This is a genomic window from Hominimerdicola aceti, assembly GCF_025567495.1.
Lineage (GTDB): Bacteria > Bacillota > Clostridia > Oscillospirales > Ruminococcaceae > Hominimerdicola > Hominimerdicola aceti.
On record NZ_JAOQJZ010000003.1, the window covers coordinates 1 to 57671 of the forward strand.

50 protein-coding genes, 2 tRNA genes and 2 pseudogenes (1 of these 54 running past the window's edge) are annotated in these 57671 nt (G+C 43.3%); 33 read left to right on the forward strand and 21 right to left on the reverse strand.

All coding sequences use genetic code 11. The features are described from left to right. Positions 1-141 precede the first annotated feature (141 nt). Positions 142-2640, reverse strand: a pseudogene (locus tag OCV57_RS03635) (type I restriction-modification system subunit M). A 117-nt stretch (positions 2641-2757) separates the two neighbouring features. Between OCV57_RS03635 and OCV57_RS03640 the strand changes: the two are divergent. Continuing rightward, positions 2758-3306: pseudogene (locus OCV57_RS03640) on the forward strand (restriction endonuclease subunit S); the annotation flags it as partial. A gap of 802 nt (positions 3307-4108) precedes the next feature. Here the strand turns inward: OCV57_RS03640 and OCV57_RS03645 are convergent. Further along, entirely contained in the window at positions 4109-4846 is a 738-nt protein-coding gene (locus OCV57_RS03645) for a sigma-70 family RNA polymerase sigma factor (RefSeq protein WP_022286572.1), read from the reverse strand. Beyond that, positions 4843-5994: a DUF6076 domain-containing protein gene (locus OCV57_RS03650; protein ID WP_022286571.1), complete on the reverse strand. Its 1152-nt coding sequence runs from the start codon at positions 5992-5994 to the stop codon at positions 4843-4845. The genes OCV57_RS03645 and OCV57_RS03650 overlap by 4 nt, the downstream gene beginning before the upstream one ends. Before the next feature lie 590 nt (positions 5995-6584). Here OCV57_RS03650 and OCV57_RS03655 point away from each other — a divergent pair. The 5 genes from OCV57_RS03655 to OCV57_RS03675 all read left to right on the forward strand — a co-directional run bounded on the left by OCV57_RS03655 (position 6585) and on the right by OCV57_RS03675 (position 11457). Continuing rightward, positions 6585-8402, forward strand: coding sequence for a DUF927 domain-containing protein (locus OCV57_RS03655; RefSeq protein WP_022286570.1), 1818 nt, complete (start codon positions 6585-6587; stop codon positions 8400-8402). 375 nt (positions 8403-8777) lie between these two features. Further along, positions 8778-9185, forward strand: a complete 408-nt coding sequence (locus OCV57_RS03660; protein ID WP_022286569.1) for a hypothetical protein — start codon at positions 8778-8780, stop codon at positions 9183-9185. 2 nt (positions 9186-9187) lie between these two features. Next, a complete protein-coding gene (locus tag OCV57_RS03665) occupies positions 9188-9601 on the forward strand; it encodes a hypothetical protein (protein WP_117924401.1) in 414 nt (137 codons plus the stop codon). A gap of 261 nt (positions 9602-9862) precedes the next feature. Then, positions 9863-10057 carry a helix-turn-helix domain-containing protein gene (locus tag OCV57_RS03670; protein ID WP_022286567.1) on the forward strand — a complete coding sequence of 65 codons (195 nt, stop codon included), beginning with the start codon at positions 9863-9865 and terminating at the stop codon, positions 10055-10057. Positions 10058-10182: 125 nt separating this feature from the next. Then, positions 10183-11457: a site-specific integrase gene (locus OCV57_RS03675; RefSeq protein WP_022286566.1), complete on the forward strand. Its 1275-nt coding sequence runs from the start codon at positions 10183-10185 to the stop codon at positions 11455-11457. A 164-nt stretch (positions 11458-11621) separates the two neighbouring features. Here the strand turns inward: OCV57_RS03675 and OCV57_RS03680 are convergent. Both OCV57_RS03680 and OCV57_RS03685 read right to left on the reverse strand, forming a co-directional pair. Further along, positions 11622-11696, reverse strand: a tRNA-Glu gene (locus OCV57_RS03680). 21 nt (positions 11697-11717) lie between these two features. Continuing rightward, positions 11718-11794, reverse strand: a tRNA-Met gene (locus tag OCV57_RS03685). 301 nt (positions 11795-12095) lie between these two features. Between OCV57_RS03685 and ppk1 the strand changes: the two genes are divergently transcribed. The 4 genes from ppk1 (at position 12096) to proS (ending at position 17023) form a co-directional block, all read left to right on the forward strand. Continuing rightward, entirely contained in the window at positions 12096-14156 is a 2061-nt protein-coding gene (gene ppk1 / locus OCV57_RS03690; protein WP_267300463.1) for a polyphosphate kinase 1, read from the forward strand. Continuing rightward, complete coding sequence (locus OCV57_RS03695; protein ID WP_267300464.1) at positions 14153-15067, forward strand: magnesium transporter CorA family protein; 915 nt, start codon at positions 14153-14155, stop codon at positions 15065-15067. The genes ppk1 and OCV57_RS03695 overlap by 4 nt, the downstream gene beginning before the upstream one ends. 149 nt (positions 15068-15216) lie before the next feature. After that, positions 15217-15555: a hypothetical protein gene (locus OCV57_RS03700; protein WP_267300466.1), complete on the forward strand. Its 339-nt coding sequence runs from the start codon at positions 15217-15219 to the stop codon at positions 15553-15555. Between the two features lie 25 nt (positions 15556-15580). Next, entirely contained in the window at positions 15581-17023 is a 1443-nt protein-coding gene (proS, locus tag OCV57_RS03705) for a proline--tRNA ligase (protein ID WP_267300467.1), read from the forward strand. A gap of 76 nt (positions 17024-17099) precedes the next feature. On the opposite strand, the gene OCV57_RS03710 is transcribed toward proS, so the two are convergent. Then, positions 17100-18125 (reverse strand): CPBP family intramembrane glutamic endopeptidase, encoded by a 1026-nt coding sequence (locus OCV57_RS03710; RefSeq protein ID WP_051706290.1) that lies wholly within the window; start codon positions 18123-18125, stop codon positions 17100-17102. Between the two features lie 252 nt (positions 18126-18377). Between OCV57_RS03710 and htpG the strand changes: the two genes are divergently transcribed. From htpG to OCV57_RS03760, 10 genes are all read left to right on the forward strand, one after another. Then, positions 18378-20267 carry a molecular chaperone HtpG gene (gene htpG, locus OCV57_RS03715; RefSeq protein WP_118160568.1) on the forward strand — a complete coding sequence of 630 codons (1890 nt, stop codon included), beginning with the start codon at positions 18378-18380 and terminating at the stop codon, positions 20265-20267. Positions 20268-20601: 334 nt separating this feature from the next. Further along, the gene (locus OCV57_RS03720; RefSeq protein WP_267300470.1) at positions 20602-21438 is read left to right on the forward strand and encodes a PRD domain-containing protein; all 837 of its coding nucleotides are present in this window, start codon (positions 20602-20604) and stop codon (positions 21436-21438) included. Between the two features lie 108 nt (positions 21439-21546). After that, positions 21547-23700, forward strand: coding sequence for a PTS sugar transporter subunit IIABC (locus OCV57_RS03725; protein ID WP_267300471.1), 2154 nt, complete (start codon positions 21547-21549; stop codon positions 23698-23700). A gap of 19 nt (positions 23701-23719) precedes the next feature. Further along, the gene (locus tag OCV57_RS03730) at positions 23720-23968 is read left to right on the forward strand and encodes an HPr family phosphocarrier protein (protein WP_267300472.1); all 249 of its coding nucleotides are present in this window, start codon (positions 23720-23722) and stop codon (positions 23966-23968) included. A 133-nt stretch (positions 23969-24101) separates the two neighbouring features. After that, a complete protein-coding gene (gene ptsP / locus OCV57_RS03735) occupies positions 24102-25736 on the forward strand; it encodes a phosphoenolpyruvate--protein phosphotransferase (protein ID WP_267300473.1) in 1635 nt (544 codons plus the stop codon). Positions 25737-25956: 220 nt separating this feature from the next. Further along, positions 25957-26517 (forward strand): RNA polymerase sigma factor, encoded by a 561-nt coding sequence (locus OCV57_RS03740; RefSeq protein ID WP_267300475.1) that lies wholly within the window; start codon positions 25957-25959, stop codon positions 26515-26517. Further along, positions 26510-27313: a hypothetical protein gene (locus OCV57_RS03745; protein ID WP_267300476.1), complete on the forward strand. Its 804-nt coding sequence runs from the start codon at positions 26510-26512 to the stop codon at positions 27311-27313. Before OCV57_RS03740 ends, OCV57_RS03745 begins: the two co-directional genes overlap by 8 nt. A gap of 51 nt (positions 27314-27364) precedes the next feature. After that, positions 27365-28987, forward strand: a complete 1623-nt coding sequence (locus OCV57_RS03750; RefSeq protein ID WP_267300477.1) for a vWA domain-containing protein — start codon at positions 27365-27367, stop codon at positions 28985-28987. 153 nt (positions 28988-29140) lie between these two features. After that, positions 29141-29596, forward strand: a complete 456-nt coding sequence (locus OCV57_RS03755) for a LytTR family DNA-binding domain-containing protein (RefSeq protein ID WP_267300478.1) — start codon at positions 29141-29143, stop codon at positions 29594-29596. Beyond that, positions 29593-30297 carry a LiaF transmembrane domain-containing protein gene (locus tag OCV57_RS03760; protein ID WP_022286551.1) on the forward strand — a complete coding sequence of 235 codons (705 nt, stop codon included), beginning with the start codon at positions 29593-29595 and terminating at the stop codon, positions 30295-30297. The genes OCV57_RS03755 and OCV57_RS03760 overlap by 4 nt, the downstream gene beginning before the upstream one ends. A 65-nt stretch (positions 30298-30362) precedes the next feature. On the opposite strand, the gene OCV57_RS03765 is transcribed toward OCV57_RS03760, so the two are convergent. From OCV57_RS03765 to OCV57_RS03775, 3 genes are all read right to left on the reverse strand, one after another. Further along, positions 30363-31157 carry an ABC transporter ATP-binding protein gene (locus OCV57_RS03765; RefSeq protein WP_022286550.1) on the reverse strand — a complete coding sequence of 265 codons (795 nt, stop codon included), beginning with the start codon at positions 31155-31157 and terminating at the stop codon, positions 30363-30365. Positions 31158-31167: 10 nt separating this feature from the next. Further along, positions 31168-32139 carry an ABC transporter permease gene (locus OCV57_RS03770; RefSeq protein ID WP_022286549.1) on the reverse strand — a complete coding sequence of 324 codons (972 nt, stop codon included), beginning with the start codon at positions 32137-32139 and terminating at the stop codon, positions 31168-31170. A gap of 86 nt (positions 32140-32225) precedes the next feature. Then, complete coding sequence (locus OCV57_RS03775) at positions 32226-33248, reverse strand: ABC transporter substrate-binding protein (protein WP_117863143.1); 1023 nt, start codon at positions 33246-33248, stop codon at positions 32226-32228. A gap of 218 nt (positions 33249-33466) precedes the next feature. Here OCV57_RS03775 and OCV57_RS03780 point away from each other — a divergent pair, with 218 nt between their 5' ends. Next, entirely contained in the window at positions 33467-35857 is a 2391-nt protein-coding gene (locus OCV57_RS03780) for a CotH kinase family protein (RefSeq protein WP_267300484.1), read from the forward strand. A 52-nt stretch (positions 35858-35909) separates the two neighbouring features. Here the strand turns inward: OCV57_RS03780 and OCV57_RS03785 are convergent, their stop codons facing one another. The 3 genes from OCV57_RS03785 to OCV57_RS03795 form a co-directional block, all read right to left on the reverse strand. Beyond that, complete coding sequence (locus OCV57_RS03785) at positions 35910-37100, reverse strand: metallophosphoesterase (RefSeq protein WP_117924380.1); 1191 nt, start codon at positions 37098-37100, stop codon at positions 35910-35912. Positions 37101-37166: 66 nt separating this feature from the next. After that, positions 37167-38273 carry a PP-loop family protein gene (locus OCV57_RS03790; protein ID WP_267300485.1) on the reverse strand — a complete coding sequence of 369 codons (1107 nt, stop codon included), beginning with the start codon at positions 38271-38273 and terminating at the stop codon, positions 37167-37169. Between the two features lie 115 nt (positions 38274-38388). Continuing rightward, complete coding sequence (locus OCV57_RS03795; protein ID WP_267300486.1) at positions 38389-39699, reverse strand: MATE family efflux transporter; 1311 nt, start codon at positions 39697-39699, stop codon at positions 38389-38391. Between the two features lie 440 nt (positions 39700-40139). Here OCV57_RS03795 and OCV57_RS03800 point away from each other — a divergent pair, with 440 nt between their 5' ends. Next, positions 40140-41066 (forward strand): LysR family transcriptional regulator, encoded by a 927-nt coding sequence (locus tag OCV57_RS03800; protein ID WP_022286543.1) that lies wholly within the window; start codon positions 40140-40142, stop codon positions 41064-41066. 78 nt (positions 41067-41144) lie between these two features. Here the strand turns inward: OCV57_RS03800 and OCV57_RS03805 are convergent, their stop codons facing one another. After that, positions 41145-41627 carry a metallophosphoesterase family protein gene (locus OCV57_RS03805; RefSeq protein WP_022286542.1) on the reverse strand — a complete coding sequence of 161 codons (483 nt, stop codon included), beginning with the start codon at positions 41625-41627 and terminating at the stop codon, positions 41145-41147. 82 nt (positions 41628-41709) lie between these two features. Here OCV57_RS03805 and OCV57_RS03810 point away from each other — a divergent pair, with 82 nt between their 5' ends. Genes OCV57_RS03810 through OCV57_RS03820 form a run of 3 tightly spaced genes read left to right on the forward strand, consistent with a single transcriptional unit; the run spans position 41710 to position 42784 of the window. Next, complete coding sequence (locus tag OCV57_RS03810; protein ID WP_022286541.1) at positions 41710-41970, forward strand: hypothetical protein; 261 nt, start codon at positions 41710-41712, stop codon at positions 41968-41970. Between the two features lie 39 nt (positions 41971-42009). After that, entirely contained in the window at positions 42010-42462 is a 453-nt protein-coding gene (locus OCV57_RS03815) for a hypothetical protein (protein ID WP_243241328.1), read from the forward strand. Beyond that, positions 42440-42784, forward strand: a complete 345-nt coding sequence (locus OCV57_RS03820; protein ID WP_267300487.1) for a hypothetical protein — start codon at positions 42440-42442, stop codon at positions 42782-42784. Before OCV57_RS03815 ends, OCV57_RS03820 begins: the two co-directional genes overlap by 23 nt. Here the strand turns inward: OCV57_RS03820 and fliB are convergent. After that, complete coding sequence (gene fliB / locus OCV57_RS03825; RefSeq protein WP_267300489.1) at positions 42781-43884, reverse strand: flagellin lysine-N-methylase; 1104 nt, start codon at positions 43882-43884, stop codon at positions 42781-42783. The genes OCV57_RS03820 and fliB overlap by 4 nt on opposite strands. 100 nt (positions 43885-43984) lie before the next feature. Next, on the reverse strand, positions 43985-44917 hold the full coding sequence (locus OCV57_RS03830) for a hypothetical protein (protein ID WP_117857510.1): 933 nt from the start codon (positions 44915-44917) through the stop codon (positions 43985-43987). Between the two features lie 339 nt (positions 44918-45256). On the opposite strand from OCV57_RS03830, the gene OCV57_RS03835 reads away from it, so the two are divergent. The 3 genes from OCV57_RS03835 (at position 45257) to nrdD (ending at position 46950) form a co-directional block, all read left to right on the forward strand. Continuing rightward, positions 45257-45784 (forward strand): SH3 domain-containing protein, encoded by a 528-nt coding sequence (locus tag OCV57_RS03835; protein ID WP_267300490.1) that lies wholly within the window; start codon positions 45257-45259, stop codon positions 45782-45784. 56 nt (positions 45785-45840) lie between these two features. Beyond that, the gene (locus tag OCV57_RS03840; protein WP_267300491.1) at positions 45841-46527 is read left to right on the forward strand and encodes a M48 family metallopeptidase; all 687 of its coding nucleotides are present in this window, start codon (positions 45841-45843) and stop codon (positions 46525-46527) included. A gap of 132 nt (positions 46528-46659) precedes the next feature. Next, positions 46660-46950 (forward strand): anaerobic ribonucleoside-triphosphate reductase, encoded by a 291-nt coding sequence (nrdD, locus tag OCV57_RS03845; protein WP_117857504.1) that lies wholly within the window; start codon positions 46660-46662, stop codon positions 46948-46950. 75 nt (positions 46951-47025) lie between these two features. On the opposite strand, the gene OCV57_RS03850 is transcribed toward nrdD, so the two are convergent. From OCV57_RS03850 to OCV57_RS03870, 5 genes are all read right to left on the reverse strand, one after another. Next, a complete protein-coding gene (locus tag OCV57_RS03850) occupies positions 47026-47847 on the reverse strand; it encodes a zinc ribbon domain-containing protein (protein WP_267300493.1) in 822 nt (273 codons plus the stop codon). A 136-nt stretch (positions 47848-47983) separates the two neighbouring features. Beyond that, positions 47984-50929: a YfhO family protein gene (locus OCV57_RS03855; protein ID WP_267300494.1), complete on the reverse strand. Its 2946-nt coding sequence runs from the start codon at positions 50927-50929 to the stop codon at positions 47984-47986. Beyond that, the gene (locus OCV57_RS03860) at positions 50916-51863 is read right to left on the reverse strand and encodes a glycosyltransferase family 2 protein (RefSeq protein ID WP_022286531.1); all 948 of its coding nucleotides are present in this window, start codon (positions 51861-51863) and stop codon (positions 50916-50918) included. Before OCV57_RS03860 ends, OCV57_RS03855 begins: the two co-directional genes overlap by 14 nt. 78 nt (positions 51864-51941) lie before the next feature. Next, the gene (locus tag OCV57_RS03865; protein ID WP_267300497.1) at positions 51942-52526 is read right to left on the reverse strand and encodes a hypothetical protein; all 585 of its coding nucleotides are present in this window, start codon (positions 52524-52526) and stop codon (positions 51942-51944) included. A 48-nt stretch (positions 52527-52574) separates the two neighbouring features. Beyond that, a complete protein-coding gene (locus tag OCV57_RS03870) occupies positions 52575-53444 on the reverse strand; it encodes an AraC family transcriptional regulator (RefSeq protein WP_195249534.1) in 870 nt (289 codons plus the stop codon). 170 nt (positions 53445-53614) lie between these two features. Here OCV57_RS03870 and galE point away from each other — a divergent pair, with 170 nt between their 5' ends. The 5 genes from galE to OCV57_RS03895 all read left to right on the forward strand — a co-directional run bounded on the left by galE (position 53615) and on the right by OCV57_RS03895 (position 56837). After that, complete coding sequence (gene galE / locus OCV57_RS03875; RefSeq protein ID WP_022286528.1) at positions 53615-54625, forward strand: UDP-glucose 4-epimerase GalE; 1011 nt, start codon at positions 53615-53617, stop codon at positions 54623-54625. Between the two features lie 52 nt (positions 54626-54677). Then, a complete protein-coding gene (locus OCV57_RS03880; protein ID WP_038670644.1) occupies positions 54678-55166 on the forward strand; it encodes a GIY-YIG nuclease family protein in 489 nt (162 codons plus the stop codon). 166 nt (positions 55167-55332) lie between these two features. After that, positions 55333-55749 (forward strand): STAS domain-containing protein, encoded by a 417-nt coding sequence (locus tag OCV57_RS03885; RefSeq protein WP_022286527.1) that lies wholly within the window; start codon positions 55333-55335, stop codon positions 55747-55749. A gap of 4 nt (positions 55750-55753) precedes the next feature. Continuing rightward, complete coding sequence (spoIIAB, locus tag OCV57_RS03890) at positions 55754-56170, forward strand: anti-sigma F factor (protein WP_117863155.1); 417 nt, start codon at positions 55754-55756, stop codon at positions 56168-56170. A gap of 1 nt (position 56171) precedes the next feature. Continuing rightward, positions 56172-56837, forward strand: coding sequence for a sigma-70 family RNA polymerase sigma factor (locus OCV57_RS03895; protein WP_022286525.1), 666 nt, complete (start codon positions 56172-56174; stop codon positions 56835-56837). A gap of 36 nt (positions 56838-56873) precedes the next feature. Here the strand turns inward: OCV57_RS03895 and OCV57_RS03900 are convergent, their stop codons facing one another. Next, positions 56874-57671 carry the 3' portion of a helix-turn-helix domain-containing protein gene (locus tag OCV57_RS03900; protein WP_267300499.1) on the reverse strand. Its footprint extends 612 nt past the window's final position, so 798 of the gene's 1410 nt are visible here — the last part of the coding sequence; its start codon lies beyond the right edge, outside the window — the gene reads right to left on this strand; its stop codon occupies positions 56874-56876.

Below are 57671 nucleotides of genomic sequence, written 5' to 3' on the forward strand. Positions count from 1 at the left end.
GGTACTCCGCTTGACTGCCATTCTTCTTTATGAACTCTTGAAGCAGACCTAATTTCAGTCAATTCCGAGAACTTACGCTGTTCCCAAGTATCAGTGAAATCCTTGAATCTTATTGCTGGAACGTTCGATTTTTTCGTCATTTTACACACCTCCCAGCAGTTTTTTCAGTTCTGCCAGACCTTGCATATCAAAATCGTTGCCGACTAAATCGTCAATCATTGTACAAAGTGATTTTTCGGTCTCTTTGATTTCTTCGTCAACCTCTTCAAAAGTGGTTTCATATTTCTTGGAAAGCACCTCAAGCTTTGAAATCAACTCGTTTACAATATTAACGGGTAGCTTAAAAAGCTCGGTCACAACAGGGGTGATCCATTTTGCTTTCAGGAATTCTCTGATCTGCTCGTCGGTCAGCTGTTCGATCGCCGCCTTTGTTTTTATAATCAAAGCCGCATTGTCTTCCTTGATTTGCTTTTTCAAAGTCTTTTCCTCTTTGGCAAGATCGGTATATTTCTTGAGTACAGCAATGATCTCGTCTTCAACATCTCTCACCTTTATTGACTTTTTAACCTCCGCCGCAACAAAAGCAGTTTTGTCATCATTTACGAAAGCCCTTGACTTGTCCTCTTCGCTAAGTCCGTCAAGCAGTTTCTCATATTCGGATGCAATTTTGGAGAGCCTTGTTTCATATTCATTCAGCTTTGAAAGTTCATCGAAAAAATACGCAGACTGAACAAGACCGAACGGAATAACGTGTCCTATCCAGCCTTCCTGAACTTCGATTTCTTTATTGTCTTTCCTCTTGATAACCATATTGGGATCGACCTGTCTTGCAGCACCAAATCCCTCTGTCTGAATGATTTCAAGGTCAATTGCGATTCTGCTCCACTCGTTATCAAGTATCTGGTAAGCCTCATAAACGTCCACTAGAGGAATGTCAGCAAGTCTTGCAAAAATATTGTCAGAAAGAGTGCTTTCTTCCTTAGATGTGTTAATTGCGGTCTGGTCACAGCCGATCAGTTCATCATAAAGATAAGTATCAAGATCTGCAAAAGCTGTTTCAAACAAGCTTGCAAAGCCGGTTACATCGGAATGTTCGTGTACAGCCTTTTTTATGTCCTCTACAGAAAAGTGGACATACTCCGCACCGTTATCACCAAACAGCGCACTTCTCAGGTTCGGAAAAGCATTCCAATAAGTCGAAAGTCCATCAAGCTCTTTGGCAGGAATTCCACCGAACATAGACGCATAAATATCCCAGCTTTCAGCATTCTCGGAAGAATCCACATAACGTGGGATGTTCAGGTTATAATCATTTTTTCTGATTTCTTCACGGCTGACAGTCCTTGAAAACTTGTCCACATTCTTGCGTGCACTTACGGTATCAACAATACGCTTAATATCAGATGAACGCAGTTTGTTGTTCTTTCCAATCTTTTCAAAGCCTTTTGATGCGTCAATAATCAGAACGTCGTTGCAGTCGCCACGCTGTTGCTTCAGAACCATAATGATTGTCGGTATACCCGTTCCAAAGAATATATTTGCAGGGAGTCCGATAATTGTGTCGATCTGGTTCTTCTCGATAAGGTTCTTACGGATTTCACCTTACTCACCGCCACGGAACAGAACGCCATGTGGCAGAACAATTGTCATAATTCCATCGGGTTTGATATGATACAAATCATGCAGTAAAAACGCATAGTCCGCCTTGCTCTTTGGTGCAAGACCGTATTCACTATATCTAGGATCGGAGTCCTTTCCTTCGGGATTCCACGGCTGAGAGTATGGCGGATTTGAAACAACGGCGTCAACACGCAGTACAGGCGGATAGCTGTCCAAATCAATCGGCCAGTCATCTTCAAGGGTGTCCGCATTTCTTGTAAAGATGTTTGCCGGTGTAATTCCGCGCATTACGAGATTCATTCTTGTCAAGTTGTATGTATTCTCTTTCAACTCCTGCGCATAATACTGAACCTGCTCGCTATCCATATATTTTGCGGCACTGCGTCCAATATTTATAAGGAGTGAGCCTGAACCGGAGGTTGGGTCATATATAGCAATATTTTCCTTGCTTTTAAGGTGATTTGCAACGATTTCGGACATAAGCAGCGACACCTCGTGCGGAGTATAGAATTCGCCTGCCTTTTTTCCTGCGTTCGCTGCAAAATTGGAAATCAGATACTCATAGATGAAACCAAGCACGTCATATCCCTGTCTTTCATCCATCGGGATATCCTTTATCAGTCCAAGCAAGTCACTGATTGCCTTTGTTCTTGCACCGCTTGTCTCACCTAGTTTAGAAAGTCCGGTCTGCAAAGTATCAAAAATCTTGTCAAAAACTTTTCTGTGAGTGCTGTCAATCAGACGGTCAAACGCCGATAATGCATCTGTAATGTTGGAAACATCGAAATCTTTGCCTTTTTTCAGCCAAGTTGAAAAAAGATTTTCATATGAAATAAAATAGCCTATATTCTTCTTGCACTGTTCGACAATGTCGGTATCTTCCTCAACGAGTTCGGACAGATCTGCATCTTCCCAGTCATTCTTTTTCAGATACTCAACTTCCTTATCGGAAAGAAATTTATAAAAAATAAAGCCAAGAATATAGTCCTTGTACTCATTCGCCTCAATTTTGGAGCGCATTTTATTTGCTTACTCCCATATTTTGTTTGCAAGTTGCTGTTTATTCATAGTTTCCTCCTAAATATATATTTTTAAGTGTTTTTATAGCCGTGCTTATTAGCTGACGCTTGGGAACAGCGTAAGTTCTCGGAATTGACTGAAATTAGGTCTGCTTCAAGAGTTCATAAAGAAGAATGGCAGTCAAGCGGAGTACCATTTTATAGGTCAAGTGATGTTATGGCTGCATTAAATGGAACAGAAAATGAAAAGGCATTTATCTCAGAAGAACTATATGAAAAACTGTCAGCCGTATCCGGTAAATTAGAAAAGGGAGATATACTTGTAACTGGCGGTGGTTCTGTTGGAAAGCCTTATATAGTGCCAAATAACGAGCCTTTATATACAAAAGATGCTGACTTATTATGGGTAAAAAACAATGAGAAATTAGTTCCGTATTTTATTTATACGTTCTTCTTTTCACCTGCTTTTTCAGATTATCTTAATAGTGTCTCTCATGTTGGAACAATCGCACATTATACAATTACTCAACTTGAAGAAACTCCGATAACGCTCCCTTGTGTATCAGAGCAACAGAAAATCGGAGACTATTTCCGCAACATCGACTCCCTTATCACCCTTCATCAGCGTAAGCTTGAAAAAGTCATTTTTGCATTCATTTCATTGTAGCATACTTTTCATATTTTTTCAATATATGTTTACATTTTTTAACGTAAATGTAACACACACCTGCCTTTAACAGTGGCTAAAACGCCAGTTGAACAGTAAAATGATTCTAATTTATCACTTCTCCCCAAATCCACCACTCAATTTTCATCACATCTGCCACTACCATTCCACGAATAATTGTGATATACCGTACTTCCAAACCAATCACGGAGGTATCAAAAATGAACTATATAAAAGACCTTTACTACGGCAATTTAGGCTTTTCGACGCAAAAATTCGGGACAATTCGCAGTATGCCAAGCTGATGAAAACCGAGGCTGATCTGTATGACCAGATAATCAAAATTCTCGGAGATGAAAACGGTGAACTGCTCAAAAAGATATGTGACACCCAGTTTTAGCTTAACGATGTAATGTCCGTGGATAACTACTCAGCCGGATTCCGTGACGGCGAAAAGCTGATGATTGACGTGCTCCTCGGCAAGAATGAAAATCTGAGTAAGGTGTAGCTCTCCGTCAAAATCTGCCGTACAAAGCTTACATTCTCGCAAGTGCCGTAAAACCCGCACTTTATGAGTAATACCACGCCTCAAAAAAAGCATACAATAGCGTACAAGCGTACTACAGCCACTCCGTTGTAATATGCTTGTTTGTTTTGTGTTATGCAAATGTAATGCGAGCCGAAACCTCGCAAAACGCTGAGAATACTGGGCAAATAGCTCTTTGTAATGCGGTAATACGGAGCAAAAATGGAGTACGCATACTACCTGAATTCCCATTCTGGAAACTCGATAGAACATAGGTCAGTCAATATACTCTTTCAACTTTTTCAGAGCCGACTTAACGCCCTTTTCCACCGTGCCGGCGTTAACGCAGAACTCCTCCCCAATTTGTTCAAAGGTCTGCGGAGCGCACCCGATGCCAAAATACATTCGGATATATTCCGCTTGCCGATGACTTAGAATGTCGTCCAGACTGTCCGCCAACAGCATGGCAAAAGCCTGATTTTCCTGCTCCAGCATTAGATCTTCGGGATTCAGACAATCGGACCTAAGCTTATCTTCAAGCTTGTCATCCTGCATACCCTCACCACTTTCAAGCATTGATTGGTACTCATCAATGCTTGTTTTCTCTTTTGTGCTTAAAATCAGCAACTCCTCGGATTTGTCCGCTGATATTTTGAGTATTTGACTTACGATTTCAATAAGTTCGGATGTGTTGCTTTCGGCATTGGCTGAAACGATTTTCCTCACCTTTCCTATCTGCTTGTTCAAATAAGGCGAAATACTCACCGTATCGAGAATAAAGCGGAGTTCTTCGAGCATTTTCAACTTAACACCCTTACAGGCATATGTCCAAAAAGGCACACCGCTGTTCTCGTCAAAGGTCTTCGACTGCTCAATCAGTGAAATGTAGCCGACCTTCTGCAAGTCCTCAAAAGCCTCAAATGCAAGATTGTATGATTTTGCAAGAGAATGTGCAAGTGCGTATACGTTGCGGTAATTATCCTGAATCAGCTGTTCATTTGTGTTCTTGGTCATTGTTCTTCCCCGATATTTAATGTCTTGTAAAGCGTGTGCTTTTCAAAAAGCTCTTCGAGCGTTTTGTACGTTATCAGATTTCCATTCTCGTCACTTTTGCCCCGAATTGCCTTGTCACGCATGGTTTCAAGGTAGTGCAGAATTTTGTCGTAATCCGCATCCGAAATACTTCCTCGGAATTTCTGCTGATAATATTTGTTCCTCGCCTTGTGGTAGGTCTGGATAATCGGATTGTTCTCAGCCTTTTCCTTGTGCTTGTTTTTCGCGCCAGTCTGACGGCAGGTTCTGTTGGGATTTTCGGGAGACTTTTCATTGCAGTAAAACGTCTTGTAGCTGTCAGTCGCAAGGAAAAAACGTCCGCAGTGGTGACAGCGAAAAGGCGCTCTGCCGTGCTGCATTCCTCTGAAAAAATCGTATTGAATAACGCTTTGCGCATTATGAAATTCGCAGGTATCAACCACCCATGTCTTGTCTTTATCATCGGGATCAATCATTCCCGAAACGCCGATATTTACGTCCATGGTTTCACGAACTCTTGCCTTTTCATAGTACGGCACGCTCGCCATCAGCTCACTCGAAAGTGTGGAATATTCGTTAAACGCACCCCACGCAATCGCATAGTTGCTTTCGTCACGTTTCTTAAGCCGTGTAAAATATTCATCTGACATTTCGGCTATGCAGCAGGCGATTATGTAAAGCCCAATCCCGTACCCCGAAAACAACTTTTTGTACCTCTCATACTCCGCAAACTCCTCCGACGTCATATCATACAGCCTGCCGTAGAAAGCCTTGCTCTTCATTATTTCGGCACGCTGTTTTTCTTTTTTCAGGTCAATATTCACATAGCAGTACGGTGGTAAAGTCACCGCAATTTGTTCGATTTCGATTATGCGGTCAACAAATTCCGTCATAGTCTGCTCGTTTTTCATCGCCATATTATTATCTGCAAACCCCGCAAAAGAGACGGTTAAGTCATAAATCTTTTTCATATCCTCAGCTTTCATATTCAGCAGAGCCGTTGTGATTTCGCCAACCTTCAAAGCTATTTTTGTTGTGAAAATTCTATTCTTGTGAATAAGAAAATAGAAATTAAAAAAGCTGTCGTCGGGCATATCGTAATTCGGATTGTTTGAAATTGCATTGTTCATGTCAAGTACCCCTCAAAAGTGTATCTATAGGTCAGCTCTAAAATCCTATGCCGCAGATGTGCGGTGGAGGTTTTTAGCGGTGACCTGTATTTATTATATCACACTTTTTCAGATTTGTGGTAACTTTTATTGTACAATTGATATAAGCATTTGAAACCATGTAGTGAATGGATTTTTTGCCTGTAATGCGATTTGATAAATTAGAAAAAATTCGCCTAATTAATATACAGAGCGAATGATTGACGGAATCTTGAAAATTGAATAATCGGTAACCGAATACGTTATTTCTGACGGAGGGGTGATGAACTGTTCCAGCTGCTGAAGATGTACGCCATGACTTTTGTATTTCAAAACGAGCGACAAATACAATCTTCAACCTGCATCTAGCAACTGCAGTTGGCGATGAAAATCAGAAACGGATACTTACGTTTCAGCTTGCTGACATTGCACGTTCTCGAGCGTGATACCAACCGTCGCAAGCAATAGGAACGCTGCTCTATGAGCCTGATAAGCTGTCGGGCGTTCGGCTAATGTTTGAAAGCGCAGGACACACCACAACAACTACATAAATTAAAAAAGGAGTGATGCCAATGTCAGAAATCATGACAGAAGGAAAAAAAGCAAAACTGATTGATGAAACAGTCTACAATTATCCCTACGTTGTTAAAAGCAATTGCCTTTATGAAATGGTTCAGGTGAAAGATCAGGTCGTTCCAATGAAACTTGCAGACTTTGTTCCCACACTTATTTCGGAAATCACCAGAGATGACGGCACAGAGCAAAAGAAAATGTTCAAGGTCGGTGCGGTTCACAAGTCGGGAATTAAACTGTCGGAGCAGATTGTTTCCGCAGACGAAATGCAAAACATGAAATGGCTCTTAAACCGCTGGGGTGCATTGGGTGCTGCACAGCCTAAGCAAAACGTGCTAAGTAAAATCTGCCACGCAATTATGTTAACGAAAGGTGAGGTGAAATTTGAAACTATGTATCTCCAAACTGGTTGGAAGAAGATAAACGGTGAGTATGTGTTCCTGATGCCGACGCAGAACAGTCCGTTTACCGTTGAACTGCAGGGCAAGCTGAAAAACTATTCTTTCACTGAAAAGGGTTCGCAGGAGGACTTGATTTACTTGTCTGCAATGCTTGAAAACAGTTTTGCACCGCAGTGTGTTATGCTACCGCTGCTGGCGGTAACGTTTCTGTGTCCGCTCAATCACTTTCTGAAAAGTGCAGGCTGTGAGCCAAAGTTTGTGACTGCGCTGATTGGTAAGACGGGTAGTCGTAAATCCACACTTGCAGCGCTGTTCCTTTCGTTCTTCGGAAAGTTTTCAGCAAGCGACCTACCGATGTCATTCCACGACACAGCGAATAGCATTTTGAGCAACATATACTATTTAAAAGACGTGTTGACTTGCATTGACGATTTTCATCCGAGCGGAATGTTTCACGAACAGGAGATGAAAAGCATTGCGCAGAATATTTCGCGATACTACGGTGATAGAATTGGTCGTGCGCGACTAAATTCAAAAGCGGAGTTACAATCTTCAAAACCGCCTACAGGCAATGCAATTATCACAGCGGAGTACACTCCTGAAATTTCCGTGTCGGGTTCGGCGAGATACTTCAATATTGAACTTAATGAAAACGATGTTCAGCTTGATGACCTGTCAGAATATCAGCAGTTAGCAAATGACGGAGTGCTGTGTGGGATTATGCAAAGCTACATTGAGTGGATTAAAAATGTGTATCTTGATGATGAAAGTGCTTTTGTAAAAACACTCGAAGATGTGTTTTTGAAATACCGCAAGTTTTATCTGGACAGGCTGTGTGCAAACAGAATTAAGTTTCACAACCGCACACCCGACATGCTTGCACACTTGAAAATCGGGTTTGCATTTCTGCTTGTGTTTCTTAAATCGAAAAATCAAATCAACAAGTCGGAGCTTGATAAATTTGAAAAGGTGTTCGACGAGATCGTTTTGAAAGCTGTGTCTGCAAACGCAGAAATCATCGAGCTTGAAAATCCGACCACTCGCTTCTGTGAGAAGCTGAAAAGTCTGCTGGACAGCGGCAGGTGCTATGTAGAAACAAAAGGGCTTGACTCCACGCCCCGTCAGAGAAACTGCATCGGCTTGCAGGACGATGAGCACTACTACCTGTTCGCAGACACAACACACTCCGAGGTGCGAAAGCTGTGCGCCGAGCAGGGCGAGCATTTTTCTATTAGCAAAAATGAGCTACTCCGTCAGCTTCGTAAAGAGGGCTTGCTGCTGTCAAGGACAAGCCGCAACACGGTCTCGGTCAGGGATAACTCCAACACAGTAGTGAATGTGGCGATGCTGAATAAGCTAAAGATGGAAGAACGGCTATCGGGCGATTTGTACCGCCCCACAGCCGAGGTCGGATAGTTTAACCAACGAGCCAACAAAACGCCGCTGTGAGCGATTTGTCGGCGTTTGTGAGCGAGGTACAGCAAGATATTTTTTGCAGAAGGAAGATGAGAAAAATGGAGTAAAATCGGCTGTCGGCATATTGCACGGGCCGGGTAAATTCCAAGCGGTTATGACGTAGAGGAATAAGATTGCAGGTTAAAGCGGCGGGGTCGCCGCATTCACAGCGGACGGCAAAGCCGACCGCAATTGCGAGCTTTTGGGCAAGGTCTTGTGCAGTATTTTAGGGGGTTGTGGTTTTGGGGTGTGTTACCATAAGAGGGCAACGCTGCGAAATCACGACCGAAATATCAGCGAAAGAACAAAGTCGAACAGTATTAAGGAGGCGTTTCCATGGCGAACAAAGAAAAACAAGCGGTGTGGCTCTACCCGGAAGTAAAAGAACTGCTGACCACTCATATGGCGGCAGCAAATGCAAAGTCGCAGAGCGATTTTATTGAAAAAGCGATAAGGTTTTATGCAGGATATCTTGATTGTAATTCGGAGAATATGACAGAGTATCTCGGTGAAACGGTATCAGCTGTCATTGACGGGATCGTAAAAGGCAGTGAGCAGCGTATCAGCAGAGCATTGTTCAAGCTGGCGGTGCAGTCTGCAATACAGTCGCACATACTTGCGGCGGTGACAGATGTCGATGAAACCGATGTCGGTAAGCTGTACGGAATGTGTACTGAAGATGTGCGCAGGACAAACGGCATTATTGATTTCAGAAATGCCTACAAATATCAGAAGGAGGATTGACCTTGGATAAAATCAGAACAGGGATTTATGTGTCCGGTGATGTGCTTGCAGAGTGTGATGATTATTGTACAAAGCAGGACATCAGCCGCTCGGAACTGATAGAGCAGGCACTGAAATTGTTTCTTGCGACAAGAACTATCTATACCAAGAGTAATGTTCTTGTGCCGGAGCTTGCGGAGTGCATTGCTCAGGCAAGCGATGAAGGCATAACAAAAATATCAAAAGGCTTGTTCAGATATGCAGTCGAGGTTGAAATGCTGATAGCTATTCTCGCAGGCGTCTTTGAGGTTAGCAAGAACGAGTTGAAGGACATCAGGCGCGAGGCGGTCAACAATGTCAGACGCACAAGAGGGAAAATCAATCTTGATGATCTGATAACAAGAAACTTTGATGAGGGTATAGCCGATGATGAATAATCTGAACAAGCATCGATAGAGTAACGGAACGTGACGAGGTCTCCGATGAGTGGACGAATCCTTACCTCATATTAAGTTGTGTAACAAAACGTTGCTGTATGTCAGCTTTACTGACATGAGAACACGTAATATATTTCCGACATACCAAGGGTACAACATTTCACTGTACCCTTGAAAACACTATGAAAGGACAGCTGTAAAAATGAACATCACACATACCATAAGCAGAATTACCAAAACAACAAGGAGAGCGATAATACAATGGCAGAAAACAAAAACGAAACAAAGATCACCATGCTTACGATCAAGGAGGCGGCTGCTCTTGTAAACGGCATGACCGAGTACAGAGTACGTCAGATGTGCATCAACGATCAAATTCCGCACATAATGGCCGGCAGAAAGTATCTCATTAACAAAGATATTTTTCTGAACTATCTCCGTGGAAAAACATCGTAAGAAATTAGCTCATAGGAAAGATACAAGTATACGGCGGCGCATTTCTCTGGACTTTTCCACCGAGATGTGGTAAAATGTTGTCGGTAGAAATGCGCCATGGTTTTGAAACGGAGGTTTTAATATATATGGCGACTATTAGAAAGCGTCCCAATGGGACTTACGAAATAAAGGTATCATGCGGCTACGGCGTAGACGGTAAGCAGCGCAACCAGTACAAGAGCTACAAACCTGAGCCTGGTATGACACCTCGGCAGATCGAAAAGGAGGTGCAGCGTCAAGCAATACTTTTCGAGGAGGACTGCAAGCGAGGACAGATAACTGCGGCAGTCAAGTTTGAGACATTTGCCGAACAGTGGTTTGAAGAATATGCAAAGGTCAATCTGCGTTCCACATCATATTCGAGAATGAAACAACTCACCAAACGCATATACCCAGCACTTGGTCATAAAAGACTTGACAAAATAACGAGTCGAGATATTCAGAAATTTGTGACTGACTTGCTTATCAACGGCAAGAACATGAACAACGGAAAGCCGCTGTCACGCAAAACAGCGGTGCATCATCTCAGCCTTATCAGCGATGTGTTCAGCTACGCTATCCGTATGGGAATGCTGACTGACAACCCTTGCAGACGGGTGGTTGTTCCAAAATCCGAGCAAGAGGAAAAGCAGATATATACGCTGGACGAGGTAAAAACACTCTACGAACATTTAAGGGACGAGCCTATGAAATACCAGGTGTACCTTCTGCTTTCGATATACAGCGGCTTCAGGCGCAGCGAAATGCTGGGATTGGAATGGAAAGATATCGACTTTGAGAACAGCCTGATCCATGTCCGCAGAACATCTCAGTATACAAAGGAAAAGGGCATATACACCGACACCACCAAGACGCGAAAGTCCAAGCGTGTGTCAAAGTTTCCACCGTCTATAATGAATCTGCTAAAGCAGTTCAAGACAGAGCAGGACAAGGAAGCGAAACAGCTCGGTACAAAATGGGAGGACCACGACAGGCTGTTCACCAAATGGAACGGCGCACCTATGAATCCGCAGACTCCCTTTGAGTGGCTTCAGGGCTACTGCGAGCGCATCGGAATACCGTTTCGAAATATTCACTCTCTACGTCACCTCCATGCCTCGCTATTGATTTTTGAGGGTGTGGACGTTGTAGCGGTGTCCGCAGATATGGGACATAGCGTTGTTGGAACGACCTTAAATTTATATTCCCATATGTTCCAAGAGGCGAGAGCACGCAACTGCGATGCGATAAGCAACGCTCTAAGCTTCACGAACGAGGTTAAAGCGAAAGAAGAAAAGCACTCCGAGGACAGCACAGAGGGCACCTACGAAGATGAGGACGAGCAGGAAGAAGAACAGTTCGGACAAGTTTTCGGGGCATAAAAATAACCGCAGGGCGCAAGCCTTGCGGGGTACATAGAACACAGCCAAGAGGTAGTCGAAAGCGGTTATTTTCAAAATAAGTGGCAGATAAGTGGTTGAGTGGATTTTAGGGAAAAATAAAAACTCAGAAACAACGCATTTACGCTGTTTCCGAGCATATGATTTGGTGACCCGTACGGGAATTGAACCCATGATTCCGCCGTGAAAGGGCGGCGTCTTAACCTCTTGACCAACGGGCCGATTTTTCGCTATGAGAAATGTGGTAGCGGTAACTGGATTTGAACCGGTGACACCCTGGGTATGAACCAAGTGCTCTAGCCAACTGAGCTATACCGCCATATGCGTTTCTCATAGCGACTTGATTATTATACACTATTTATGCCCCGTTGTCAACCTTTTTTGCGCAAAAAGTTTGGACTTTTTTGATTTTTGCCTTTTTGCACAGTATTATGCTTTTGCTAAAAAAGCAAATGCGTCATTTTGCATAATTTTTGTGTGCAGATACAATATAGAAAGTGTAAAATAAGAATATTTTACATGAATTTTGCTTAAAACTCTTTAACAGTTTGCTGTTTTGTGATATAATATATTAAATAAGTATAGGTGTTTTGATATCATAATAAAAGGAGTATGGCACAATGAAAAATGTGTTTATGAATAGAGAGCTGTCATGGCTGAAATTTAATGAAAGAGTCCTTGAGGAGGCTGAGCGTGAGTGCGTGCCACTCTGTGAAAGACTTTCTTTTGCTTCTATCTATCAGAGCAATCTGGACGAGTTCTTTATGGTTCGTGTAGGCTCGCTTACTGACCAGATGGAGGTCGATCCAGACAGTAGGGAAAATAAAACAAATATGACCGCTAAGGAACAGCTCAAAGCCGTTATCGCTAGAGTGGGTGAGCTTAACGAGCGTAAAAATAAGATTTACGCTGACCTTATGAAGAAAATAGCCGAGCAGGGCGTTGCTCTTGTTGATTTTTCCAAGCTTACAGCGGAGGAAAATTCTCAGTTGGAACAGTATTTTCTCAATCAGATAGCTCCGCTCCTGTCGCCTATGGTGGTGGGCAAAAGACAGCCTTTCCCTTTCCTTAAAAATAAGGATATCTATGCCGCAGTTGTCCTTGAAAGCAAAAATTCCAAGGAGAAGCTGGGCGTTATCTCCTGCGGAAGCGAGGTCTTCCCACGCCTTATAAAGGTCGGTTCAACAGGCAAGTATATGCTCTCTGAAGAGCTTATCCTCCACTATGTGCCTAAAATTTTCAAGGGATATACTGTCAAGTCAAAGTCACTTATAAGAGTTACAAGGAATGCTGATATCGACGCTGACGCACTTTACGACGAAGATCTTGATTACCGTGAGTTCATGGCTGACCTTATAAAGAAAAGAAAGCGTCTTGCACCTGTCAGACTGGAGCTTTCAAGGCAGCTTGATAACAATATCGTTGACCTGCTCTGCAAACAGCTTGAAGTGAATAAAAAATCTGTTTTCAGAAACAGCACTCCTCTTGATCTGTCATTCCTGTTCCAGATACAGGATATACTCAGACAGAAAACCGAGCTTTTCTATAAAAAGAGAGTTCCGCAGAGGTTTACTGCCTTTGACGATAACAAGCCGATCCTGCCGCAGATAAAAAAGAAAGACAGACTGCTTTCTTATCCTTTTGATAGCATAAAGCCTTTTATCAATATGCTCCGTGAGGCGGCTGACGATAAAAATGTTGTGTCTATAAAAATGACATTGTATCGTGTGGCAAAGCATAGTGAGGTGGTCGAAGCCCTTTGTGAAGCCGCAGAGAATGGCAAGGACGTTCTTGTATTGGTGGAGCTTAAGGCGAGATTTGATGAGGAAAATAATATCGAGTGGTCACGCCGACTTGAAAAGGCTGGCTGTACTGTTATCTATGGTCTGGAGGGCTATAAGGTACATTCAAAGCTTTGCCTTATCACAAAGCGTTCAGGCACAAAGACCGAGTATTATACTCAGATAGGCACTGGAAACTACAACGAGAAAACTTCAAGACTTTATACCGACCTGTCTGTTATGACCTGCAATAAGGACATCGCAAAGGACGCTATAGACGTGTTCAATGCTCTTGCTTCTGACGATACTGTAAAGAGCGTTGACAAGCTTCTTGTTGCACCGAATTGTCTGCAAAACAAGGTGCTTGATATGATAGACGAGCAGATAGCCATAGCACAATCAGGGGGAGAGGGCTATATAGGCGTGAAGATAAATTCTCTCACTGATAAGAAGATAATCGACAGATTTATTGAAGCTTCAAGAGCAGGTGTTAAGATAGACCTTGTGGTAAGAGGCATATGCTGTCTTATCCCAGGCGTTGAGGGCGAAACCGACAACATCAGGATAATAAGCATTGTAGGACGTTTTCTTGAACATTCCCGTATCTATATGTTTGGCAAGGGCGAGGAAAGAAAGATATATATTGCTTCTGCAGACTTTATGACAAGAAATACCCTCAGACGTGTTGAGGTCGCTACACCTATTCTTGACGAGGATATCAAGGCTCAGATAAGCATGATGTTCGACAAAATGCTTGCAGATAATTGTCAGGCAAGAGAGCTTGACTCTGACGGGGAATATACCCTTGTTTCAGACGGAAAAGAGCCGCTCAATTCTCAGGAATTTTTCTATGACCTTGCCTATGAAAGAGCTTCAAAGGCGGAGGTCGAGGATAAATGACAATATTTGCCCTGAAGGGTTCACTTGAAGAAATAACACCGGCACAGCTAAGCGAACAAACTTGCTCGGCTGTGTTTATTACCGACTCTGCTCACGCAGAGGAAACCCTCAGAACGGCGAACATAACCTACGAGGGCGTGATATCTCTGCGTGACGTTGTGTTCTGTAAGATAGAATCACAGCCGTTCTGTCTGGCAGGCACGCTTTCTATCCCCAAGCTTCTTGACATAAAGGGAAGCCGCCACAGGATACAGTTTTTTATCGACAACAAAAACATGGTGATAATAGACGATGAGGAGTTCTCGCTCAGGTTAGTCCAACGCATACAGAGAAGCAGGCATAATCAGGGAGAGAGCAGGGAGCATTTTATCTACAATTTTTTCAGCGAATTTATGCTCAGTGACACCGAGCTTCTTGCGGAACATGAGCAAAAGCTTATGGAGCTTGAGGAAAACGTAAACGATGGCAAGACGGACGATTTTCTTGAAACCATAACGCCTATCAGAAAAGAGCTTCTTATTTTGAGAAGCTACTATGATGAAATAATGGATCTGGGCAGAGAGCTTGAAGAGGACGAGAACGGCTTCTTTGAGAAAAAGCAGAAAAAATATTTCGGCACTATCTCAGACCGTGCCGACAGGCTCATGGGCAGAACTGTACATCTTCTTGAATATGCAACGCAGGTGCGAGACGCTTATCAGTCCCATGTCAATGCTCAGCAGAACAAGAATATGGAGTTTCTTACGGTCATATCCACTATATTTTTCCCTCTGACCCTTATCACAGGCTGGTATGGCATGAACTTTCAGAATATGCCCGAACTTAAAGAGGGGTATCCGGGTGTTATAGCCCTTAGTGTAATAGTAGTGATAGTGTGTATAATCTTTTTCAAACGAAAGAAAATGCTTTAAGGCGGACTTTGTTCCGCCTTTTTTTCGTGCTAAAGGTCAGAAATGGCGGTAAATTCATATTTCACCTCTTGAATTTGGATAATAATTGTGCTATAATAACTTTATATTTGCGAAAAGAGGTGACTTGTCTGAATAAAGAATTACTGCTATTGCTGTTGAAGCTGGCAGCAGGCTGTGTCGTAATAATGACCTTTATCGTCATTGCCTGCCTTATCACTCCAAAAATAGCACGATTTATTGAAAAACGTCACCCTGAGCTTGCCGAAAAGGACGATCCCGAAAGGGTGGACGGTGAGAATACAGGGAATGATCCTGAGAACTATAATGTACAGGGCATATTTGATAAGTCCCATATTGACGGCTGGGATCCTAACTATAAGATATATAACGAGGATATCTATGCTCTTAATTTTAAAAAGAAAAAGAAGAATGTCAGCAGTGAAGCTGTTAAAAAAGACGACGGCAACAAGAATAATGACAATGCCTGAATGATATAAGAAAGAGGTTTTATAAATGGCTAAGGATAAGAAAATGGTTGATGCGATAACCTCCATGGACGAGGATTTCGCAAAGTGGTATACTGATATATGTATGAAGGCTGAGCTTGTTTCATACACAAGCGTAAAGGGCTGTATGGTAATAAGACCTTACGGCTACGCAATATGGGAGAATATCCAACATATACTTGACACAAAGTTCAAGGAGCTTGGTCATGAAAATGTTTGTATGCCTATGTTTATCCCTGAGAGCCTGCTTCAGAAGGAGAAAGACCACGTTGAGGGCTTTGCACCTGAGGTAGCTTGGGTAACATACGGCGGAAGTGAAAAGCTTGAAGACAGACTTTGCGTAAGACCAACGTCTGAAACGCTTTTCTGCGAGCATTATGCTAATATAGTTCATTCCTACAGAGATCTTCCTAAGCTTTACAATCAGTGGGTATCTGTTGTACGTTGGGAAAAAACAACAAGACCATTTCTTCGTTCAAGAGAGTTCCTGTGGCAGGAGGGTCATACTATCCACGAGACACCTGAGGAGGCTATCGAGGAGACAGAGAGAATGCTCAACGTATACGCTGATTTTTGTGAGCAGCAGCTTGCTGTGCCGGTCGTAAAGGGCAGAAAGACAGAGAGCGACAAGTTCGCAGGTGCAGAAGCAACATATGCTATCGAGGCTCTTATGCACGACGGCAAGGCTTTGCAGGCAGGCACTTCGCATTACTTTGGCGATGGCTTTGCAAAGGCTTTCGATATCACTTATACTGGAAGAGATAATAAGCTTGCACACCCATTCCAGACATCATGGGGCGTTACGACAAGGCTTATCGGTGCAGTTATAATGACACACGGCGACGATAACGGACTTGTTCTGCCACCTGCTGTTGCACCTGTTCAGGTAGTTATCGTACCTATAGCACAGCACAAAGAGGGCGTTCTTGACAAGGCTAACGAGCTTTACAACACACTTAAAAATGCAGGCATAAGAGTTAAGCTCGACGATTCAGAGCAGTCACCTGGCTGGAAGTTTGCACAGTATGAGATGAAGGGCGTTCCTGTAAGACTTGAAATTGGTCCAAAGGATATTGAGAACGATCAGTGTGTGCTTGTTACAAGACACAACAGAGAAAAGGTATTCTGCAAGCTTGGTGAGCTTGTTGAAACAGTAAATGAAAGACTTCAGGCTGTTCATGATGGTCTTTATGCGAAGGCACTTGAAAACAGAGAAAGACGTACCTATGTTTGCAAGACACTTGACGAGATAACAAAGGCTCTTGAGGAAAAGGGCGACGGCTTTGTTAAGGCAATGTGGTGCGGCGACGAAGCTTGCGAGGATAAGGTAAAGGAACTCACAGGAGTAGGTTCAAGATGTATCCCGTTCGAGCAGGAAGAGATAGCAGATACCTGCGTATGCTGTGGAAAACCTGCGAAGCATATGGTGCTTTGGGGCAAGGCTTATTAATAGGCTTTTTGGATAAAAAATATCGGGTGGCTGTCAATTTGTTATTGGCAGTCACCCGTTTTTTTGTTTGTGATTTTTAGCTGTTTGCTTGGACAAGACTCTTTATTATCGGTATGATAAGGCAGAGCATATATACTATAGTGGCAGGGTTTGTAAAGACGTATCTGCGACATTCTTTCGGTGTAAGCACGTTTTCGCTGTCATCAATGATAAGCTTTTTAAGGCTTGTGAAAAGAACCATAAAGCCCACCAGACCTATGACTATCTCAGCAACGCTCATGAAGGTTTCATAGTGTTCAAGTCCTATCGCATCAGATATGGACGAGAAGTTTGCAAGCAGATTGTTTAGACAGTGTATTATAACTGTTGGCAGTATCGAGCCGCACTTTGCGGCGATAATAGCGTAAACAAGTCCCGTGCCGAATGCCGAAGCCGCCTGAGGGATATTTCCGTGCATAAGTCCGAATGCAAGTGCCGAGAAAAGCACCGCCGCACCCCTTCCGTATGGGCTTAGAGCCGTGAGGATCGCTCCACGGTAGATAAATTCCTCCACGATAGGGGCTATTATCACAACGTATGAGAACTGCACTATTACTGCAATGGCAGAGGGCTGATGAATGGAAAAATCGCTTGTGGGAACTGTCACTCCGTTTTGACCAAGTATACCCGTGAGGATAGATATGAGCTGTGACAGCAGAATGTTTATCACAAAGCAGGCTGAAAACCATTTTAACCCTTTTACTGCCGTGCCTTTTTTCGGCTTTATGAAGCTTGATTCTCGTTTTCGGAAAAGTATAGCAAAAACTATCCCAAAAACAAGCACGCTCATAAGAGTAATAAACAAATTTGCCGTCATGGAAAAAGTAGTTGAGCTTATAAAAGCGGTCTGCTTTTTCAGATAGCTGAGAACTGCCGAGTAGCTAAGAGTGATTTTTCCTGAGTGGTAAGTGTATGCAACGTAAAAGAATAACACTGCGAATATCCTATTTAGCAGGTTGTATAAAATGAGCAGAAGTGAAATTTTCACGCAATCTATAGTAAGAAGTTTCTTTTCCTGCTGTTTTTCAGGGGTCAGCAGAGAAACAGACTTTTTGGTAGTCAAATATTATTCCTCCCTTGTTCGGTCTTATCTATATATTATAACACACAACATGGTGCTTTTGCAAATGGTATTTTGTCAGGTATGTGATGAAATGTTATGGATTTGTAAATAAATAAGAGAAATTTTGTGATAACTATTGCATTTTATCAACCTTGTTGTATAATATAATTAGCACTCAGATAGATAGAGTGCTAATTATATGGAACAGTATTCAAAGAAAGTAAAATATTATTAAGGAAAGGTCGAGATTTTATGCAGACAAAAGAATTTAAGGCAGAATCCAAAAGACTGCTTGATATGATGATCAATTCGATCTACACTCATAAGGAGATTTTTCTCAGAGAGATAATCTCAAATGCAAGCGACGCTATTGATAAGCTGTATTTCAAGTCCCTGACAGACACTTCTGTGGGAATGAAAAAGAGCGACTTCGCTATCAATATCGCTATCGACAAGGAAAACAGAACGCTTACAGTTTCTGATAACGGCATCGGTATGACAGAGGAGGATCTTGAAAACAACCTTGGTACTATCGCAAACTCAGGCTCGTTCGCTTTCAAGAAAGACAATGACCTTGGGGACGATGTTGATATCATCGGTCAGTTCGGTGTAGGCTTCTATTCTACTTTTATGGTAGCAAAGGAAGTTACCGTTGTAACAAAGGCTTTCGGCAACGATCAGGCTTATAAGTGGACATCTGACGGTGTTGAGGGCTACACAATAGAAGAGTGTGACAAGCCTGACGGCGCCGGCACAACTATCACACTTAAACTCAAGGACGATACTGATGACGAGAAGTATTCAACATATCTTGATCAGTATCAGATACAGTCACTTGTAAAGAAATATTCTGACTACATCAGATTCCCTATCAGAATGGAAGTCGAGCATACTCATTATAATGAGGAGGGTAAAGAGCCTGAGGTACACAAGGCTATCGAAACTCTTAACAGCATGACCCCTATCTGGAAGAAGAACAAGAGCGAGCTAAAGGACGAGGATTACAACAACTTCTATATGGAGAAGTTCGGTGACTATGAGCCACCTGTTGCACATATCCATTCAAAGAACGAGGGCGTTGCAACATATGACGCACTGCTTTATATACCTGCCCGTGCGCCTTTTGACTATTACTCAAAGGACTATGAAAAGGGACTCCAGCTTTATTCAAGCGGTGTAATGATAATGGAAAAATGTGCAGACCTGCTTCCTGACTGGTTCAGCTTTGTAAAGGGCGTTGTTGACTCTGAGGATCTCTCACTGAACATCTCCCGTGAGCTTTTACAGCAGGACAGACAGCTCAAGATAATCGCAAAGAACCTTGAAAAGTCCATAAAGAACGAGCTTGCAAAGCTTCTGAAAAACGACCGTGAGAAGTATGAGAAGTTCTACAGCGTATTCGGGCTTCAGTTCAAGTTTGGCATTTATCAGTCATACGGCGCTGCAAACGAAACTCTGAAAGATCTCCTTATGTTCCCGTCCTCATTTGACGGCAAGAACGTTACACTCAAAGAGTATGTTTCAAGAATGAAAGAAGATCAGAAAGAGATCTACTATGCCTGCGGCGAAACAAAGGAAAGGATCGAAATGCTCCCTCAGCTTGAAAAGATCAAGGATAAGGGCTATGAAGTTCTTTACTTTACACAGGACGTTGACGAGTTCGCTATCAAGGTGATGATAAACTATGACGGCAAGCCTTTCAAGTCCATAAGCGACGCTGATCTCGACCTTGACACAGAGGAAGAAAAGGAAGAGGCTAAAAAGCTTGACGAAGAGAACAAGGATATGTTCACTTTCATGCAGGAAGCTATCGCTGACAAGGTAAAGACTGTCCGTCTTTCAAAGAAGCTTAAAACTCACCCTGTTTGTCTTTCATCAGACGGCAGCATAACTATCGAAATGGAGAAGGTACTCAACGCTATGCCTCAGAATGACGGCAATAAGGTAAAGGCTGAAAAGGCACTGGAGATAAATCCAAACCACCCTATCTTTGAAAAGCTGAAAGACCTCTATGCTAACGATAAGGACAAGCTGAAAGACTATGCAAAGCTTCTTTACGATCAGGCTTTGCTTATTGAGGGTATGTCTATCGACAACCCTGTTGAGTTTGCAAACCTTGTTTGCGAGCTTATGACAAAGTAATAAAGCTATACAGATACTCTCTTAACATACCGAAAGCCGTGGGAACAGCAGTGTTTCCACGGCTTTTTTGTGCTTTTCAGGCTGATAATTGTAGGTTTTATACAAAACAAAATAAGTTTATTTGTTAAAAAAACAGATTTGAAAAACAAATTTTATGTATGCTGTTGACAAATAAATATGGGTGTGTTAATATAATTATAGTGAAATTGATACATAACATCTTTTATTGGAGTGTTACCTTTCATTTATAGACTGGGCATGACCAACTTTGTACGGACATATTGTGTGAGTTCGTATTAAGGTTGGTTTTTTTGATTTTATAGGGGGATTTTTAATGAAAATAATCAAGGTGATAAATAATAACACCGTAAGCGTCATAGACGATAAAGGAAAAGAGCAGATAATCTCAGGCAAGGGGATAGGCTTCGGAAAGAAATACGGCGACGAGCCTGATAAGGATAAGATTCAGAAAATGTATCTTGTTACAGACTCAGAGCTTAGAAAAAGGCTTATCGAGTGCCTGACCGAGATACCATATGAGCATATAAAGCTTACGGCAGATCTTGTGGACTATATTTCTTCACATATCGACGGACAGCTAAACGAGTCGCTCATAATAACACTTTCAGACCACATCTCATTTGCCATTGAAAGAAAAAAGCAGGGACTTGAATTTGAAAACCCGCTTATGGACGCCATAAGCGACTGCTTCCCGAAAGAGCTTGCTCTTGGAAGATATTGTGTGGCGGAGATATATCAAAGGCTTGGCGTGGAGCTGAGGGGTGATGAAGCGGGCTTTATCGCAATGCACATCATAAACGCAAGGCTCGGCACAAAAATGGAACAGATACAGGATATCACTAAAATGGTGAACAGCTGTGCTGAGATAGCGGACGCTTGTCTGGCAGGGAAGATAAACAAGAACTCTGTTGCATATGAAAGATTTCTTGTGCATTTAAAATATCTTGCGAAAAGACTCTTCAAATCTCAGGAGCTTCCTAATGTTCTCAGCAGGGACGAGGAGTTCACTGATATCATAAAAAAGAAATTCAAAAAGCAGTATAAATGCGCAAAGCATATGCAGGATCATATTTTGAAGAATTATGCTAAAACTATATCGGAAGATGAAATGATAACTCTTTCGATTCATCTGAAGAAAATAAGCGGATAGGCATTGTTGCCACAGCTTATATATAATGTATTCGCTGCGGTATTATCATTAACGGTACCATAATGATAATTCAGCTGAGATAAATTGATCATGGAGGATATTATTATTATGAAGGATAAAATTTTCGGCGTATTGCAGCGTGTGGGACGCTCTTTCATGCTCCCTATCGCACTGCTGCCGGTGGCGGGTCTGCTTCTTGGAATAGGCAGTTCTTTCACCAATGCCACAACTATCGAAACCTATCATCTTGGCAAATTCATCTATGAGGGCGGTGTGCTTTACACTATACTCGACATAATGAGCAAAACGGGAAGCGCCGTTTTCGATAACCTTGCGCTTCTGTTTGCAATGGGCGTTGCTATCGGAATGGCAAAGAAGGAAAAAGAAGTCGCAGCCCTTTCGGGTGCTATCGCCTATATCGTAATGAACACCACCATCAGCGCACTTATCACCGCAAAGGGCGGCGTTGAGGCAATGGCAGAAAACTCCACAACGTCAGTGCTTGGTATCACCACGCTGCAAATGGGCGTTTTCGGCGGTATCCTTGTAGGACTTGGCGTTGCGGCACTGCACAACAAGTTCTATAAAACAGAACTTCCGCAGGTGCTCTCATTCTTCGGCGGAACAAGATTTGTTCCTATCGTTTCAACTGTCACATACCTTATCGTTGGTATCATAATGTTCTATCTGTGGCCTATCGTACAGCTTGGTATCTCAAAGCTTGGCGTGCTTGTGCTCAACTCAGGATATGCAGGCACTTGGATATACGGAATACTTGAACGTGCTCTTATCCCATTTGGACTTCATCACGTTTTCTATATGCCTTTCTGGCAGACAGAGCTTGGCGGCTCGATGATGATAGACGGCAACATGGTAGCAGGCGCACAGAACATCTTCTTTGCAGAGCTTGCTTCAAAGTCAACAGAAGTTTTCTCAGTATCGGCAACAAGATTTATGGCAGGAAAATTCCCGTTCATGATATTTGGTCTTCCTGCTGCAGCATTTGCAATGTACAAAACTGCTCGTCCTGAAAAGAAAAAGGTAGTAGGAAGCTTGCTTCTGTCAGCGGCTCTTACTTCAATGATTACAGGTATAACAGAGCCTTTGGAGTTCACATTTCTGTTTGTTGCTCCTCTTATGTACGCTGTTCATTGTGTATTGGCAGGACTTTCCTATATGCTTATGCACATTCTTAACGTTGGCGTTGGAATGACGTTCTCAGGCGGTCTTATAGACATGACCCTCTTCGGAATTTTGCAGGGCAACGCAAAGACCCACTGGATATGGATAGTTGTTGTTGGACTTATCTATGCGGTTGTTTACTACTTTGTGTTCTACTTTATGATAACAAAGATGAATCTTAAAACACCTGGCAGAGAGCCTGATGACGTTGAACCTAAGCTTTATCGCAGAAGCGACGTAAACGAGGCTAAGGCGGCAAAGGTAAAGAGCACAGACAAGAGGGCTTCAGACGTTGTAAGCGCAATGATACTCAAAGGTCTTGGGGGCAAGGAAAATCTTTCAGATGTTGACTGCTGTGCAACAAGACTTAGAGTTACAGTAAATGACGCCTCAAAGGTCATGGACGATATGCTCAAAGCCAGCGGTGCTTCAGGCGTTATCCACAAGGGCAACGGCGTTCAGGTCATTTACGGACCAAAGGTCTCAGTTATAAAATCAGATCTTGAGGATTTTATTGATTCACCATACAGCGACGACCCTGACAGCATTATCGGCACTGAGAAAGCTTCTGATAAAATAGAAGAAAAACCGCAGACCGAGGGTGCAGAAAACACAGAAACTAACGGCAAGACAATAACGCTTTACTCCCACATGAACGGCACTGCTGTTAAGCTTGAGGACGTTGAGGACGATGTGTTCTCACAAAAGATACTCGGCGAGGGCGCAGCCGTTGAGCCGTCAGAGGGCAAGCTTTACGCTCCATGCGACGGAAAGATAGACAGCGTTTTTGACACAAAGCATGCCGTAAATATGGTATCGGACGATGGAGTGGAGATACTTCTCCATATCGGTATCGACACTGTAAAGCTTGGCGGACAGTATTTTGAAGCCCATGTCAGCGACGGTCAGGAAGTTAAAAAAGGTGACCTGCTCATAAGCTTTGATATGGATAAGATAAAAGCCGCAGGCTATAAGGTGACAACGCCTTTGATAATAGGCAACACGGACGATTATGCGTCTGTTGAACCTGTTGCACAAAACAGCGTTTCGGCAGGAGATATGATCTTGAAGATAAAATAATTATTTGGAGGTATTCATCATGAAAACATTTAGCTACACTATCACAGACGAAATTGGTATCCACGCAAGACCGGCTGGACTTCTTGCAAAGAAAGCAAAGGAGTTCGAGAGCGTTTGCACTATCGAAAAGGGCGGAAAGAGCGTGAACATCACAAAGCTTATGGGTCTTGGCGTTAAGCAGGGCGATACTGTTACTGTTACCTGCGAGGGTGCAGACGAGGACAAGGCTTCCGAAGCACTCAAGGCATTTTTTGAGGAAACACTTTAATTATTATCTGTCAGCTGGGCGGTCAAAGCCGTCCAGCCGGCGGGACGTTTCTGCGGCATGTTCGCAGGGGCGTCCCATCGGCTGGAAAAAGCGTGAAAAATAATAAGATCTATGAGAAAAGGGGCGGATATTTATGACTAAGTATACAGGAAAAGGCGTTTACGGTGCGGTAGCAATGGGTAAGATCTCAGTATTCAAAAAGCAGGATACCGCTATAAAACGTATTCACACAGAAGACAGCGAGGGAGAAAAGAAGCGAGTTGCCAAAGCTAAGCAGGCAGCCACAGAACAGCTCCAGAGCATTTATGACAAGGCACTCAGGGAGGTGGGCGAAACAAATGCTCAGATCTTTGAGATACACATGATGATGCTTGAAGATGATGATTATAACGAGTCTATAGAGAATATCATTGACAGCCAGAAGGTCAACGCAGAATATGCAGTGGCAGTGACGGCAGACAACTTTGCGGAGATGTTTGCTTCTATGGACGATCCTTATATGCAGGCAAGAGCCGCAGATGTAAAGGATATTTCCAACAGGATCATCGCAAACCTCACGGGCAATGTCAGCGACGGCTCAGCAGGTGACGACAAGATGATAGTTTGTGCTGATGATCTTGCACCAAGCGAAACTATATCTCTTGATAAAGACAAGGTGCTTGCCTTCGTTACTGCACATGGCTCATCAAATTCACATACAGCTATCCTTGCAAGAAATATGAACATACCTGCGGTAATAGGCGTAGGAAGCAAATTCCTGTCAGAAATAAAGGACGGCGACTTTGCTATTGTTGACGGTTTTACAGGGGAGATTTTCGTTGACCCTGATGAAAAGACCACCGCTGAGCTTACCGCAAAGCAGAAAGCAGACGAGGAGAAAAAGCGTCTTTTGCAGACCCTCAAAGGCAAGGAGAATGTCACAAAGGACGGTAAAAAGATAAACATTTATGCAAATATCGGAAGCGTTGACAACATCGGTGCTGTGCTTCTCAATGACGCAGGAGGAATAGGTCTTTTCAGAAGCGAGTTTCTCTATCTTGAAAACTCAGATTTTCCTACAGAGGAACAGCAGTTTCATGCTTATAAGCGTGTTCTTGAGAGCATGGCAGGGAAAAAGGTCATCATAAGAACGCTCGATATCGGTGCTGACAAGCAGGTGGATTATTTCGGCCTGAAAAAAGAGGAAAACCCAGCTTTGGGATACAGAGCAATAAGAATTTGTCTTGCAAGACCTGAGATATTCAAAACTCAGCTCAGAGCGCTTTTCAGAGCTTCCGTATACGGCAATCTGGGCATAATGTTCCCTATGATAACAAGCGTTTCAGAGGTAGAAAAAGCCCTTGCTATGTGTGGTGAAGTCAAGGCTGAGCTTAAAGAACAGGGTATAACAGTTTCTGACAGCGTTGAGCTTGGCATCATGATAGAGACCCCTGCGGCGGCTATCATAAGCGATAAGCTTGCAAAGCTTGTGGACTTTTTCAGCGTTGGCACGAACGACCTCACTCAGTATACCCTTGCTTGCGACAGACAGAACCCTGATATAGAGCAGTTCTGCGACACTCACCATGAGGCCATACTTAGACTTATTGAAATGTCTGCAGAAAATGCCCACAAGAACGGCGCATGGATAGGTATATGCGGTGAGCTTGCGGCTGACACTACTCTCACAGAAACCTTCCTGAGAATGGGCATTGACGAGCTTTCAGTTTCTCCGACCTTTGTTCTTAAGGTAAGGGACGCTGTAAGAAATATTGATCTCTCCAAATAATTTCTCATAGATCTTCACACGAAGAACACACCCTCGTTCATATGGACGGGGGTGTGTTCTTTTATTTGACAGATATGCTTTAATGTGCTAAAATATCTTATCGGCACAATTGTGTTTGTACATAAGTTTGTTATCAATGCACAAAAAATAAAAGTAAAATTTGTATACTATTTTGCCATAAAATCTCCCGTGCAGAATCGTATATAAGTTATCGAGGGGTGTGAAAGACTTGACCGACACTGAGTTCGATTTCAGGGTGGAGCTGATCCTGAAAAATGACAAAAACGGGCTTAGGGAGATCTATCAATGCTACGGCAAGGTGATATATAACATCATGCTTGACATTGTGAAAAGTCCTCAGGACGCTGAGGACCTGACATCAGATTTTTTCCTAAAGCTATGGGACACCGCAGGTCAGTACCGAAAGGGAACGGGGCATAAGCGATATCTGACTGTAATGGCGAAAAATCTCGCTCTTGACTTTATCAGAAAAAGGCGGCACGAAATGCCGACCCTTGACGATGATGAAGCAGGGCACAAAGAACAGCAGGACAGTATGCGGGTAGACGACGATGTGATCGGAAAGCTCACCTTCGAGGAGGCTTTGAAGCTGCTTTCAGAGGGCGAAAGGGATATCTTGAACATGAGGCTTGGAATGGATATGACATTTCGTGAGATAAGTCGGGCAGTGGGGAAGCCGCTGGGTACTGTCACATGGAAATACCGTCAGGCTGTTTTCAAACTAAAAAAGACCATAAAGGAGGACAGTATCTATGGCTAAGAACATAAAATTTCTTTACAAAAAGCATATTTCTGATACTGCCCCTGACATGGAAAAGCTCTGGGACAGGATAGAGGGACAGCTTGAAAACAAAACGGACAAAGATCAGACACAGATAAAAGTAAGCCGCAGAAATTACAGAAAATTTGCAGCGGCAGCAGCCTCGCTCGTGCTTATTATCGGCGGCGTAAGCCTTTACGCCGATATCCGCTCAGAGTCGGACAGTGTTTCAAAGCATAGCATAGAAACGGCTGACAAGGCTAGGCTTGAAAACAGAGAAGAAAAGACATACGAACAGCTCAGTTTCAGCCACACAGACACAAAGGCTTATGAGGACAGCTACATTCCAAAGGGCGATGATTATTTCACAGAGGACAGCGTTCTGGAAGATACAGACTTCTTTGCAGATGTGACAGTGCTTTCAGCAAGGCTCAACAGCGACAGCGCACATTACACCCTGAGAATAAACAGCCTTGTATCAAAGACAGGAGAAGAAAGCAAAACAAATATCACCATTGAAAGCTCTACCCCTTATATCATGCAGGAAAACAGAGAATATTTCATACCACTGAGGAAAGAAAACGGCACTTATTCTATGGCCTTTGAAAATGCACCTCAGATAGAGATCTCTCTGGACGGGGATATCGTTTTTCAAAACGGCTGGAAAAGTCTTGATGATGATTCGGGTATTCTCAAAGGCTCGCAGAAAAGCAAGAACGATTATTTCTATGACCGAATGAGATATTCCTCGAAAAACGATCTGCAAGACCTGCTTGCTAAGTGGAGGACTATGTAGCTAACAACGCAAGGGCATATCGCCCACGCTATTTTACGGGAGATGACAGCTATGAAAAAGACAACTTCAAACAGTATAAAAAGAAACTTGACCATGACTCTGTCGCTTATGATGACGGCGACAATGCTTGCTTCATGCGGAAGCGGTTATGACGGCTCGGAGAGCAGAAAGAGCGGCAGCTATAACAATGAAAGAACAACTGCGGAAAACTACAGATCCAGCAATGTTACAGCCGGAGATACTGACGGCACGGCGAATATAGGAGGGGGTTACAATACCGAGGAATATAACCATCTGACGGAAAACGGCTATAAGCTCGTTTCAGACGAACCGCTTTCCACCTTTTCCACAGACGTTGACACGGCTTCCTACACAAACGTGAGAAGAATGATAAATGATGGCTGGGAGGTCGACACTGACGCTGTGAGAACAGAGGAGTTCATAAACTATTTCAAGTATGACTATGAAAAGCCTGCGGAGGGTGCGGTGTCTATAAATACCGAGCTTTCCGATTGTCCTTGGAACAGTGAAGCAAAGCTTATGCTGGTGGGGCTTCAGGCAAGGGAAGCAAAGGTCAAGGACGTTCCTACAAACCTTGTTTTCCTCATAGACGTGAGCGGCTCAATGGAGGACGAGGATAAGCTTCCTCTTGTTCAGCAGGCTTTCTCAATGCTTGTTGAAAACCTTGGGGCTGATGACAGAGTTTCTATCGTCACTTATGCAGGCAGCGACAGCGTTGTTCTTGAGGGCGAAAGTGGCGACAACAGCGAGGAGATAGTTTCAGCACTTAACAGCCTGTCAGCAGGCGGCTCGACAGCAGGTGCGGCAGGAATTACCACAGCTTACAAGCTTGCAGAGGAGTATTTCATAGAGGGCGGCAACAACAGAGTTATCCTTGCAACTGACGGCGATCTGAACGTCGGTCTATCAAGTGAAGAAGAGCTTACCGACCTTATATCACAAAAGCGTGACTCAGGGGTATATCTCTCAGTGCTTGGCTTCGGCTCAGGAAACTATAAGGATAACAGGCTTGAAGCCCTTGCTGATAACGGCAACGGAAACTATGCTTATATCGACAGCGTTGACGAAGCAAAAAGAGTGCTTGTAACAGAAATGAGCGGAACTCTTTTCACTGTCGCAAAGGACGCAAAGGTGCAGATAGAGTTTAATCCCGAAAATGTTTCAGCATACAGGCTGGTGGGCTATGAAAACAGACTTCTCAATGACGAGGACTTTGAGGACGATACAAAGGACGCAGGCGATATCGGCTCGGGTCAGCAGGTCACGGTTTTGTATGAGATAGTGCCAAATAACGGCAATGAAAAGTCGCTGAAATATCAGGATAACGAGAGCAAGGCTGAAACCAACGAGCTCAGCGGAGAAATGCTCACAGTTTCAGTGAGGTATAAAGACCCGGAGGCGAGCGAAAGCAAGCTTATAGACAAGTCTGTTATGTGTTCTGACTATACAGAGGCTGTGTCACAGAATTTTGCAAAGGCTTGCTCTGCGGCAGAGTTTGCAATGGTGCTTAGAAACAGCGACTATGCAAGCGGTCTTACCGCTCAGGGCGTTGTGGATTATATGGAACAAAACAATGTTGACAACAGCGAGCTTTTTGAACTCATATACAAATATATGCAAAACGGCACAGGCAGCGAGGCAAGCTACTGGTAAAAAACTAAATTGAGGGGTGTTGCATGGTCAGCACCCCTTTGGACCATAAAATTTACCTCTTGCATAGAAATCTGCACCTGTCAGCCAAAAGAGGTTTACATGAAAAGAAAAATAGATTATAATAAGGCTGTCAGATAAAACGGGGGTGAAAGCGTGAAGGTCAGGATAGAGATAGACGAGAATATGTCTGAGGACGAGATAGTCATAAGGTGCGCCCAGCCCGATGAACGTGTGCTTAAAATGAAAATGGCGGCGGAGTCCACTGAGGGCGATCCTGAGATAGCTTTTTTCAAAGACGCAGTTCAGTTCTATCCTCCCCTTGATTCCATACTGTTTTTTGAAACAGGGGAACATAATCTTAACGCTCATACCTCCGACGACGTTTTTCAAGTGAAAATGAAACTTTTCGAGCTTGAAGAGATACTTCCACGAAAGTTCGTGCGGGTGTCAAAATCAGCAATCGTGAACGTGAAACATATTTATTCTGTTGAGCGAAACATAACCTCTGCAAGCCTTATAAGCTTTGCAGGCACTCACAAACAGCTTTACGCCTCACGAAGCTATTACAAGCTTTTGAAGCTCAGACTTGGAGAAAGGAGATTTCTATGAAAAACAAAAATCTTATATGGGGCTTGTTCTTTATCCTTGCAGGCGTTGCGCTTATCCTTGACCGCACAGGTCTGCTTGGAAGTGTAAGCGTGTGGAGCGTTGTGATCTCACTGCTCCTCGTTCCTGTTATCGTAACAAGCGTCAGACACCTTAACTTCTGGGGAATATTCTTCCCTATGGCTATCATGGCGATACTCTTTGACGAAACTCTCGGTATCGAGAAGTTCACCCCATGGCCTGTTCTCGGTGCGGCACTGCTTCTCAGCGTGGGATTTTCATTCATTTTCCCTTACCGCTACAGGTTTACCCAAAGCAAGTGGACCACCCACACTACCGATAATCCTGCATGGGATAAATCCTCAGACAACGGGGAATATGTGCGTATCGACGCAAAATTTTCAGGCTGCACAAAGTATATAACCTCAAAGGTGTTGAAAAGAGTTGACATAAGCTGCCGTTACAGCGGTATGGAGGTGTACTTTGATTCTGCCGATATGGCAGGAAACGAAGTCGAGCTGAATGTTGATGTGCTTTGCGGCGGAGTGGAGCTTTATATCCCGAAGAACTGGGGCATAAAGGTGGAAGCCGACTGCGTTCTTGGCGGAATAGACCAGCCTAACGGAGCTTATGATGAAAAAGAAAAGATCCTTATCATAAAGGGCAGAGCAAAGATCGCAGGAATAGATATAACATATGTTTAGTCTTATGTGAAAGAACAAAAGTAAAAGCTGCGGAGTTTTCCCTCCGCAGCTTTTTGTATGTCTAATTATTCTTGAAGTATCATCTTGTCTGAAAGTTCGTCCTCGGCGGTGTCGGAATAAAGCTTCATAAGCTTTTCCACCGTCATGTTTGCTCTCTGCTCGCCCTCGATAGTAAGAAGCAGTTTGCCTTGGCTCATTACGATAGTCTTGTTGCCGTATTCAATGGCATTTGAAATGTTGTGTGTTATCATAAGAGTAGTCAGTGCGTTTTCCTTTACTATCTTTTCGGTTATCCTCATGACCTTTTCTGCGGTCTTAGGGTCAAGTGCCGCAGTGTGTTCGTCAAGAAGCAGAAGCTTTGGTGTAACGATAGTCGCCATAAGCAATGTGAGCGCCTGTCGCTGTCCGCCTGAGAGCAAGCCCACAGGCATTTTCATTCTGTCCTCAAGACCAAGGTCAAGTTCTTTGAGCCTTTCTCTGAACACTGAAACGTCCTTTTTCCTGATACCGATAGTCAGCGAACGACGCTTTCCACGACTGTAGGCAAGGCCGAGATTTTCCTCTATGGTCATGTTTGGCGCAGTTCCTCTCAGCGGGTCTTGGAAAAGCCTGCCTATAGTTCTTGCACGTTGATGCTCCTTTAGGTGAGTGATGTTCTTTCCGTCAAGGAATATCTTGCCGGTGTCAGCCTCGTAGCTGCCACTGATAACGTTCATAAGTGTGGATTTTCCCGCACCATTTGAACCTATTACCGTAACGAAATCTCCGTCAGCCACATCAAGGTCTATGTGCTGGAGTGCCTTACGCTCGTTGGCAGTGTTCTTGTTGAAGGTTATGTTTATATTTTCAAGCTTAAGCATTTTAAACCTCCTATTTGTCACTGCATACACGCTTGTATGCCTTTGTGATATACTTCTTGATAGCAGGCAGAGAGATAGCAAGGGCAACTATGCAGGCTGAGAAAAGCTTTGTGTAGTTGCTGTCCATACCGAGATTCATTGCAAAAGCAAGAACAAATCTGTATGCTATCGCACCGAATATCGCCGCAAGTATTCCGCAGAGGATCGAGTGCTTGCTGAAGAATATCTCACCGATAATTATAGAAGCAAGGCCTACCACCAGCATACCTGTACCGCTGTTTGAGTCGCCTGCCGAGGAATACTGAGCGTACATTGCGCCTGAAAGGGATACCAAAGCGTTTGCAATGGCAAAGCCCATTATCTTCATTCTGTCTGAGTTTATTGAAGAAGCCCTAACCATGTATTCGTTGTCGCCTGTGGCTCTAAGTGACATTCCTGCCTGAGTTTTAAGAAACCAGAAAAGCAGAACAGCCGCAATAACAAGCACGATACCTGCCGCCGCAAGCTTGTAATAGTCGCCGAAATATTTCTGTGCCATTGTAAATATAGTATCTTTCTTATAGAGTGAAATATTAGGTCTGTCCATGATTTTCAGGTTTATGGAGTAAAGAGCCGTCATTGTGATTATTCCCGCAAGTATAGGCTGAACGTTGAGTTTTGTGATAAGTATTCCCGTCACGCTTCCTGCGATAGCTCCTGCAACTATTGACAGCAGTATGCCCTTGATAGGGTCGCCGTTGAAAGCCTGCATAACTGATACTGCAACGCCAAGGGTGAAAGTTCCGTCTACCGACAGGTCAGGGATATCAAGTATCCTGAATGAGATGAATATTCCAAGTGCAAGGATAGAAAAAACAAGACCCTTTTCAAATGTTCCCGTAACAACGCTTTCCGTGAGCTGAGTGTTTATTATCACAAGAAGTAAGATCAAAAGCACAGCTTTCGGTATAAGCGAGATAACTGTTTTCTTATTCAGTTTCATATAATTTTCCTTTCAATAAAAAATAGCAGGGAGCGAAAGTCCCGCTCCCTACTATTATACTATGTTTGATTTGATTTTGCAATAGTTTAATCGAAGTAAACTGTCTTTTCTCCGTTTGCAATATCGTCAGGAATAGTGATGCCGATAGCGTCAGCAGTTGTCTTGTTGATATAAGTGCTGAGGTCCTCGTTGAACACCTTTATTGGTATCTCGGACGCTTTCTTTTCGCCGCTGAGTATCTGAGCTGCCATGTTTGCAGTTTCCTTACCAAGGTCGGAATACTCGATACCAACAGTGCCAAGACCGCCGTCCATTACCATTGAGTCAGCGCCAACGAACATTGGAACTTTAGCCTTGTTCATAACTTCTGTTACTGTACCCATAGCGCCTGCAATAGTGTTGTCGTTAGGTGAGAATACAGCGTCGCACTTTGCGGCAAGGTTCTGAGCAGCTTCCTGCACCTCAGATGTGTTTGAAGCAGCGCCTTCGATAACAGTGATACCCTTTCCCTCACAATAAGCCTTTACTTCTTTAAGGGTAGAAACTGAGTTGTCCTCGCCTGTGTTGTAAAGATAACCGAGAGTTTTTATTTCAGGCTTCATTTCAAGCGCAAAGTCAAGTATCTTTGTGATAGCGAGCTTGTCAGATGTGCCTGTGATGTTTGCCCCTGTGCTTTCAAGCGAGTCACAAAGACCTGCACCGATAGGGTCTGTTACTGCGGAGAATACTACTGGTATCTCCTCAGAGTATGGAGCTGCGAGCTGTGCGCATGGTGTTGTGATAGCGATGATGATATCGTCACCGTCAGCTTTGAACTGGTCGAGTATCTGCTGAACAGTTGTTGACTCATTGTTAGCCTGCTGAGCGTCGATAGTGCAGTTTTTGCCGTCAACATAGCCAAGCTCTGCAAGTCTGTCGATAACAGCATCTCTGATAGTGTTGAGAGATGTATGCTCCATTATCTGCACAATGCCTATCTTATAGTGCTTTTCTGATGAGCCGCCTGCCTTTGAATCGTTTGAGGAGTCCTCCTTAACGCCGCATGACGCAAGAGCAGCCACAGCCATTACCGCTGCAGCGGCAAGTGCCAGAACTTTTCTTAACTTCATATATGTACCATTCCTTTCGTATTTACGGGGATTTTACCCTACTACTCTATTAAAGCACAGCCGTAAAAGTTTGTCAAGTAAAAGTTAAAAGGATTGTAGAAATAGTAAAAGCCACAGAGAAAATCCCCATGGATTTTGTGTGTTTTGCAGTTGGTTGACAGAAATGTGAAAAAAGGCTATAATGATATCTGTAATATTGCAGAGCAGGAGGTTTTGTATTGGGACTAAAAAGGGTTTCCATGATAGGGTTTTGTCTTGCGGCGGTGGCAGCGGTGGTAATGCTCGCTGCAGTTATAATAAGACCGCCGAAAATATATATAAGCGAGATATGCCCCTCAAACAGCGAAACATCTAAGAAAACAGCTATGCAGGACAAAAACGGAGAACCAAGCGATTGGATAGAGATATATAATCCTACAAATAAAGATATTTCACTTACGGGATTTTCACTTTCAAAAAATGGCGGTGGAGATCAGCCTTTGGGCGGATATGTCATTAAAGCCAATGACTATATAATAGTATACTGCTCGTCAGCAGGCTTTGAAAATGCTGATTTTCCCCACGCTGATTTCAGCATAGGCAAGGTCAGCGAAGCGGAGATAATATTGAAATATGACTCGTTCCAGTGTGAGAGCATAAAAATGCCTAAGCTTAACAAGGGCGTGAGCTATTCTAAAAATGTCAAGGGTGAAATGTACGTTTCAGAGCCTACACCTCTTACGGCGAATGCAGAGAAAACTATCGGAGATACACCTGTGTTTTCTCAGGCGGCAGGTAGCTATGAAAAGGCTTTTGACCTTGAGATAACCGCAGGAGAGAGTCAGACGGTGTATTATACCACCGACGGCACCGACCCTGCCACGTCGGACACAAGAAAGGTCTATGAAAATGCCCTGAGAATTGACGACAGGTCAGATGATGAAAATGTCCTTTCGGCTTATGACCCTATGAAGATACAGCTTGACTATCGTGACAGCATAAAACTGCCTGACAAAAGCGCAGTTGATAAAGGCACTGTCATAAGAGCCTGTGCAGAGGGTACAAGCGGAAAGTGCGGAAAAACTGTTACTGCCACTTATTTTGTGGACGTTTCAAGTGCAGATCATAACGATCTGCCTATAGTATCCATTACCACCGATCCTGATGGGCTTTTCAACGAAAAAACGGGCATTTACTGCCTTGGGGACGTATACAAAGAATATGACGAAGAAAACCCCGACCACCCTTGGAACGGCTCTATCCCTGCAAACTATAATCAGCGTGGCAGAGAGTGGGAAAAAGAATGTTATGTGGAGTATTTCGACAGCGAGGGCAACAGCCTTATTTCTCAGGATTGCGGCATAAGGATACAAGGCGGCTGGTCTAGGGCGGATTATCAAAAGTCGTTCAGGCTTTATGCTCGAAACGATTACGGCAAAAACTCTTTTGATACAGTTTTCTGGGATAGCTTTACAGATGTAAACGGCGAGGCTATCACCTCCTGCAAGACCTTTGTGCTTAGAAACGGCGGGAATGACGCCAATTATTCAAAATTCAAGGACATGATGATACAAAATATGGTGTCAGGCAGAGGTGTTGAAACTCAGCAGGGAACAGCCTGCGTGCTGTTTATAGACGGTGAATACTGGGGACTTTATACCTTGCAGTCGGATTACAGCGACAGATATTTTGCGGATAGATATAATGTTGCAAAAAGCAACGTTGTCATGTATAAAAATGATGAGCTGAGCGAGGGTGAGGCTGAGGACGAAAAGCTTTTCAATGATATGTATAAGTTTATCACAGAAAACGATATGTCCATTGAGGAGAATTATCGCAAAGCCTGCGCAATGATAGATATGGATAACCTTGTGGAGTATGCCGCCACGGAAATGTATATCTTCAATGACGATTGGCCGCAGAACAACTATGCTTGCTGGCGCACAAGAACCATAGAGCAGAGCAATAGCTATGCAGATGGCAGATGGCGCTTTGTGCTTTTCGATACGGAATCGTCATGCTCGCATTATAACGAGAAGGATATGGAAACAAATATGTTCTCGTATCTTAGAAGCCAAAGCTATACAAAGTTTGGCGGAATACTTTGCAGCCTTATAGATAACGAGGAATTCGATTTGAAACTCACCTCGGCAATGTGTCAGCTTGGAAGCGTGAACTTTACTGCGGAGCGGTTCGGTGAGTATCTCGAATATTATAAGAATATCTATTACGGCGAGCTTGACAATTATTTCGACCGTTTTCCAACATGGGCAAACCTTGCGAAAGCTACAGACCCTATGATAATACGTTGGCAGAATTTTATTGAGGGAAGATATGATAAAGTGCTTGGCTATCTTGAAAGAGAGTTTGACTATTATGAGCGCAGAACAGTGAAGATATCAGCGGATAACGAGCAGGGAAGCGTTTTGATAGGGGGCGTTGAAATAGAAAGTAATTATAGCGGCACATATTTTGACGGCTGTGAGATAAAATTGAACGCACAAGCAAAATCAGGCTGGCATTTTGACCATTGGGAGGGCGTAAAGGGCGATAATACCCAATCGGAGATAAAGGCTAAGGTGAATGGTGATATGAATATCAAAGCCGTTTTTGAAAAAGATATTGTTTAGCATAAAAAAGGTCTGTCACCAAAATCAAGTGACAGACCTTTTACTATATAACTTAACCTGCAAAATCAATATCTACAGAGCATATCTCAGCGTCAGTTCCTACCCTCATGAAAGTGCCGTATACACCAACACCAGAGGTGACAATGGAGTACATGTTATCTTTCTTTATCATGCCACATGGGTTTTCCCAGAAAAGACCTATTGTCAGATTGCCTGGGAAAAGCTGCCCGTCATGTGTGTGACCTGAGAAATCTATGTCTGCACCTGCGTCAGCGGTCTTTTGAAGCTCGTCAGGCTCGTGGGAAAGCACGAATATCGGCTTGGTCTTGTCAAGATCCTTCGTAAGCTCTGATATCTCTGCACGAGTGCCGTCCTCAGTACCGGGCTTGTCAGTGTCACGCCTGCCCACAAGATAAAATTCATCGTTTATCAAAACAGACTCATCATTGATAAGCTTTATGTTACACTCTTTCATAAAGTTTGTCATTTTTTCACTATGAAGCTGTTTTCCGCCCCAGTCAAAGGTAAATCCCATGAGAATTTTTTCATCTATATCGTGGTTGCCGTAGACAGCATAAACGCCGTATTTGCTCTTTATGGACTTGAGCTGTGCCTTTATACCTTCGGGATCGTCCATGCCGTCATAGCTGTTGTCAAAAATATCTCCTGCTATTATAACAATGTCAGCGTCCTGCTGGTTTATTTTCTCAACCATGTTGGTGATGTGATCCACACCGATAGCGTAACCCATGTGCAGGTCAGCCACAAGCACAGCCTTTAAATGCTTGTCACTGCCACATGACTTGTTGACAGTTACGCTGTATTCATTCACCTTGATGTTTCGTGCATTGAAAATGCCGTAAAGACAGGTCGCCACCGCACAAGCCACAACCACCGAACCAATGGAAATAACGCTTCCACGGGAAAAAAGCAGCGTGTTTTTCAGCTTCGTGTGCTTTGCGATAAGTCTTAGCAGGTCAAAAAGCACCACATACAAGAGCGAGTAGAGCATAATGCCTATCCAGTATGTAGAAATTCGCCTTATGACGATAGCAACGGCGGATTTTGGAAGCAGAAAAGCTATAACAGGCGAAAGCGCCATGAAAAGATAGACCACTGCAAAAGGCACTTTGAAACGCAGCCAGTTAAATCTGTGGTTGCAGTGCTTCATCCAGTAGAAAAATCGGAACATCATGTATGATGATACGCCCAGATAAAAGGGCAGAAGAAATAGAAATATCATTATTATGCCACCTTATAGATAAGTGAGGAATGAGAAATTAAGGTATCGCCTGCGGCGATGATTTTTTTATTCCTCTTTGAATCTCTCCAAAAAGCTGTGTCTGCCCTCATCGTCTTTGTATGCAATGACCTGATTGAGCATAACGTTTTCCACACTCTTGAAAATGTTGTATTCCACCTGCTGATTAACGAGCTTTAGCTTTGCAATAAGCTGTTTTATCTCCATACGCTTTGATACTGTCCTGCTGTCAGGTGCGCAGGTGGTGCAGGTGTCGGTGAACTTGCAGGCACATTGTATGAACCGCAGCCCATTATAGTCACGCCACCTTTTTATGTCGTCCTCTCTTACCATATAGAGAGGTCTTATAAGCTGCATACCCTCAAAATTCGTGCTGTTGAGTTTGGGCATCATGGTCTGTATCTGTCCGCCGTAAAGCATTGACATAAGTATAGTTTCGATAACATCATCATAGTGATGTCCAAGTGCGATCTTGTTACAGCCAAGCTCCTGTGCTTTGCTGTATAAATGACCTCTTCTCATTCGTGCGCACAGATAGCATGGATTTTTCTCCACATTGTATACAGAGTCGAAAATATCAGACTCAAACACTGTTATGGGTATTCCAAGCCGCTTTGCGTTGCGCTCGATTATCTCACAGTTTGCAGGGCTGTAGCCCGGATCCATAACAAGATATTTTACCTCGAAAGGGAACTTGCTGTGGCGGTGAAGCATTTGTATGAGCTTCGCCATGAGCATTGAATCCTTGCCGCCCGATATGCACACCGCTATCCTGTCATTAGGCTTTATAAGCTCATATTCGTTCACAGATTGTGTGAATCTGTTCCATATCTCCTTGCGGAATTTCTTTTGTATGCTCCGCTCAGCGTCCTGTGAGATATCCTCTACGACCTCTTTGGAAAGCTTTTCTCTCAGCCAGCCATAGTAGCCACCCTCTAGGTTTTCAGCGTCATAGCCAAGCTCTCGAAGCTTTTCTGCCTCAGTGTCGCTTATAAGTCCGCTTTTACAGCAGATAAGAAGCTTTTTGTCCTTTGGCAGGTCGCTTTTATCAAGCTTTTCGGCAGGGATGTTCACTGCTCCGTCAATGTGACCGTATTCAAAGGAAAGCTCGTCCCTTATATCTATTATCAGCGTGTCGCCGCTTGTGTTTATCATTTGTCAGTTGACCTCCGCAAAATTTATCACTACCCTTTATAATATCACAAAAATCACCGTTTTTCAAGCTTTACGCAAAAATAAAACGGCAAAGCCTGATGCTTTGCCGTTTGTTTTATGTCTTGTGTCTGTTTCTTATATAGAATATTATGGATATTGCCGCTACGATAAATTCCGTGACAGGATAAGCAAGCCATACGCCAGTTAATCCTGCTGCCTTGGACATAATGAAAGCCATTGGCACGATAAGAGCAAAGCCCCTTAATATGGTGATGGTCTGGGCTGGTATGATTTTTTCAGAAGCCGCAAAAAATGCAGATATTATTATATTGAAGCCTGAGAAAAACAATCCGGTGAAGTATATTTTCATGCCGTCCTCTGCCATGCGCTGAAGAGAGTCGATATGCTCGCTGTTGAATATAGCGGCGATAGGCGTTGTGAAAAATGCAATAGCAAGGTAAACCATAAGCGCTATCACCAGCTGTGATATAATAGAATATCTCAGCACTGCTCTAAGACGGTCTTTGTCGCCAATGCCGTGAGCAGCACTGATAAGCGGCTGACCGCCTTGTGCGATACCGGTGAATATGGATACCGCCACAATGGAAGTATTCGCTATCACTGCATAAGCTGCAACGCCTGTGTTGCCTGCAAGACCAAGTATTATTATATTGAACGCAAGCACTACGATGCCTGATGAAAGCTCAGTTATAAGCGACTGCACGCCTATGGACAATATGCCGCCAAAGGTTCTCCCTTCGTGCCTTGCCCTGACGATATGGAAGCTGTTCTTTTTGCGGAATTTGTATATGCTCAGTATGCAAAGGCTTATGACAGGCGAAAGCCCTGTTGCAAGGATAGCTCCGAAAATGCCCATATCCAGCGGGAAAATGAACACATAGTCAAGTATTATGTTTGAAAAGCTTCCTGTAAGCATTGCCGCCATTGAAAGCTTTGGGTTTCCGTCATTTCTTATAAAGCAGTTGAAAGTGTCGTTAAGCACAAAGAACGGTCCGAACATCATAAGCACTTTTAGGTAGGTATTAGTCATGCCCACAACGCTGCCCTTTGCACCAAGAAGCTTTGCAAGTGGCATTGAGAAAAACGCTCCGCCCAAAAAGTATATCGCTCCAAGCAACAGAGCCATAAGCAGTGCACAGGTGAAAACTCTGCTTCCTGCTTCGTCACGTCCCTGACTTTTGTATATTGCAAACTTTGTCGCTCCGCCCATGCCGATCATAAGTCCGGTGCCGTGGATAAGGCTGTATATCGGAATGGCGATATTCAGTGCAGTTACGCCGTCTGCACCCATGCCCTTTGCGACAAAGAACGTGTCCGCAAGGATATAGCACGATACACCTATCATTCCGAGAACGTTCAGAGAAGCGTATCTGGCAAAGTCCCTAAGATGTGAATTTTTCTTCATTTTTACCCTCCGTTTATCCCACAAAAAAACGCCGAACACCGCTGTCTTTTAAAGCCTAACGACAGCAGGTCCGACGCAAAACTTCTACCCGGCGGCAGAAGTAAGCCTTTGTTATTTAAGGCAACACCGCACAAAGCCCGCCTGACGGCTTTGCACGCCATCTGCTTGCAGATTTCCCGTCATATCACACAAAAAATCTGACTACGCATCTGACGCACAATCTTTGTGCGGTATTGCCTTAAACATATAAGATTATAACAGAGTATAAAGGCATTGTCAAGAGGTAAATGACTTTGCTTTATGTTAAATAAATGTTAAAAAACGCTCCTTGTGGTTGACAAGTTTTTAACAAAGCTTTATAATGAAATTGACAGAAAGCATATATAATATTATATGACAGCCTTAAAATTTTATATACCGATAACAAAGAAGGGGAAACTATGAATTTAACTCATCTCAGATATATGGTAGAGGTCGAAAGACTTGGGTCTATCACAAAAGCAGCTTCAGCACTTTATATGGGTCAGCCTAACCTTTCAAAAGCCATAAAGGAAATGGAAAGAGAAGTTGGCATACCGATTTTTAAAAGAAGTGCAAAGGGTGTTGTTGCCACAGAAAAGGGCAAACAGTTCTTGCAGTATGCAAAGGCCATACTTGTGCAAATGGATAAAATGGAGAGCCTTTATAAGGATAATGGTGAAAACGCTGTGAACTTCTCTCTGCTTTTGCCAAGGGCAAGCTATATAACTCACGCTTTCACTTGCTTTGTGAACAAGTTAGGCACGAATGTGGAGCTTGACGCAAAAATAAGGGAAACAAACTCCATGGAAGCCATAAACGCAGTGGTGGAATGCGAATATAACATGGGTATAATCCGTTATCCTGTGGCGTATGAGAGCTTTTTCATGTCTATGATAGAAGAGAAAAATCTGAAATATCATAACGTGTGGGAGTTCGATTATGTACTTATCACAAGCGAAAACAGCCAGCTTGCTAAAGAAAAAGAGATAAACGAAACTGTCCTTGATAAATACATAGAGGTATTGCATGGGGATAATATCGTGCCGAACATCTCAGCGACTTATCAGAAGAAAAACGCTGAGCTTAATAATCACAGCAGGCATATTTACGTCTATGAGAGAGGAAGTCAGTTCGATATCCTTTCGGCTTGTCCAGACTCATTCATGTGGGTAAGTCCTCTGCCAAAGGAGATATTGAAGCGTTATGGCCTGGTGCAAAGAGTTTGTCATAGCTTCAAAAAGACCAATAAGGACGTTCTTATCTATCAGAGCAATTACCGCCTTAGCCATGCGGATCAGATGTTCCTTGATGAGCTTGAAAGGGTAAGAAAAGAGATATCAGAATAATTTTTAGCATAAAAATGCGGGCGAACATGAAAGGTGTTCGTCCGCTTTTTGTTTAACAAGATCTAAGCTCTGAGCATATTATAGGTCAACGTGACTACAGAATATGCCACCGTCCTTTGTAATGTCGATATAGGCATAGCTTGCAGGCTTGCCGTCTCTCGGCTGACCTGCACTGCCGGGGTTTAAAATGTGGATGCCCTCCTCATAGGCATAGTAGCGACAGTGTGTGTGTCCGAAAAGTGCTATCTGTGCGCCTATTTCCTTGGCTTTGTAAAAAAGTCTGTCGGTAGAGTATTTCACGCCCCACTTGTGGCCATGGGTGAAAAATATCTTTATACCGTCATCGGTCATGTATATGTCATTTTCGGGAGTGAGCGAGGCAAAGTCGCAGTTTCCTGATACGTTTACTATCTTTTTGTCAAGATACTGCACTCTCAGGCTGTCAAGGTCACGTTCGCCGTCACCAAGAAAAATAAACAGGTCAGCGTCGCCGTTTCTCTTGAATATTTTGTGCATTGCAGAATAATTTCCATGAGTATCCGAAAAAACGATTATTCTCATAGTTACACCCCTTTACCAGTTATAACAAGCAATATTATAACATAAATATTTATAAATACTATAGAAAAAAGGAGAATTTTTTATGAGCGCAAAAAACAGCTTCAATTCTATGGATCCAAAAGCCATGCAGGCGCTTCTTGCAGTGGCTTCAAGAAAGTTAGGCACTACCCCTGATGTGCTGAAAGGTCAGCTTGAAAGCGGAGTTTATGACAGGGCGCTTCAGGGTATGCCACAAAACGAGGCTATGATGCTTCAAAAGGCTTTGTCAGATCCGAAAACTGCAGAGAAAATATTGTCCTCACCACAGGCAAGGGCGATATTCAAAAAGCTTCAGGGGAAATAGTATTTTACAGGGCAAAAGCTTGAACAGGCGGTGAAATAATTGGACGATCTGATGAACAAAATACAGAATGTGCTTAATGACGAGGAAAGCATGAAGCAGATAAAGGAGCTTGCGGATATGCTCACGGCGGATAACGGCGGACAGGGAGAACAGGGCGGTCAGAGCGAAGCTCCACAAAGCCCCCGGAACATGGACTTTTCTCAGCTTCTCCAAAGCCTAGGCGGCGTTTCTCCTCCTGCGGAAAGCAAGCCTGCGCAAGCGACACAGGCAGGGGGTCTTGATATTGCAAAGCTTATGAAGATACAAAGCATTATGCAATCGGCTTCAAAGCCCGATAAAAATATCCAGCTTCTTCTTGCTCTGCGACCTCTGCTGAAAGAAGAAAATCAGGCGAAAATAGACAGGCTCATAAAAATATTCAAGCTTTTTGCGGTCTATCCCGCACTGAAAGAAAGCGGACTTCTGGGAGGTGATCTGCTTGGCTTATTCTGATGACAATAATTTCACCACCATGCAGGAGGAAGCCATTCGCCGTGTGAGAGAAATGCAAAGGCGTTCACGAAGCATTGTGGGCGCAAGCCCTAATAGCGAGTCTGCACCACCTAATGCAGAGGAAACCCCTCGCACTCAGAATGTTCATAGCCCACAAAAAGCCCCTCAGAGCAGTTCGCTTTTGAGCGGTCTGCTTGGGGGGAATTTAGGCGATATAAAGATAGACGAGGAAAAAGCCCTTATCGGTCTGCTTATTTACATATTATACAAGCAGGGCGCAGACATAAAGCTTCTCCTGGCGCTTGGCTACCTTCTTCTCTAAAGCGTCCATTCAAGAAGTGCAAGCATAGAAGTATCGGAGAAAATATCGGAAAGATAGCTGTCGTCATATATCCTGTCCATGTTGTCACCTGAATATTCTATCTCCTTGCAAAGCTCCTTGACGGTTTCAAAGCGTGCGTGAGCGTCCTGCTCACGACTGAGGTTTATGACCTCTGCGGCAAAAACGAACACTATCATAGCCTTTATTTTTGACAGCAGGTCGAAATCTCTCACAGCTTTAAGAAAATATCTGTATACAAAATACACCGCAAGCTTTTCGTACTCTCCGCTCGTCTGAGCCTTTAAGGGTGCGGAAAACTTTTTCACAAATCGGCTTGCGTCTTTTATCTGCTGTGGGAGAATGTCGCCTATAAAGTCAAGACGTTCAAGATACAAAAGCATATTTTCGGCATTTTCCAAAGGCTTTTCAGGCAAAGCCTTTTTCAAACTCTCCACACGCTCTGCAATTATTTCAGGGTGGGAAAGCTCCTGGGCAATGGCTTTTATCTCCTCTGTATCCTCTTCGTCAAGAGCATATTGTATCTCCGCTGACGCTGAAAGAACGTTCACAAGCCTGTCATGGAGAGAATATTCCCTGTTTTGAAGCAGGTCAATGAAAGCCGTCCGTGCAAAAAGCATGGTTTCAAGAAGCTGGGGATCGAACTCAAGGTCGTCAGGCTCTTCATCTATCTCTTTGGTAAAAAATCTCACGGGCTCATCGTCAGAAAGATACATTCTCACAGCTTCTTCGCAGGCAAGTCCCACACCTGCCTCCTTGTAATCTCCAAACCACTCGTAAAACCTCGGGTGTTCACGGCATATGTCTGAGATGTTATCCTCACCGTAAGCAAGCTGAACAGAGCAAAGCCCCTTTTCGTTGAGCATAGGGCATTTGCCGTCGCAGTGGACAAGATATTTCACGCCCTCGTCTTCCGTAACTGAGTTCACAAACTTCCTGCCTATATCATTGTCAAGCTTTTTGTAAAAGCCGTAGGTGTCCTCGTCTATCTCGATATCCCAATCGGTCATACAGCAGTTGTCAGAACACTGCGAGCCTGTGCAGACAAATTCATCAAATATCTCAGGGTAAAAAAGCTTCATATAAATATCTCCTTATGAGGTGTTGACCTTATTATAATACTAATGCTTTTATCTGTCAACTTTCAGAATAAAAAAAGGCAGACACCTTGTCCACCTTTTGTCACTCTTGTGTGAAAACTATCCATTTTATGTTTTTGGGGCTTATCTCGTCAAGATACTCTGACGGCACTGTGACAGTTATCTGACGTTTTGAAGTCGCCCCTGCCTTGTTCTCGGGTATCTCTTTAGCCACATATATGAAAAGGGAATCCTTGTCCTTGACCGCCCTTACTGCTTTGTAGTCGATATGTTCATATCCTGAAAGCTCTCCTTTTAGAAAAATAACATGGTTGTTGAAGCCGCCTTCGTTTTCAAAAGCTTCCATATCCTTTTTCATTTCCTGAATTTGCAGCTCACCATTGTATTTCAAATAATATTCACTGAAATCATCATAATTTGAAAACATTTTTTGATAGGGGAATGTCATGTTGGCTTCACTGCTGCACTTGTATATCTTTTGCTCAAAAGGAACGTCTGTAAGCTCACTTGTTACATTCTCTGTCTGATAAAGCTTGTTGCTTCCTGCGTAATATACCGTCAAGCCGTTTTCACAAACGCTGTAAAGGCTGTCGGCAGAAAGCTTTTTTGAGAAAAGCTTCATGCTGCCCTCAGAAAAGTCCTCAGATTCTATGGTAAGAACACCACTGTCCCCCTCCAAAGAGCTTTCAGCATGTATCACCTGCGTGCTTGTGCATACGGTTATCTCAGCCTCAGTGCCGCTTTTTACGCACTCACAGAACTCAGCCCAGCGCATATCGCTTTCTTCTGAAGAGTCCATGAAAATCATACCATGCTCTCTAGCCGTGTCAGCGGTTATCTCACTGCCGTTCCATGCTGAGAAAAATATCTTTGCAGGGCTGTCAACGACTTCCTCTTGTTCGATAAACGAGGAGTTTTTAGTATTGACCACGCTCTCTTCAGATCGACCGCAGGCTGAAAAAAGGGTCAGGAACATTGCAGCAGACAATGCACCGCAGATAATTTTTTTATGCAACTTCCTGCCCCCCCTTGCTTTTATACTATAAGGGCAACGCCTCCCAAGGCACGCCCTTAAAGCTCATTATATCATATTTTGCTGATTCTGTTAATATGTATTTTAATCAAATTAGTAAACGCCTATTTGGCTATAATGTCAAAATATCGGTGCAAATATGGCAAATATCTCAAGAATAGGGCTTAAAGAGTGAAATGTGACAATATTGTAATTAAACTGTCATTGACATTGATGATAAAAAATATTATAATATGTTTATGTACCTGTGCTTTGTTTGCAGGTGTGCAGGTGTGTTCCTGCAAAAGGAGGCGAAATGTGACGGCTTGTGCCGTGCAATATATGGATAATAACAAGAATAACGTTTCCCGCAAGGCTTCGGGAAATACGGCGAGCGTTGTCGCAATAATAGTTGTAGGCATATTTGTGCTGTGCGTGATACTTCTGCTTGCCAAGGGGCTTTTTGCAAGCAATAGTTCAGAAGTGCCAAAGGGTATAAATACTGCCACCATAAATACAAATGAGTCTGTGGCTGAGCCAGTGAACAGCGCCGCCCCTGCGGATACGTCCGTTACTGGTAACAGCAGTGTGGACGAAAGCGGTGCGGTAACAGATGTGTCCAGCGACGAGTCTAGCCAGACAGATGTGCTTGAAGTAATGTATGTCACAGAGTATGCTTATCTTCATGTGGCACCTGATAATGACGCTGAGAATATCGTTTGTATGTCACCGGGCGTTCAGGTAAACGTTCTTGAATATGAGGATAACGGATATGTGAAGATAAATTTCATGAACATAGACGGTCCGCTCACAGGATATATTTATAAGGATTATCTTACAACAGACAGCTCTATAGCAGTACAGTGGTAAAAAATATAGCGCCGCACAAAAGAATGTGCGGCGCTTTTGGATATGGGGGCTTTGAAGTGCCGAAATATAATACTTTTATCGAGGATAAAAACGGAGAGCGCATAGACTTTATCCTTGACGTTGCCAAAAGAAGTCGCCTTAATATGGGTATGCGTGACGGCACTTTGACAGTGCGTGTGCCTTACGGCTGTTCAAAGCAGCAGCTTGAAAGCTTTATTAATAACAATCTGGGCTGGATAAAGGAGCAAAAAGACAAGGCGGCGGTGGGTCTGCCGAAAGATTTCTGCGATGGCGAAAGGCTCAGACTTTTGGGGAACGAGCTTACCCTGACCCTTGTTCAAGCTGATAAGTATTTTTCTCCCAAGATAGAGGACGGCAAGCTTCTTATTGCCGTGAACAAAACCAGCGACCAGACCTATGTAAAAGAGCAGACCACCAAGTTCATAAACGATCTCACAGTGGCGGAGATAACAAAAAGTATGCAGAAAATGTCTGCCTCCACAGGGCTTGTGCCTGAAAAGGTCACAATAAAACCGCTGACAGCAAGCTGGGGAAGATGTATCTCAAACAGGCATATTTCCATAAACTCAAAGCTTATCGTTTTCCGCAGAGAGTGCATAGATTATGTCTGCCTCCACGAGCTTTGCCACTTGGTCTTTATGGATCACAGCAAGGATTTCTGGGCTTTGGTGGGCAAGTTCTGTCCCGATTGGCGAGGCATAAGAGAAGAAATGAAAGGCTGACCATGCAGGCATACCCTACAAAATATACTCATGTGCTTTGTAGGTATTAACTATTGACAAGTACAAGATATTGTGGTATCCTTTTATTGTGGCAACAATATGTACAACAAAGAAAAATGGAGGTAATGTAAAATGGTAAATGTGAACGTAACAGGCGGGGAGATGTCCCAGGCAGAGATAAATTCATATATCGACAGGGCGCAGAAGCTTTACCCTGAAAAGACTATCCAGACTATCGACCTAAAAATAGACGGCGACTTTGTTGACGTTGATTATCACTTTGCAGATGTGCCTTTTCAGCGTATAAGAAGAATAACAGGCTATCTTGTTGGAACTCTCGACAGATTTAACGACGCAAAGAGAGCGGAGGTCCGTGACCGAGTAAAGCATGGTCTTGCAAGCCCCAGCGTATCAGAACAGTAAAAATGAAACACGGCATATGTCACCGAAAAAGTGGCATATGCCGTATTTTTTATGGAAGTGTATTGGTGTAGCTTTTTAGACCTTGTTTCCGCAAACGCTGCAAAATTTGGCTCCGCTCTTCAGCTCTGAGCCGCAGTGAGGACACTTTTCAGGTGCGGTCTGCCAGGCAGGCTGTTCAGCCGTTTCTGTAGGTGGTTCTATAGGCTCTGTCTGTTGTGGTATCTCAGGCTCAACTACGCTCTGTGACATAACAGGCTCGGCATTGTCGGGCTTTCTGAACTGTGACATATCAGGCTGAGCAAAACTCTGTTCTTGCGGTGTAGTCATTGGGATAGGCGCAGGGGCATTGTCAGGCGTCTTTGCGGCAACAGGTATCTCAACGGCGAAATCTTCGCCCATAAGTCTGCCTGCAATAACAAGTCCACCGATAAAAAGCAGGAAAGCCGCAATAAATGGCAGAACATCATCAGCAAGTGAAAGGGCTACCCTGAACTTGTCATTGTCATAGCCCATTGTTATAGCGTTTGAGAAGTGACCTTTTACCGTAACATAGTATATCATTATGCCCTTTGTTATCATCACAATAAACGGGAAAAGGATAAGAGAGCCTGCGAATGCGCCGTCAAGCTTTTTCTTGCCCTTTGCTCTTGCAGATGTGAAAAACGCCACAAGGCTGAATATGGCGAGTGCGCATGAAAGACCATAGGTGTTCACATAAGCGAAAATGTCGGGGGTGAACAAAAAGTCTATCTTGTTTGTGAAAACGTTGTTGTAAACGAGCTTTCCCACAGGGTCAGCAAGAGCACCTGCTGCCGAGAGAATGAATGCGAAAAAACTCAGCAGACACAGGGACATTCCTGCATATGTAAGCTTCTTTGTGTAGATCTTTTTTGCCATTTTGATTAGTCCTTTCATTTGTGAAGTCTTTATCCGCTGTCCGAAAAAATAGGGGCGGATAGAATTTCCGTCCCTATTATAATACTATTTTATAAAAGCCTTGTCAATAGATTTTTTTCGCAGCTTCCGTCGCTATTTATCGTTTTTTGCCGCTATCCTCGTCCTCACCGAGAATATTTTTCATCATCTCGTTTATGTGCCGCAGCTTTTCGTCATCATCATTGTCAGGTCGGTATATCCTCAGCGGCTCGTCCGTTGTATCAGTTGTGTCATTTATCACAGGCGTTGTGGCTTTCTCACTGCTCTCAGCCGTAAAGTTAGCTTTTGCAAGCACCTTTTTCATGACTTTTCCACGCTTATATTCAAACAGGAATATAAGCACCAACAGGGCAACACCGAAGCCCGTTATGATAAGAGATACCTTCCAATAGTCAGGTGAGAACTTCATTGTTATCTTGTTTTCACCCTGCTCCAAAGGGATAGTTATAAGGCTGTCAAGAGATTTTTCAGCCGTCACCTTTTTGCCGTTCACAGTGATAGTCCAGCCGTTTTCGTATGGTATGGTTGTGAACAGTACAGAGCCGTCATTTTCAGCATTAACAGTGCCCTCAAGATAAGTGTCCTTAAAGCTTGTGACCTCAAGCACATTTTTCTGCATATCAGCGCAGGTCTGTGCAAAGCTGTCATAATCAAAGGTGTAGAAAAGCTGGTCTTTCCAGTAAGCTTCGTTATCGTCATTTGCCACCGTTATGCGTATGCGAAGCTCCTGCCCCTCATAGAATTTGCCAAGATTCATAATGGAATAATTGTCGCCCACAAAGAACTGACCTGCATATTCCATAGGCTCAGAGCCGTCCATATAATCGTCCTCGTCCTGTATCCACACGTTGCAGGAACGCTCATATTTGGTTGGAAGATACATATAAAGATATGAGTCCTTATCCATTTTCACAACATAGTCAATGTGACATTCTGCAATGGAAGTGTCTGTAGGGAAGTATTTCGTGTGTCCGTCAGTGAGCTGAGATGTAGAAACGTTCTCCATTTCGCTGTTTATAACAGGTATCTTTGTGAAATATTCCTTTGTTGTGCCTGCGAGGGCGTTGAATACCATGTTCTGATTTTCAAAAGGATTATCTTCAGAAAGTGACACGTCCTCAATACTAGGCGAAGATACCATGCCAAGACCAAGAGCGTTAGGGTTGTTGTAGAATTTGTATGTTGCGTCGCCCTCAGTGTATTCTGTTGTGAGCTTGTATTCCTCAGGGACTTTAACTCTTGTGCCTACAAAAGAGGTGTTGCCCGTTTTGTCCATAAGATATTTTATGTCAAACAGAGCGTCCGTCATGAAAGTTGTGCCGTCATATTTTGTATAGTGACCGCCGTAAGCATATCCAAGCTTGTGGAGCATCATAAGGGCAGGTGCGTTCATTGTGGAGCTTGAATGTGAAATGCCCTTGTAGCCTGTGCCGATAGGATCGTTCACAGTCCTGTGGAAAGTTGCCTCCATGCGGTAGAAAAGCGACGGGTCATATTCCTTCATCATTGACACAGCGTTTCTCGTCTGCGTCATGTAGGGTTCATAGGAAGTGTACTTGCTGTATGCAACGTCAGTGTCTATCTTGTCGATAGTGTCAGCGCTGTTTGCAAAAAGCTCAACCGCAAGAACGCCTACCATTACGATACAAACTGCCTTTGATTTTGGATATTTCTTGATAAGATAGATAAGCGCGAAATATGCCGCCAGCGCTATCATGGATACCCATATGCCTTGTATAACGTTTGTGGTGTCGCCTGTTTCACTTGTCTTTGTTTCAAAAAGTTGGAAGTGAGAGTAGTTCTCACGCTCACACCAGAAGAGGAATACCATAAGTCCGAAGAAAATTCCGCCGATGTTCTTTGCAGTTATGCCCTCGAGGTTTTCAAACGCCCTGAATGCCATTACTATCATCAGGAATGAGAATATGAAAGAATATCTGTAAGGCAACCAGTTCGGCACTTGAAAGCCGTGCATTGCCATATCAGCAGGCTTTATATACATTAGTATAACAAGCAGGAAAGTGAGCAGACCTGTGGAGGCCTTTTCTTTCATTGTTATCCTGTCGTTCATAAAGAACAGCGGAACAAGTATCAATACAGCCGTTCCGCAGTATATCATAGGCATACCCTCAGGGTAAACAGTGTCATATGACATTGGGAAAAGCTTTGTTATGAACGTAAGGAAATCAAATTGTGTTGCAAGTGAGAAATCAGGGTCAGTGAATTCAAATTTGCCAAGCTTCAAAGAATTGTAAACGGTTATAAGAACGAACGCCGCACACATAAGCGCCACAAGCGTGCCGATGCCGAAAGCCACACAGCGTGAGAAGAACTTTTTTGGCAATATCCTGCCCTCTCTTGAAAGGCAGTACCAACAGAAGTAGAAAAACGTGAAAATTCCTACCATATAGCCGATGTAGAAATGTGCAATGAACATAAGCGCCAGCGGCACTATATAAGGCACAAGCTTGCCCTCATCAACGAGCCTGTGAACGCCCCAGCATATAAGCGGCAGATAGATAAGTCCGTCAAGCCACATGGGGTCCATAAGCTGTACCACCATGTATGACATAAGAGCATACATGGTAGGGAATATGATAAGTGAGATAGTTTTAGGCTTCTGCACTGATATCTTTTTTAAGAAGAACATGAACGTCACAGCCGCCGTGCCTATCTTTGCAAGCTGTAATATAAGGATAGAGGTCGCCATCATCGTTCTCGGCAGCAGCACAAGTATCAGCATAAAAGGGCTTGCAAGATAATATGCAAACACACCGAACATTTCTCCGCTGAGGTTTCGTGACCAGTTGTAGATAAAACTGCCGTTGCCATGGAAAGCGTCACGGAACTGCTCGTAGTAGTAAACATACTGACCGTTCAAATCAAGCACAAGCACCGAGCTGTCGCCGATAGGGTGTATCTTGAAAAACGCATAGGCAGAAAACATTATTGCCACAGGCAGAAAGAACACCAAAAAGTACAGCCGCTTATCATAGCACCATTTTTTTATAAATGAAAGGGGAGATGTCTTAGTCTTTTCCATTCTTTTTCTCCTCGTCGTCTTTTCTTATGATATCACGGATTATGTATCTAGGTCGCTGTTTTATCTCTTCGTATATCTTTGAGAGATAAAAGCCTATTATTCCAAGACTGAACATTATTATACTCGATGTGAGAAGCTGTAAGATTATGACAGTTGAAAATCCTACCGCCGACGCACCGATAAGCTTTTTGATAAGGGTGTGAAGTCCCAGTATGACAGAGAAAATAAACGTTATAACACCGCATACTGTCACTATCTGCAAAGGCGCAGAGGTAAAAGAGGTTATGCTGTTTATGGCGAATTTGAAAAGCCCCTTTACAGACCACTTTGATTCGCCTATCTCTCTGTCAGCAACGTCAAAATATACACGCTCCGTCTTGTAGCCTACCCAGCTTGACATTGCTCTGAAAAACGTCAGTCTTTCAGGCATTGCATTCAGTGAATCTACCACAGCCCTGTCAAGAAGCTTGAAATCGGAAGCCGCTTCCATGTCAAGTCCGCTTGACTTGTTTATCATCTTGTAAAACCACAGAGAGAAAAATTTGTATACAGGGTTTTCTTTTCCACGGGAATTTTTTCTGCCCTCAACAATGTCAACGTCATTGTTTTTCCAGATGTTGTACATCTCGATTATGACCTCAGGCGGGAACTGCAAATCACAGTCCAGCAGAACGCAGGCATCACCCTTTGCAGTTTCAAGTCCTGCGAAAATTGCGCTCTCCTTGCCGAAGTTTCTTGAAAAATTCACGCCCACGATATGCTCGTCATTGCGTGCAAGGTTTGAGATTATGTCCCATGTTCTGTCCTTTGAGCCGTCGTTTACAAAAACAAGCTCATAGTCTATACCGTTTTCGCTGAGAAGCTTTGAAACAACAGAAGCACATTTTGCAACGTTGCCCTCCTCGTTATAGCTTGGTATTATTATTGATAGCATTTTTCGTTCTCCTATTCTTTGTTGCCTTTATACACAAAACAGAACGCCATTTGTGAACATGACGTTCTTGAAATATCCTTATTTGTTTTCTCTTTCACGGCGTTTTTCATAATCTGTCCTCAGCTTGTTGAAGTTGTAAAGCATGATGAGCAGGAAAATATACACAAGTATCTTTGCTATTGCCGCAATAACGCCTGCAAGGGTGGTGACGAACTCTATTGGTATTAGCCTGTTGAGCAGGTCGCCCCCAAAGTAAATAAACGTCATAAGAGCAAGCTTGTTGAAACTGCCCTGAAGCCTTACAATGTTTGAAACGTCTTCCACAAGCTCTCTGTGGCTGTCAAGCGCCACAAGGAACATTCTCATAAGGTTCAGTGACATATAGACAGTTGCCGCCGACAGCAAAATGCTTATAACGTTCGCCGCCATTGCCGCAGGGGAGAGAAGCTTCAATAGAAGCTGACATACCACCGCAAGAGCGCACATAGCGGAAGAAGTGTAAGCTGGCTTTTTAAGATGTGCGAAAGCGTCAGTGCGTTCTTCCGCCTCAGCCGTTCCCACTGCGAAAAATAAAAAGCCTACAAGCTTTATAACGTAATTAGAAGTCCAGCCTGCGTTTAGCATGAAAAGCATGAAAAACGAGCCGACCATAGAGAAATTCATTGTTTAAGACCCTTTCGTAGCTGATTATACCTATTTATTATATCTCATTTATATACCCTTGTCAACCGAAAACGCCTTGTTTTCACCTTTTGTACACAAAGCGTCAGCCCTGTATTCCGTAGGTGACACACCCTTTGTCTTGTGGAATATCCTTGAAAAATAAAGGCTGTCATTATACCCTACCGACCTTGCCACAGCCGACACAGGAAGCTCAGTTTCTTCCAGTAAACGGCAGGCGGCGTTCACACGGAAATCAGTTATATACTGTGCAGGAGAAATCCCCTCATATTCCATGAAAGCTCGATATAGCGTGGCACGGCTCACGCCAACGAAATCGGTGGCATTCTCGACCCCTATCCCAAGGGTGTAGTTGTGTGCAATGTAGTTTTTCGCCTTTGTGACATATCCCTTTGCGGTGCTCCCCGAACGGCTTTGACTTCCCGAGCGTTCCATAAGAATGCCTAGCGTGATGTAAAGCTGACCTGTCATTTTCACAAGGTCTGAGCTTCTGTTTCCACTAAGACGATAAATGCGTTCAAGACTGTCTTTAAGCTCGCTTCCAAAGTCTGCGGAGATAACGGGACACTCTCTTGTGAAGCCTGCACGATCAAGGATAAATTCAGCGTCAGAGCCGTTGAAGCCTGCCCAGTAGTATTCCCATGGGTCGTTCTTGTCGGCAGTGTATGTTATAACAGTGTAGGGGTAAATGAGAAAAGTGTCCCCTGCGCTAAGGTGATACTCTCCCTGCGGTGTTTTGTATACGCCCTTGCCACTTATGATGTGGTGGATAAGATAATGGTCACGAACGCCGCTTCCCCAACTGTGAAGCCCCTGACATTTTTCATAGCCCACGTTGTATACTGACAGCGAAAGTGCGTCCGTCTGGTCTGATTTAAAGGAATGGCGGTCTGTATTCATTCTGTGTGTTCCTTTCTGTGAGATGGTCTGTTATAGATATGATAGCATATTTTTATTCTCTTTGCAACAAAAATCCATGCGTTTGAAACAAAAATGGTATTGCAAAAACGTGAAAATATGGTATAATGTAAGTGTAAGAAAAAACCTGACATATTTGGGAGGTAAAGAATATGGCAAAAATACTCGTTACAGGCGGAGCAGGATTTATCGGAAGCCACACCTGCGTTGAGCTTCTTGAAGCAGGCTATGAAGTAGTTATAGTTGATAACTTTTCAAACTCAAAGCCGGAGGCTCTTAACAGAATAAAGAAGATAACAGGCAAGGACTTTGCTTTTTATGAGGCAGATCTTCTTGACCTTGCGGCGCTCGAAAAGATATTTGAAGAGAACAAGATAGACGCTGTTATACATTTTGCAGGTCTTAAAGCGGTTGGCGAATCTGTTCAGAAGCCTGTTGAATATTACCACAACAACATCACAGGCACTCTCATGCTTATCAAGGCAATGAGAAAATACGGCTGTAAGAAGATAGTTTTCTCATCTTCCGCAACAGTTTACGGCCCTGTAAACAAAGCTCCATATACGGAGGATATGCCTACATCAGCAACAAACCCTTATGGCTATACAAAGGTAATGATAGAGCAGATACTGAGAGATGTTTATGTTTCCGACAACGATTGGTCAGTTTCACTTCTGAGATACTTCAACCCTATCGGCGCACATAAGAGCGGCCTTATCGGCGAAGACCCTAACGGTATACCAAACAATCTGCTTCCTTACATCTGTCAGGTAGCAGTAGGAAAGCTTGAAAAACTCGGTGTGTTTGGTGACGATTACGATACTCCTGACGGAACAGGTGTAAGAGATTATATCCACGTTGTTGACCTTGCTAAGGGTCACCTTTGCGCAGTCAAGTATGTAATGGAAAACAAGGGTGTTGAAGCCGTAAACCTCGGCACAGGAAAAGGCTCAAGCGTTTATGACGTTCTTCACAGCTTTGAAAAAGCCTGCGGAAAGAAGCTCCCATATGTAGTAAAGCCAAGACGTGCAGGCGACCTCGCAACCTGCTATGCTGATACAGCAAAGGCAAAGAAGGTCTTTGGCTGGGAAGCACAATATGGTCTTGATGAAATGACAGCAGATAGCTGGAACTTCATTAAGAATAATCCTAACGGACTTTAATACGGAATATATTTAAAATATATTGTTATTGGTTTTATTATGGAGGATTATTTTGGACGACAGAACTTTTTACTTTTATACAATCGCTTTTATTTTATGTCTGCTTTTGTTATCATTAATTGTTCCATTGTATCGGAAACATAAAATTAATGACCAAATTAAAGGACTTGCAAACAATACGCTTGAAATGACGCCAAAACAATTTATGCAAATGCGTAAACAATCATTAGGTGGACGTGGAAAGCCGTCATATGCTTTGAAAAAAAATTTTGCTGGTGTTTATATACTATACAATAAAACCAAGAATAAGTATTATGTTGGGCAGGCAAAACAGATACTAAATAGGGTAAATGCTCATTTTACTGGTAAAGGCAATGGCGATGTGTATGCTGATTATAAGTATGGTGACGAGTTTACTATAAAAATGATTGCACTTGAAAATAGCGGCTATAAAACGTTAAATGAGTTGGAACGAAACACAATATCAGTATATAATGCATTTTCTAAAGGCTATAATAAAACTAGAGGAAATAAAGGGTAGAGTAATTCAACATAATAATTTTCCTAGGCAGGGACACACAAAAAAGTGTGTTCCTGTTTTTTTATGCCCTTTTTCCATTCATACAATAATGCGACAAAAAAATCCCACTGTAAGTGATAATATATTTTCAGCGGATAAAACGAAAAGATGAAAGGAATGATAAAGCATGAATGTGGAGATAAAAAACTATCCGTCAGCCAGAACTCTTGTGGCAGAGATATGCGGCGATATCGACCACCATACAGCAAAATATTTCAGGGGAGAGATAGATAAAGCCATTAGAAGCCATAACCCTCTTACCCTTATCCTTGACTATTCTCAGGTGACTTTTATGGATAGCTCAGGTATCGGGCTTGTTATGGGCAGATACAGGATAATGTCAGAAATGGGTGGCGAGGTGATAGTGGCGTCGCCTCCTGCTTATATCCGAAAGGTCTTGCAGCTTGCAGGTATGCACAGACTCACAAAGATAGTCACGGATATTGCCCCGTATATACAAGAGAAGAAAGCAGCTCAGGAACAGAATGAAAGCCCCGATGACAAAACAAAGGAGAGTGATAAAATTGAAACGAAAACCCCTTAATGAAATGAAAGTCAGTTTTCCCAGCTATTCTGAAAATGAGCGCTTTGCTAGAGTTGCAGTCAGCGGTTTCCTTACTCAGCTTGACCCTCAGATCGACGAGCTTGCAGATGTCAAGACTGCAGTGTCAGAGGGAGTCACAAACGCCATTGTCCACGGATACCGAAACACCCTAGGGGAGATATTCATGCAAATAAGGATATTCGAGAACAGACATGTCTACATAAAAATAAGGGATAAGGGCTGCGGTATCGCTGATATCGAGCAGGCTATGCAGCCGCTTTTCACCACTGCACCTGAGGAGGAAAGAGCAGGCCTTGGCTTTGCGGTCATGGAAAGCTTTATGGATAAAGTGAAGGTGCGCAGCAAGCTTGGAGAAGGAACTACCCTTATCCTTGAAAAAACCTTGAAAGAAAGAGTATAAAATGAGCAGCATAGTCGAGACCCCTCTTGCAGAAGAAAATCTGGGGCTTGTTCACCTGTGCGCAAACCGCTTCCGCAACCGTGGCATAGAGTATGACGACCTCTACGGTGCAGGCTGTATAGGTCTTGTAAAAGCTGCGAAAGCCTTTGACAGCGACCGTGGTGTGAAATTCTCCACCTATGCAGTGCCAGTGATATTAGGGGAGATAAAAAGGCTTTTCCGTGACGGTGGCACGATAAAAGTGTCACGGAGCATAAAAGAGCTTTCCATGCGCCTTGTAAGAGAACGTGAGCGATTTTCCATACAGCAGGGGAGAGAACCTACAGTAAGCGAGCTTTGTGAGCTGTCAGGAGAAAGCGAAGAAGCCGTTACTCTAGCCATGAACGTCGCCCTGCCCCCTGTTAGTCTTACTGAAAGCTCAGATGAAGACGACCGCCACGGACAAATAGATATCCCTGTTGATGCTCCTGACATAGAAATTGCTGACAGGCTCTCTCTCCGCCAGGTCATAGCTTCCCTTGAAGCGGAGGATAGAAAGCTTATATACCTGAGATATTTTCAGAATAAAACTCAAATGGAAACGGCAAAACAACTTGGTATGTCGCAGGTGCAGGTGTCAAGGCGAGAAAAAAAGCTGCTCACTTTAATGCGTGAACAGCTTAAATAATATCATTACAGTGGGCGGCTTTTGGTCGCCCATTTTTTACAAATAAGACCTGAGTATCTCGATAGTTTCTTCATGTGAGCAAACAGCGTCAGAATCTATAAAGTGCTGAAAATAATCCCAGAAAGCCTGAACAAGGCTCGTTTCGCTTATCTTCAAATAAGAAAAATCAGAGAAGCAGTTGTTTCTGGCAATGATGTTAAGACTTGTGTTGTCAGAAATGTTGATACAAAGATTTTTCGACACCGCAAAATAGTCGTTCTTTATTATCCTGTAGTCTGCCATGCCGTTTTCACAAAGCGATATCATTATCTGTAGCATTATCTTGCGTTCTGCAAGAGTGGGAAAAGTATATGAATTTCTCGGAAGCTCAAAAATCTCTCCCGTCGTCATAAACTCTGCAAGGCCCTTTTCACTGAACAGATTTACAAATTTGTGTTCAGAAAGAGCCTTCTTGCCCATGGTGAGCTTTGCTTTTACAAATTTCTTTGCGTCAGCTGGCAAAAGTGCATGGGCGTTGTATATATCCTCTGTAAGACAAAGCATGGTGCATGGCTGAAAATCTACGCCGATGAAATTTGCGTTGTCATCGTACCAAAAATAAACATATTCCAAAATATCCACGGCGTGGTCGAGAAGCTTTGCACATTTTGTCTTGAACTTTTCAAACTGCCGCATATAAAATTCTACCATAGGCTGAGATCTGTATATAACGCCCTCGCAATAATCGCTGTCTGTTCTGATCAGAAAATTATTCGTTATCATTATGTTTGGCATGATGTTCGTGGAGTTGAAATATGCCGACGCACCCTCATAATAATAAAAAGCCTCATATTT

Excerpts from the sequence above, each read along its gene's own strand:
- OCV57_RS03645 (WP_022286572.1), bottom strand. The coding sequence starts at position 4,846 with ATGACCAAGAACACAAATGAACAGCTGATTCAGGATAATTACCGCAAC.
- OCV57_RS03650 (WP_022286571.1), bottom strand. The coding sequence starts at position 5,994 with ATGAACAATGCAATTTCAAACAATCCGAATTACGATATGCCCGACGAC.
- OCV57_RS03655 (WP_022286570.1), top strand. The coding sequence starts at position 6,585 with ATGTCAGAAATCATGACAGAAGGAAAAAAAGCAAAACTGATTGATGAA.
- OCV57_RS03660 (WP_022286569.1), top strand. The coding sequence starts at position 8,778 with ATGGCGAACAAAGAAAAACAAGCGGTGTGGCTCTACCCGGAAGTAAAA.
- OCV57_RS03670 (WP_022286567.1), top strand. The coding sequence starts at position 9,863 with ATGGCAGAAAACAAAAACGAAACAAAGATCACCATGCTTACGATCAAG.
- OCV57_RS03675 (WP_022286566.1), top strand. The coding sequence starts at position 10,183 with ATGGCGACTATTAGAAAGCGTCCCAATGGGACTTACGAAATAAAGGTA.
- ppk1 (WP_267300463.1), top strand. The coding sequence starts at position 12,096 with ATGAAAAATGTGTTTATGAATAGAGAGCTGTCATGGCTGAAATTTAAT.
- OCV57_RS03695 (WP_267300464.1), top strand. The coding sequence starts at position 14,153 with ATGACAATATTTGCCCTGAAGGGTTCACTTGAAGAAATAACACCGGCA.
- proS (WP_267300467.1), top strand. The coding sequence starts at position 15,581 with ATGGCTAAGGATAAGAAAATGGTTGATGCGATAACCTCCATGGACGAG.
- htpG (WP_118160568.1), top strand. The coding sequence starts at position 18,378 with ATGCAGACAAAAGAATTTAAGGCAGAATCCAAAAGACTGCTTGATATG.
- OCV57_RS03720 (WP_267300470.1), top strand. The coding sequence starts at position 20,602 with ATGAAAATAATCAAGGTGATAAATAATAACACCGTAAGCGTCATAGAC.
- OCV57_RS03725 (WP_267300471.1), top strand. The coding sequence starts at position 21,547 with ATGAAGGATAAAATTTTCGGCGTATTGCAGCGTGTGGGACGCTCTTTC.
- OCV57_RS03730 (WP_267300472.1), top strand. The coding sequence starts at position 23,720 with ATGAAAACATTTAGCTACACTATCACAGACGAAATTGGTATCCACGCA.
- ptsP (WP_267300473.1), top strand. The coding sequence starts at position 24,102 with ATGACTAAGTATACAGGAAAAGGCGTTTACGGTGCGGTAGCAATGGGT.
- OCV57_RS03745 (WP_267300476.1), top strand. The coding sequence starts at position 26,510 with ATGGCTAAGAACATAAAATTTCTTTACAAAAAGCATATTTCTGATACT.
- OCV57_RS03750 (WP_267300477.1), top strand. The coding sequence starts at position 27,365 with ATGAAAAAGACAACTTCAAACAGTATAAAAAGAAACTTGACCATGACT.
- OCV57_RS03760 (WP_022286551.1), top strand. The coding sequence starts at position 29,593 with ATGAAAAACAAAAATCTTATATGGGGCTTGTTCTTTATCCTTGCAGGC.
- OCV57_RS03765 (WP_022286550.1), bottom strand. The coding sequence starts at position 31,157 with ATGCTTAAGCTTGAAAATATAAACATAACCTTCAACAAGAACACTGCC.
- OCV57_RS03770 (WP_022286549.1), bottom strand. The coding sequence starts at position 32,139 with ATGAAACTGAATAAGAAAACAGTTATCTCGCTTATACCGAAAGCTGTG.
- OCV57_RS03775 (WP_117863143.1), bottom strand. The coding sequence starts at position 33,248 with ATGAAGTTAAGAAAAGTTCTGGCACTTGCCGCTGCAGCGGTAATGGCT.
- OCV57_RS03785 (WP_117924380.1), bottom strand. The coding sequence starts at position 37,100 with ATGATATTTCTATTTCTTCTGCCCTTTTATCTGGGCGTATCATCATAC.
- OCV57_RS03790 (WP_267300485.1), bottom strand. The coding sequence starts at position 38,273 with ATGATAAACACAAGCGGCGACACGCTGATAATAGATATAAGGGACGAG.
- OCV57_RS03795 (WP_267300486.1), bottom strand. The coding sequence starts at position 39,699 with ATGAAGAAAAATTCACATCTTAGGGACTTTGCCAGATACGCTTCTCTG.
- OCV57_RS03800 (WP_022286543.1), top strand. The coding sequence starts at position 40,140 with ATGAATTTAACTCATCTCAGATATATGGTAGAGGTCGAAAGACTTGGG.
- OCV57_RS03805 (WP_022286542.1), bottom strand. The coding sequence starts at position 41,627 with ATGAGAATAATCGTTTTTTCGGATACTCATGGAAATTATTCTGCAATG.
- OCV57_RS03810 (WP_022286541.1), top strand. The coding sequence starts at position 41,710 with ATGAGCGCAAAAAACAGCTTCAATTCTATGGATCCAAAAGCCATGCAG.
- fliB (WP_267300489.1), bottom strand. The coding sequence starts at position 43,884 with ATGAAGCTTTTTTACCCTGAGATATTTGATGAATTTGTCTGCACAGGC.
- OCV57_RS03835 (WP_267300490.1), top strand. The coding sequence starts at position 45,257 with ATGGATAATAACAAGAATAACGTTTCCCGCAAGGCTTCGGGAAATACG.
- nrdD (WP_117857504.1), top strand. The coding sequence starts at position 46,660 with ATGGTAAATGTGAACGTAACAGGCGGGGAGATGTCCCAGGCAGAGATA.
- OCV57_RS03850 (WP_267300493.1), bottom strand. The coding sequence starts at position 47,847 with ATGGCAAAAAAGATCTACACAAAGAAGCTTACATATGCAGGAATGTCC.
- OCV57_RS03855 (WP_267300494.1), bottom strand. The coding sequence starts at position 50,929 with ATGGAAAAGACTAAGACATCTCCCCTTTCATTTATAAAAAAATGGTGC.
- OCV57_RS03860 (WP_022286531.1), bottom strand. The coding sequence starts at position 51,863 with ATGCTATCAATAATAATACCAAGCTATAACGAGGAGGGCAACGTTGCA.
- OCV57_RS03865 (WP_267300497.1), bottom strand. The coding sequence starts at position 52,526 with ATGAATTTCTCTATGGTCGGCTCGTTTTTCATGCTTTTCATGCTAAAC.
- OCV57_RS03870 (WP_195249534.1), bottom strand. The coding sequence starts at position 53,444 with ATGAATACAGACCGCCATTCCTTTAAATCAGACCAGACGGACGCACTT.
- galE (WP_022286528.1), top strand. The coding sequence starts at position 53,615 with ATGGCAAAAATACTCGTTACAGGCGGAGCAGGATTTATCGGAAGCCAC.
- OCV57_RS03885 (WP_022286527.1), top strand. The coding sequence starts at position 55,333 with ATGAATGTGGAGATAAAAAACTATCCGTCAGCCAGAACTCTTGTGGCA.
- spoIIAB (WP_117863155.1), top strand. The coding sequence starts at position 55,754 with ATGAAAGTCAGTTTTCCCAGCTATTCTGAAAATGAGCGCTTTGCTAGA.
- OCV57_RS03895 (WP_022286525.1), top strand. The coding sequence starts at position 56,172 with ATGAGCAGCATAGTCGAGACCCCTCTTGCAGAAGAAAATCTGGGGCTT.